Source organism: Clostridium saudiense (genome assembly GCF_000577815.1).
GTDB lineage: Bacteria > Bacillota > Clostridia > Clostridiales > Clostridiaceae > Clostridium > Clostridium saudiense.
Map to the genome: position 1 here is coordinate 1 of NZ_CBYM010000006.1, position 57,671 is coordinate 57,671.

Genomic DNA, 57,671 nt, shown 5'->3' on the forward strand with positions numbered 1-57,671 from the left:
GCCTTTGCCTGTCCACTTTCTGTCATATATTATTTTCCCGTTATCTAAAACTTCTTGCTTAATGCTTACTAAACCTAATTCAGAATATTTAGAATATAAAAGCCATGTTTTATTTTGTTTGTACTGTATCTTCTTTTCTGACAATAAATTGTTAAGCTTTGTAGCACTACTTAACCCTAATTCCTTAGCAATTTCTGATGTTGTGTACAACTTATTTTGATGTACTAGCTTGTCCCTTTGCTTCTCTGCTTCTAACCTTGCAGCTCTTTCCTCTTTCAATTTTGTTGCAGCTGCTATAAGTAAATCTGGATTATCTAACAATTCATCTGTTGCATACATTCCGTATTTTCTCATGCTTGGTAATACTTCTGTCGCTAACCACATTTGAAACTTTTTAGCAACATCATTATTTGCTTTCATTCCAAGTAGATAAAATAAGCTTTCTGGAATGTAATCATCTTTCCCCACAAGTGGAGAATTTCCAAACTCACTGATAAATCCATTAACCCTCTCCCATTTAGGATATTTTTTATTATTTTTAATTTGATACCAACCAAAGCCTATAGCTGTATCTTCTGCATTTAAAGAAATACTTCTATCTTCATTTTTAATTGCTCTTACTTCAAGTTCTAATTCTTCATTAATGAATAATTGAACTCCTTCTTTTCTTTGATATTTTACATCTTCCATCTTTTTATCCTCCATTATCTTTATATTCAACGGTATTTTTCGCCATTATGTTATTTTTAAAAGGCTTATCGCCTTATCTAGTCTTTATATTTACTTTTTCTACATCATTTTTCGCACATTCGACCTTTTAAAAAGGCTTTTCAGCCTTGCTTGTCTTATGTTTAAAATTCACTTTGTTAAAATACTATTCATCGCAGCACTTATTACACTTTCTTTAATTTCATCTAAAAGTACTATGCAATAATTCGGTGTTGCTTCTGGATTAGCTTCCAATATTTTTTCTACTATCTCCTTCTTCAATTGCTTTCTTTCCTCTAAATTCATACTTTCCTCCTACTTTTATAAAATCTTCTTCTGTCCAACCCCTTATCTTAAAAATCTCTGTTGCCCACATTTCACCAAAAGTAATTTCTAAAGCGTTAACTAAACCTTGATAATATCTTTGTGAAATTTCATTTATCTTTTCTGGATCTTCAACTGGATTTAAACAAACAGCCTTAAACTTACTTCCTGGCATTGTAAATATTTCTGTTCCTATCCCCATATTTTACCTCTTTAAAATTTTATTAAGATATAATATTCAAATTTATAATTTTGGTTAAACTAAATTTGTATATATTTTTATTCCTATTTGGGAACTTTACTTTTAAAAAAAATATCCTCTATACTCTCACCAAGTAATTGTGATATTTTATACGCTTCTTCTAATTGTATTGGACTTACACCTAACTCTTTCTTTCTGTATGTAGATATAGGCATTCCAATCCATGAAGCAAATTCCTTTTGGGTTAAATCGTGTTCTACTCTTAACCCTCTTAACCTTCTTAAGTTAATCATTACTCCCCTCCTTAATCCCGATTGGGAATTGGTATATTTATACTATAATCTCATTTTGGGAACATGTCAACACTTTTTTGTTAAAAAAATACTAAAATTGGGTACTTTTATTCCCAATATGGTTATTGAGCCTTATAATTTTAATTAAGGAGGTGTTCAAATGGCAACTTTTGCAGAAAGATTAAAAGAATTAAGAAAAGAAAAACAACTTACCGTTGAGCAACTTGCTAATAATATTGGTAGTGCCAAATCTACAATTTCAAGATATGAAAATGGAAGAGAACCCAAAGGCGATATCATAAGGTTGCTAACAGACTACTTTGATGTTTCTATAGACTACCTAATGGGTGTGAGTGATATAAGAACACCTATTGTAAAAAATGATAACAAAGAACATAAACTATCACCAGAAGTAGAAACAATAGCAGCTCACTTAGAATCTAAAGATAAAGAAATTACACCAAAGAAAATGAAACTGCTTAAAAGTTATATAGATACTTTATTTGATGATTTTGATGATGAATAGATAAAATTTAAATAAATCTAAAATACTTTAGATAAAATAATTAATTAAAGGGATGGGATAAAATGTTTGGAACTAAGAAAAAAAAAGTTAGTGAAAAGGAACTAAGAGCTATTGCTTGGGAAGAGTTTAAAAAAGAAATGTTACCAAAGATATTAGAAGAAGCAAAAACACCTGGTACATATCCAACAAAAATAAACGTTGCTCGTACTGGTGAAGGTCATTTTGTACAAGTTGGTAAAACCACTGCTGAAGCAACACAATTTATAAACAGTATAGTATGTCATAGATGTCAAGTAATGAATATTTCAACTAAAGCTGATAAAAGTTTATTAGATCAATACATAGTTACTTATTGGTATATAGATGGCGAAGCTAAAATATATAATGAAATCTATAATAGAGTTAAATCTGAAAATTCTTAAATATACGTTCTATATAGATACTTTATTTAATGATTTTGATGATGAATAGATAAAATATCAAACAATCTAAAATACTTTAGATAAAATATAAATTAAGGCTTTAAAGCTATTTATTTTTAACTTTAACACAAAAGTAATTTTTATATTAAATACTAAATAGTACATTTAATCTTATTTGATTACACAATTATACGCTACTAAATAAATATCTTATTTAAAATATTTATTTATTTTAACGGAGGCAGAAAATGATTAAAAATATATCGGATTTCAATAAATTTGATAATGTTATAATAACTAATGATAATATTGAAAAAATAAGAAAAAAGTTAGATATAAAAGAATATATCCCATTTACAGGGATATTCAATGAATGTGTTTTTGTATTTAAAGAAGGTTATAGTAATCACTATATATACTATAGTCAAGTAAGCAAAAAAATATCCCATCTTGAAAGCTATAGTTATGAAAAAGGAAAGTTAATATTCGAATGTTCTTTTGATTTAGACTTTAATATAAATGGTTCTTTTTTATCAGATAGAATAGTTAATATAAAAAAAGGATTAAGATTTATAAAAATATCTAAAGACCAATTACAGTCTTATATAAATTATATATCATGCAGATATGCTGGTGTTATTGGGTATTTTTACTTGATTGAAAAAAATAGAAAAAACATATCATTAGATACTACTATTATCCCTATACAAAATAATAATCATAATATCCAAGAACAAAGTGAACAAAAAATACAATATTACAAAAATGTTATAAAATTTGAAGATATTGATATAACAATAAAAACTGCTAATCCTACTTTATTAGATATATTTAAAAAGAAATATAATAAGCATACAGAATCTTGGGGAGTAAGAGGACACTATAGGACACTAAAAAGTGGAAAAAAAGTATTTGTCAAAGCATATACAAAAGGAAATAAGATTAATTATAAATCTAAAGACTATAAATTATCTTAGAGTAAATAATGCTTTTTATAAAAATGCTATGAATGTTTCTATAGATAGTAAAGTGCTTCTTCCTATTGCTTTGTATTTTGAATAGAATTTCGTATATTATTTATTCTAGATTGAGAGTTAGATACTTTTTCTTCTAGCTCTCTTTGAAATTTAATACTTTTTTCAGTATATTTACTATTTTCAGTGTTATATATATTATTTTCTATTTTAGTTAATTGTTTATCCATAATGTTGTAAATTCTTTTTATAAATGACATAAAATCACTTCCTTAAACTGTAATTAACTATATATTACTATAATAATCATAAAAAGTGAATGTTATACTACTAAATTTAAAAAGTTAGGCCTTCAGCCTTTTATTTTTTAGCCACTAAGCGAACATATATTCAAGCAAGAAAGGGAAAATATAATGGAATATGAAAAACTTATGATTAAATATGATAAACACGTAAAAGTTAAAGAAAAGCCTCTAAAGTATGGATTTAAAGGTTTATATAAAAATAAAAAAATAATAATAGATTCTAATATAGAAACAAATAAGGAAAAGACTTGTATACTTGCTGAAGAGCTTGGACATCATTTTACTAGTTATGGAGATATAATTGACCAAAGCGATATAAGAAACGTTAAACAAGAGCTTAGAGCACGTGCCTGGGCATATGAAAGACTTGTTGGAATAGTTGATTTAATTAATGCTCATAAAGCTGGTGTTAGGGGCAGATATGAACTTGCAGAATTTTTAGAAATTCCAGAATGGTTTTTACTAGAAGCTATCGAATATTATAAGAGTAAGTATGGTACATGCTATAAAATTGATAACTATTTAATATACTTCTCTCCTAATTTTGGAATAATGGAATTTTTTTAGTCAATAATATACAGCGAGGTGATATAAATGAATGTTGCTATCTATGCAAGAAAATCAAAAGCCACTAAAAAAGGTGAATCTATTTCTAATCAAATAGAACTTTGTAAAAAATATTTTCTGAATACAACAAATGAAGATGTTAATTTTCTTATCTATGAAGATGAAGGCTGGTCTGGTGGAAATATTAATAGGCCCCAGTTCACTAAAATGATGAATGATGCGAAATTAAAAAGATTCTCTGCTCTTATATGCTATAGATTAGATAGAATTGCTCGTAATGTAGCTGACTTTTCTTCTACTTATAAAATATTAGAAGAAAGTAATATAGCTTTTATAAGTATAACAGAGCAGTTTGACACCAGCACTATAATGGGTAGAGCTATGATTAATATTAGTGCTACATTTGCACAAATTGAAAGGGAGACTATAGCTGAACGTATAAAGGATAATATGCTTGAGCTATCTCGTACTGGTAGATGGTTAGGTGGTACTCCTCCTCTGGGTTTTAAATCAGTTCAAATAACAGAAAATAATAAGAGAATGTATAAATTAGAAGTTGTTGAGGAAGAAATTGAAATAGTAAGGCTCATATATAAGCTATATCCCGAATATAAGAGCACTGTTCCCATAGCAAGGTATTTAGTCTCTAATTATATAAAAGGAAAAAATGGGGGCGATTTTAGCAGAAATACAGTACTGCAAATATTAAAGAATCCTGTTTACTGTTGTTCTGATGAAAATGCAATAAAATATTTCGAATCTAAAGGTTCAACTCTTAATTGTAGTGAAAATAATAAATATGGTCTAATGGTCTATAATAAAAGAAAAGGTGGAAAGAAGGAAAATCCTATTGAAGAATGGATTATTGCTACCGGTAAACATCCTGGTATTATTCCTGGAGCTGAATGGGTAGAGTGTCAAAATATTTTATCAGAAATTTCAAGTAAAACATCCCCAAGAAAAGCTACTGGCAATAAATTTTTATTAAGTGGAATGTTAAAATGTTCAAGATGTGGTTCTAGTATGTGCTCTTGGAGTAGAACATCTAAAGGTATCTATTATAGAAGTTATAGGTGTGAATTAAAAAATAGATCTTCTAATAGATGTGACTCAAAAATGGTCAATGCTGATGAGCTTGAACAATTTGTCATAGATTTATGTAAAAATATTAATATTGAAGATATTATTAATATTAAAAGAACAAAAAATAATAATGCTTCATTAAAAAGAGAACTAACATCATTAAATAAAAATCTTAATGAAAATGATAAATTGCTTCAAGGCCTTATTAAAAAATTAGCATTAATAGATGATATTGATGTTCTGTCCATGATCCAAACAGAAATAAAAAAAATAAAAACTGAAAATGATAATATTAATAAAAGAATAAATGAAATTAATATTTCTATGTTTGATGTTGAAGATGAAGAAAATAAAAAACAACTACTTTTAGAAAGTCATAAACTTTTTATAAATACAATTGATTTAATTGAAGATGTTGAAGCTAAAAGAAATTTAATAATGAACTTTATTGAGTATTTTACCTATGACAGCGAAACAAATGAAGTTGGATATAAACTAAGGTTGTAGGTAGCTCTACAGCCTTTCATTTATTATGGACATATGTTGTTATTTAGATTGTGTTGTATCGGCACCTTGTCCTGTAGATAAATCAATATTAAGTCCTTCTTCTTCAAAAAAGCCTTCATTTATTGCAACATACATTGGAGCATAAAATACAGATCTTACAACTTCATTTAATCTAACAGTTTGTAAATTTGCTTCATCAGTACTTGTAGTTCCCTTTGATGTACTATCTTTTTTAGCTTCTGATTTACCGCAGCCTATAAATATTGCACCTACTAGGGCAACCACACTTAATATAGCTGCAAAACGCTTAAAAGTTTTATTCATACATACTCCTTTTTAGATAAAATTGCTTATATTATTATGATTTATATTATGATACATGATTATTTTTTGTTAATTTTTGCAATCGTTTCATCCATTTATTTTTCATAAATTCATAGATTTCTTTATGATAAAACATCCTTCTTTCCATATAGACATAATATTATTTTGTATTATATTATAATAATAGGCTTTTAAAATTATCTACTTAAATTTATAAGGAGGTTTACTCATGAAATTTTTTAGAGAATCTATTTTGATTCTTTCAATTTATTTTGCAGGTGAAATTATTTCCAAACTATTAAATCTTCCTGTACCAGGAAATATTATTGGAATGATATTGTTATTTTTATTACTAAATTCTAAAATATTAAAAGTTGAAAAAATTGAAACACTTTCTAACTTCTTTTTAGATCATTTAGCCTTTTTCTTCATTCCTGCTTCTGTAGGGTTAATGACTTCATTTGGTGCTTTAAAGGGTAGTATATTAAAAATAGTTATATTATGTATATTAACTACAATAATCGTATTATCTGCTACAGCACTAACTGTAGAATTTATTTGCAAGAAAAAATCAAAATTAGAAAATAATAATGACAATGAGGATAAATTTAATAAAAAGGAGGCATAAATAAATGGATATATTTACAAATAACATGTTTTTTGGAATATTCATATCTCTTGTAGCATTTGAAATAGGTTTATTTATTTATAAAAAAACAAAATTCCCACTTTTTAATCCACTTTTAATTGCCACAATAATTGTAATAGGCTTTTTAAAAATATTTAATATAGATTTTGATACTTACAATCAAGGCGGTCAATTTATAAATATTTTTCTTGGCCCTGCAACAATAGTTCTAGCTGTTCCTTTATATAAAAATCTTAATTTACTCAAGAAGAATTTTCTTCCTATTATTTCTGGGATATTCGTAGGTACTCTAGTTAGTGTATTATCAGTTATTTCAATTTCATTTTTCTTAGGATTAGATAATACTCTAACAGTTTCATTATTATCTAAAAGTGTAACAACCCCAATAGGAATTGAAATTACAAATACACTTGGTGGTGTTACTTCAATTACTGTCTTAGCTATTATATTATCTGGAATAATAGGGGCAATTGTAGGACCTACAGTTTTTAAAATATTAAGAATTAATAGTCCAATTGCTAGAGGGATTTCACTAGGAACTGCTTCTCACGCTGTAGGAACTTCAAAAGCATTAGAAATTGGTGAACAAGAAGGGGCAATGAGTTCATTATCTATCGGTGTTGCTGGTATAATAACAGTATTTTTAGCTCCTTTATGTTATTCTTTGCTTTCAGTATTAATTAAATAAATTCACTAATAAAAATAAATTATTAAAAAAAGCTTTAGCAGCAAAATACTGCCAAAGCTTTTTTAATTTATAAATTCAAATTTCCAATTATAATATCCTGTCTTTTCATCTTTTTCATATCTTAAATATGCAGAAAATAAAGTACCTTTTTTACTCTTTAGATTTCTAAATCCAACTTTACCATTCTTAAGAAGTAATTGAACCATTTCCTTAGTTACCTTTTTACCTAGGGATTCAATAAATTTATCATTTTTCCAAATAGTATATTTGCAACCATTTTTCCAATTGACACATCCATATCCTTTTTCACCTTCTATAATCGAATTACCACAAACCGGACATTTACCAATTTCCTCTACCCCTTCTGGCTTTTCAACTTTAAACTTATGAAGCATAGAACTATCATTTTTAATCTTTTCTACCGAACTTCTTGTAAAGTCATAAATTAAATTTAAGAAATCCTCTTTTTTAAATTTCCCTTTTTCAATATCAGATAATGTTTTTTCAAGTCTTCCTGTATATTCTAAATCTAAAAGTTCTTTAGCTGGAAAAATTTCTACTATTGTTCTTCCAAGCTCAGTTGTAGTTAAACTCTTTCCTTTAGTTTTAATATATCCAATATCTTTTAGCTTTTTTATAGTTTCAGCTCTAGTGGCTGGAGTTCCTATACTAAAACCACTTAATATAGCTTTCATCATTTCTTCTGAATTGCTCTCATCATCTGAACTATCATCTTTATCATCCTTAAAAGACTTTCCACAAGTCTCCATAACTCTTAAAAGAGTTTTTTCTGTATGATACTTCGGTGGTTTCTTTGTCACTTTATTAACCTTACTATCTACTATATCTAAATTTTCACCCTTTTCAACTAAAGGTAGGATTGTATCTTTTGATTCTATTTTCTCAACTACTCTCCATCCTTTAACTATTTCTACTTTTCCCTTAGAAATAAACTCGCCTTTTAACTGTTCGTCGTTAACTTTTAATGTTATTTTCGTTTCCTCAAATTGGGCAACAGGCATAAATTGCATTATAAATCTATTTTTTATAGCATTATAAACATGTTGTTCATCTGTAGTTAATCCTTTTGGTATTACATATGTAGGAGTAATAGCACTATGGCTCTCAACCTTAGAATTATCAAAAACTCTTTTAGATTGAACGAATTTTATTTGATCTTCATAAGGTAAACCTTTTTTATGGGTTTCAAGCACTTTTTTTGCTTTATCAACTAAACTTTCTTCTAATACACTACTTGCAGTTCTAGGATATGTTATAAGTTTTTTTTCATATAACCCCTGTGCAACCTTTAATACCTTATCTGAAGTCCATCCTTTATATTTACTAGTTATATATCCTTGTAAATTAGAAAGATTAAAAAGACTTTGTGGATATTCCCTCTTCTTTTCAATTTCTTTGTCTACAACTACTGCTTGCTTTTCTTTTAATAATTTACTTAAATTGTCTAAATACTCTTTTTTCTCAAACTTTTCAGAAGCATTTTCATAATAAAGACTTTCAAACTCTATATTATCTTTTGATTTTAAATTAATTAATAACTTATAATATGAAGACTCCTTAAAATTTTCAATTTCTTTATCCCTATCATAAATTATCTTTAAAGTAGGCAATAAAACTCTACCTATGTTAATTGTCTTTTTTTCACTAGCACCATATCTTAATGTTGCAACAGATGTCAAATTAATACCTATTGTCCAATCTGCCAACTGTCTTCCTATTCCAGCATCTTGAAGTGGTTTCATTTCACTATTAGGCTTTAAATTTGCCATTCCCTTCTTTACTTCATCTTCTGTCCATTCATTAAGAAGAAGTCTATAAATAGGCTTTTTTATATCATAATGGATAAATAATTCATCTGAGATAACCTGACCTTCTCTATCAAAGTCTGTTGCAGAAATTACTCCATCAACATCATCTCTGTCAATTAATCCTTTAATAATATTTATTTGTTTTTCTGCACCTTTATCAACAACTTCTCTATTACTACTATCACATTTTATTTTATACTTAAAACCTTCAGGAATAAAAGGGAATTTATCCATTCTCCATCCCTTCATATTTTCATCATAATCCTTTGCATCATACAATTGAAGTAAATGACCAAAAGCCCAAGTAACTAAATAATCGTCGCCTTCATAAAACCCATCTCTTCTAGTTTTTATCTTATATGCATCCGCTATATTTTTAGCAACTGATGGTTTTTCTGCTATTATTACTTTCTTCAAAATACTCTTCTCCTTAAATCCGTATTTACATCATTACCAGATTTATATTTTATCCTATTTATTTTTATAATTCAAATTTTATTAATTACATTTCATTAAATATCCAAATATAAAGTGATAAATATGTTGCAAATACAACCCATAAAATATAAGGAATCATCAATGCTCCAGCTATTTTGTCATCCTTAAAAAATTTAACTGTAGTTATTACTATTAGTAAAAGCAAAATACATATTAATATAAATGAAATACCATATAATCTTAAATTAAAAAATATAATTGCCCATAGAAAACTTATTAAAAGTTGTACTAAATAATTAAAATATCCTCCATGATCATTTTTCCCTTGCTTGTTATTCATATATATTCTATAAGCAGCAATACCCATTAAAATATATAAAGCAATCCATACTATCCTAAAAACTAAATTAGGCGGTGTAAGAATACTTTTTTTTAATACATCATATATACTCATTGAATTTTTAGTAACAAAGCCTACTATCAAACTCCCAATAACAGGCATCATAATATTTTTTAATAAACCTATAAATTCAAACTTTCCATTAACGCAAAATATCTCTTTAAATATATTCTTTCTTCTATTAATCGACTTTTTAACTTTAGGTTTCTTCTTTTTTCTCACAAACATCACCCCTTTTATTTACTAATAAAATATATGTTACTTAACAGTAAATAATGTTTATGAGTAATATATTTTTAGTTTGTTACTTTTTCATTAACCTTTACAATTCTATTCGTCCAATTTAATATATCTAAAATAACTTCATCTTTATTACTTTCATTTAGCATTTCATGTCTACCATTCTTATATAATTTATATTTCAAGTCATGTATTCCTAATTCTTTATAGCATTCATATAATCTTTTTATACCTTTACCAAAATCTCCAACTGGATCTTTATCACCGGCAAAAATTAATACTGGTAAATCTTTAGGGATTAATTCTAAGTTTTCTTTTTTATTAATCTTCCATAATCCTCTTATTAAATCATAATAATATGATGTTGTACAAATAAATCCACAGTAATCGCTTTCTATATACTTGTCCACCTCCTCATCAACAGAGCATAGCCAATCATAATTTGTTCTATTAGGTTTGAAACTTCTATTGAAGTTTCCAAATGATAACTTGTCCATTATCTTACTTTTAGCTTTTCTTCCTCTTATCATCATTTCAACTTTTGAAATTAATATTCCTAATTTTGTTATGTATTCAGGTCTTCCATTTGTTCCCGATAATATTACTCCATCTAATTCTTTACCATATAACTCAATATATCTTTGACTTACAAAAGAACCCATGCTATGCCCAAATAATATTAAAGGTAAACCTTCATTTTCTTTCTTTATTATATCTGTAAGTTCTTTAACATTTTCAACAAGCATATCAAAACCTTCATTATCAGCTATGTAACCTCTTTCTTCATCTTCCTTAGAAGTTTCTCCATGCCCTCTATGATCATGTGCATATACTATGAAGCCATGTTCTGTAAGTTTATTTGCAAAATAATCATATCTACAAGCATACTCAGTCATTCCATGTGAAATCTGTATTATTCCCTTTGCTTCACCTTTAACTTCCCATTTATAACATTTAATTTCTTTACCTTCTTTATCGACAAACGAAAACTTCTTCAAAACTATCATCTCCTATTTAGTTTTTTAATATATTATCTTCTCATGCAAATTGACTGTCAATATTGTATAGGGAAATGTTAAATAATTATTCATATTTATATAATTTATTCTATTTTTTTTTAATTTAATTTAAATATCCTGTTAAGATGCATTTGTTAAAATCTAAGTTTATGATATACTATTTTAGTATTGATATAATCTTTAAAAGAATATTATAATTTAACTTATAATCGGAATTCTAAATCTTAATTAACAACCTAAATATATTATTTAAGCAACGAACTATATTTTCTTGTTAGTTTTATTAACCCTAATTGCAAATTTTGCAATTATTAAATCAATAGGTTTGGAAATATCCTGTAATATTATTATTAAATGATTATAGTTCAATATTATTGTTAATAATGTAAATAAACTATTGTAGGTGGTGAAGAAAATTAATATTAAGTCAATTCTCAGTATATTAGCAACAAAATTCACATTATTTCTTACTAAAACCATTTTAAAAGGTGGTACTACTTTTCCTGGTAGAGTTGCATTAAAATTAGATAATAACATTTTAGCAACTGTATCTAAGGGATATAAAGTAGTATTAGTTACAGGAACTAATGGTAAAACTACTACTACAAGCATGATTTATAACATCATTAAAGAAAAAGGTTACCCAGTAATAACTAATAACACAGGGGCTAATCTTTTCCCAGGTATAGTTACTACTTTCGTTGAAAACTATAAATTCTTCAATAAAGATGAAAATAAATATGCAATTATAGAGGTAGATGAAGCTAATTTAAAATTTATAACAAAGTATATTAATCCTGAAATAATTACTGTAACAAATTTATTTAGGGATCAACTTGATAGATATGGAGAAGTTTATACAACATTAACTAAAATTTTAGAGGGTATAACTCTTGTACCTGAAAGTAAGCTAGTTTTAAATGGTGATGAATCATTACTTGGAAAGCTTGATGTGAAGAATCCATTAGTATTTTATGGATTTAAAACACCAATAAACGAAAATAAAACTATTGATGTTAATGCAGATTCAAAGTTCTGTAAGTTCTGCAAAACTCCTTATAGTTATAACTTTGTTACATATAATCATTTAGGAGATTATTACTGTACAGGCTGTGGTTATACTCATCCTGCTATTAAGTATGGTGTAGACGAAATTGTAGAATTAACAGCAGAAAGCTCTACTGTTAAATTTGGAAACACTGAAATCTTCTTAGGTCAATCTGGTGTATATAACATCTATAATGCTCTTTGTGCTTATTCAATAGCAAAAGAACTTAATATTGATGATGCTTGTATAAAAAAATCTTTAGAAAATCAAAGTTCTAGTTTTGGAAGACAAGAAATAATAAATATAGATGACAAAGAAGCAAAAATTATTTTAGTTAAAAATCCAGCTGGATATAATCAAGCTTTAGACACCCTTTGCTTAAATAAAGATTCCTTCTCTTGTGCATTTTTATTAAATGATAATTATGCTGATGGTAGAGATGTTTCTTGGATTTGGGATGTTAATTTTGAAATTTTAAATAATACACCTTTAGATGAAGTTTATGTATCAGGTCTTAGAACTTTTGATATGGCAGTAAGGCTAAAAACTGCTGGTATTTCTCCATCTAAGTTTGTTATTGAAGAAGAATATGAAAAATTAACTGAACAAATCAAAAATGGTAAAAACAAAAAAATATATATCCTTGCAACTTATACAGCAATGATAAATTACAGAAAGTATTTACATTCTAAGGGTTATATAAAAAAACTTTGGTAGTGTTTAGGAGGCTATTATGGAATTAAATATTTGTCACCTTTATCCTGATTTATTAAACGTATATGGTGATGTTGGAAATATATTAATTTTAAAACACAGAGCTGAAAATCGTGGAATTAAAGTTAATATACTTAACATTTCAATCAATGATGAATTTAATGCAGATGATTACGATATAGTATTTTTTGGCGGTGGCCAAGATTTTGAACAATCGATAGTATCTTCTGACTTGATGAATAATAAAAAAGAAGAGTTATCAAGATACATTAATAATGGTAAAGTTCTAATAGCTATCTGTGGTGGATATCAATTATTAGGTAAATACTATACTGCTCCTAATGGTGAAAGAATTGAAGGCTTAGGCATATTAGATATTTATACTGAAGCTGGAGATACTAGATTTATTGGAGATACTGTTATTTACAATGAAGATTTCAATGAAACTTATGTTGGATTTGAAAATCACTCTGGTAGAACTTATGTTAATGGATTAAAGCCACTTGGAAAATGTGTTCATGGTTATGGTAATAATGGATCTGATGGCTATGAAGGCTGTATATATAAGAATACTTATTGTACATACTTCCATGGATCATTACTTGCAAAAAATCCTGAACTAGCAGATAGATTTATTAAAACAGCTTTAGAAATGAAGTACTCAGAAGTTGCTTTAGAAAGACTAGACGATTCTTTAGAAATAAAAGCTAAAGAAGTAATGATTAACAGGTTAAACAATAAACAAAAATAATAATATTTACTTATAAGAAGGACGGGGAGATTATATGTCAAAGAAATTTTTTAGAGCTTTTGTTCTAACACTATGCTTATCATTAGTAGTACCTTTCTTTAATACTATTAATGTATTTGCTGCAACTGAGCCTCAAATAATGGGGCAATCTGCTATTACTATGGATTTAGATACAGGCGAAATTATTTATTCAAAAAATGCTGATGAACAACGTTCACCTGCAAGTACAACTAAATTATTAACTTCTCTACTATTTGCTGAAAACAAAAATAAGGATGATTTAATTCCTTACACTGAAAATTCAGTTTCACTAAGAGAAACAACATTAAATAATTTTATTGGTAATACTGCACAACCTGGTGATACACTAACTGCTAATGAAGTAATGGATGCTGTTATGGTTTATTCAGCAAATGATGCTGCTGTTATGATGGCTGAATCTGTTTCTGGTTCTGTAGAAAAATTTACAGAATTAATGAACCAAAGAGCTAAAGAACTTGGCGCGGTAAACACTAACTTTGTTAATCCTAACGGTTTAGAAATTGATGCTAACAATCATAATGTTACTACAGCTTACGATTTAGCTTTAATTGCTAAAGCTGCTTATGAAAATGATTGGGTAAGAGAATCTATGGGAATAGATAAAACGTCTGTTATTTTAGATGGTAAGACAATTTATATCGAAACTAGAGATAAATTACTTGGCGTTGATGGTAATATTGGTGGTAAAACTGGTAATGAAACTAAAGCTGGTCATTGCTTTGTAGGATACTATAACAGAAACGGAAGAAATTTAATTACTGTAGTTTTAGGTTCTCTATATGGAGCAGATGGAATGAATGTATTTAATGACACTCAATCAATTGCTGATTATAGCTATGATGCACAAAAAACTACTTATAAATCTGCTGGAGACGAAATATCTACTGTTGAATTAAACTATAAACTATTTAGATTCTTTGGTCCAACAAAAACTATTACAGCTCCTGTTGTTTTAGATCAAGATATTGAATATTATCAAAATAGCTTTAATGATACTCATTCTAATTTAGAAGTACCAAGTAATGAACTAAATGCTTGGAAGGTTGCTTCTAATAACAATGTTGATTTAGTTTATACTAGTGGTGATTATACTCAAACTGTTAAGGGATCTATCACTTTAAGTACTGGTCAAATATTAAAAGCTAATATAGGAATTTACGCTCTTTCTTTATTAATAATAATTTTAATAATTGTATTATTATTTGTAACAATAAAATTAATGATGAACTCTAAGAGACGTAGAAGAAATAGAAGAGGAAGATATTCTAGATACTAAAATAGTGACAAAAAACAAATAAAAAAGAAACTCCTTCTGGAGTTTCTTTTTTATTTAGAAATTCAGCCTATGCTAAATTTATTCCTCAACTTGAAACTTGTCACTTAAAACTTATAAGCCACTACCCTTATAGAATTTTATCTTTGTTACTATCTAAATACTGCAGTTACCCATTCATTCGTTTGATGTTTGCTTATAAGTTTAAAGCCATAGCTTTCAACATTATTCTTAACTTCATCAAAGCTCCATTCTACAAGTCCAGAAACTAATAAATTTCCACCTTCTTTTAAATGAGACTTTATATATTCCATAAACATCTTAGTTTCTTCTCCACCAATATTTATGAATATCCAATCAAAACTTTCCTTAACTAATTCAGTATCATCTAATATATTTCCTACTACAGCTTCTATATTAGTTAAATTATTCAATGAAGCATTTAACATTACCTCATCTTCAACATCTCTTATATCAACTGCTACAATACTTTTTGCTCCTGCAATAGATGCAGCAATCGAAAGTATACCTGATCCTGTTCCAATATCTAAAACAGTTTTATCTTTTAAATCTAACTCATTTAAAATTAGCTTTAATATATCTTGAGTCGTTTCGTGAAGCCCTGTTCCAAAAGCCCCCTGAGATATAAAGTTAATTTTTGTTTTTCCCTCAAACTCCTCTTCTGGTCCAGCTATAACATATTTATCATCTAAATGAATAGCAGGAAAATCAAATGTAGTATAATCATTATTGTTTTCCTCAACATCTATATAATCCATTTTTAAAATCTCTTTTAACTTTTCTTTAAACTCTTCTAGACCTTCTTGTTCTTCATAGGCAACCTTTAATATTATTTCTTCATCATCTCTTTCTATATATCCATATCCGTAATCGTCAGTAGTAATCTCTAATGGATTTTCATAGAAAACATTATAAATGTCATTTATAGCTAATTCTTCTATAGTTGAATCTAATTTTTCATATGGAAGTCTATATGATATTATAAACATTTTTCATCCTCATTTCTTTATTTAACTTTATTTTTTAATTTCTTTGTATTTTTTGTTGTAATAAAATTCTTTTTACCTTTATTTTTATTATTCTTATTGTTTTTTACAGATTTTTCCTCAGAATTCTTTTTTAATATAGAGCTTTGCTTTACTTCTTTTACTTTAGTATCATCTAATTTTGCTTTGACTTCTTTTTTATGTATTGGCTTTTTTGCTACTGAATATCCAAACTTACCTAAGGCTTCTGTATCCATTTTGAAGTATTCTCCATGATAATATGTAATTAAATCAGCTTCTTCAAGATGAATTTTCCCCTTTTCATCCATTAAATCTTTATCTACATATGAGCCTACTACCTCTGCAATAAATAAATCATGTGTACCAAGAGGAATTATACTTTTAACTTTACATTCAATCGATATAGGACATTCATTTATATATGGAACATCTACATTTGTCCCCTCTACCATTGTAAAATTCATTTCTTTTATTTTATCAAACTTACGTCCCGGTCTAACTCCACAGTAGTCAACAGCTCTTGTCATATCACTACTTGGAAGGTTAACTGTGAATTCCATTGTTTCTTTTATATATTCATAAGATAGTCTTTCTGGTCTCACAGATATTGATAACATTTGAGGCTTAGTACATACTGTTCCACTCCATACATAAATACAGTAATTTTTTAATATAGCATTAGCTTTAGCAACTATAAAATTATATCAAATAAATAATGTATGTAGAAGTATTTTTATTAATTTACTATCTTGTATTTTTCTTTTTTACCTTTATTATTAATTTACCATTTTTTATTTTTATCTTCACTCTACTTCCCCCTTACTTCATTCAGTTTTCCCTAATTAATCATATTAGTCTTAATAATTAGTTATTATTAACTCCCTGTATTTACCTCTTCCTTCTGCAGCTCTCGAAACCGAATAATTAACTTCAACTTCTTTTATATTGAATTCTTCGTACCATTCTCTTACTTTTTCATGGTCATTAATAGTTAACAAAAATTTACCTTTTAAAATTTTAAGCTTGTCCCTTAAAATGATATGTTCTTTTTCTCCAAACTTATTATCATATCCTGCAGTTTCAAAATACGGAGGATCACAAAAGAAAAAGCTATATCTCTATCATATTTATCAATAATTTTTTCAAAACTTAAATTCTCTACATATGTGTTGCTTAGTCTTTCTCTTATGTCACTTAACATATTCTTATAAAATACTTTTTGACTTGGTTTAGTTGTAGTTCCATATCCATATGTCTTCCCCTTACCAACAAAACTTTGAGTTATTAAATATAAGAACCTAATAGCTCTATGTATTTCAGTTAAATAATTTATATTATAGTTTTTATACTCTTCAAAAATATCTCTTCTAGAAAACTCATACCCTAATAATCTTTCAATCTCTGGAGAATGATATTTTATCATTTTAAATAGATTTATTAATTCTTTATCTATATCATTTATAACTTCTATCGTACTTGGTTCTTTTCCAAAATAAACCCATACCGCTCCAAAAACAGTTCTATATAACATGTATGCCCTGGAATCAAATCTATAATATCTTTTCTTAGTTTATATTTTTCTCCAACCCTACAAATAGGTTATTTTTATAAAATATAACATTATTCTCATAATTTGTACTATTTATTCCAAGTATTTGTTCTTATCGCAAACATACGTTCTTGTTTTTTTGTACAAAATAGAACTAGATATATTATTTCTATATATCTAGTTACCTGTAATTTTATTCTGTATTTTTTTTGAATTGCGCACTAAAAAACACCACATATTAACTTTTTAATAATACGTTATTCTCATTTAATTATAATATACTTTTTAGTTACTAATATAGTATTTTATTATATAAAAAGCATTATCCTTGTGAAAGCTGTTGCTTAACTGTAGCAATTTCAGTATCTGTTGCTTTTTGTGCAGGTATGTAATATCCCTTTTCCTTAGCAATTTTGAAAAGAGCATATTGACGAATCTCATCTTGATCTCTCATAAGTTGTATTGTAGAACGTAGTTCTTCATTTTCACACTGAGAAATTATACTGCCATATCCTGATAAACTTGCATTTAATCCTGCTAAATAATCACTTATCATTTCCTTTTCTTGCATAATATTTTCCTCCTACTCTAAAAAGAACATTAGCTTTTCTTTGTTAGCCTTTGCATCTTGTGCATCCTTTGCCAACATGTTTTTTAATGTTGTATCTGTACATTGTTTAGAATAAAAATCTAGTTTTTTCTCAATAGTACAATGAGCACCAATTAAATGACGCAAATTTTGTAATTCTAGTTGATTTAAATTTGCCATTACTATTCCTCCAGTATTATAAATTCATTAATTAATATTTTCTAATATTAACTTATTTATTCACTATAAATTATTAAATATAATACCTTTAAAATTTAGTTTATACTAAGTTAATATACTTTCTACACTAAATACTATCTTCTAGGGTTTTCAAATGAAGGTGGTGTTGGATTTGGAGCTTCATGTGAAGGTCCTGGTGTTGATAAGTCAAAGTATAACTTTGAATCTTCTGTAACTCCAAAGTCTTTATTTGAACCACTCTTTTGCACCTTATTTAAAGCCTCCCTAAATAATGCATTATGAGCTTCTTCTCTATTAAGTAAAAAATCTATTGTTGCTCTTACTTCCTTATCTTCTATTTGCCTATAAAGATATTCATATACAACCTTCGCTCTTTGTTCAGATGCTATATTTGATAATAAATCTGCAACTAAATCACCAGTAACAGTAACATAATCAGCAGTCCAAGGTGCACCTGATGAGTTAATAAGTACTGGTGATAATCCACATTGTACATGAGTTTGAATTTCTCCATTACAAACTTCATTATTATTAACATCATGTCCATTTAATAGATTAATAGTTTGTGAAACCATCTCCATATGACTTAACTCTTCTGCTCCAATATCTAAAAATAAATCCTTAATTTCGGGGTCTTTTATTCTAAAACTTTGAGAAATATATTGCATTGCTGCTTTAAGTTCACCATTTCCACCACCTAATTGTTCTTGCATTAATACTGCATATTGTGGGTTAGGTCTTTCAACCTTTACTTCATGTAATAGTTGTTTTTTGTGTTCAAACATTTTATCTTACCTCCAAACAATATATTTTTATCAAATTTATTATTTGAATTTTTAATAATTAATATTCAATACATATTATTAAACTTTAGAATATAAATAAACTCTATCCTTATATTAATAAAATAATAAAAAACACCTTCTATTTATCATATTTTTACTTAATAAATAGAAGGTATATAATACTTAATATTACTATTTTTATTGTTAATTATCTAATTGAATAACTATCATAGTAGACTTTATTCGGATGAGGAGTTACTAAACACTCTTCATGATAAATTTTACCTGGAACGGTACTAAAATTATCTTGCACATCCATTAATGCTTCTCCAAACCTTTGAAAGTGAACAATTTCTCTTTGCCTTAAAAATCGTAAAATCTCTTTTATTTCTTCATCATCAGTAAGATTAATCAACCATTCATAAGTTGCTCTTGCTTTTTGTTCAGCAGCCATATCTTCATGAATATCAGCAACCACATCACCTTTTGCTTGAATGTAAGTTGCAGTCCATGGATTACCTTGTGCATCACTGTAATATAAAGCTCTACCGTGATCTGTATAATGTCCGCCCAAATCAGCTGCAACTAATTCTTCTTTTGTAGCATTAGACATTAATTGATATATCATAGTAGCAATCATCTCAACATGAGCCATCTCTTCTGTAGCAATATCTGTTAATAATGCTTTTGATTTTCCTGTTGGCATTGTATAACGTTGATTTTGATATCTAAGTGCTGCACTTAATTCACCATCTGGTCCCCCATATTGAGACATTAAAAACTTTGCCATTTTTAAGTCTTTAGATTTTAAATTTATTGGATATTCTAGTGTTTTAACATAATACCACATTAAGTCATCCCTCCTTATTTATTGTCCCAAGGCCAAGGATTAGATGTCCACTTTTCAGGAGCTTCAATTGAAGCAGAGCCAAAGTTAGTCAATGGTTCATATGATTTTTCATATTTACAAACTAGAAAATCTAACTTTCTAGAAACTTCATTATAATCATCTGTAGCTTTTTGATTTGTTGGAAAGTTATCTAAATATAAATTAAGCTCTACTGCATAAAAAATATATTTCATAATTTTAAATAGCAATTCATTTTCATTCATTATATCACCTCTATAATAATTTATTTTTCATTTTCTACATAAGGTCTATAAAGATCTTTAAAAATTGTGCCTATCCTTAAAGCAGTATTAGGCTGAAATAAATTTTCATATCTTTGCAGTATTATATATGCCTTAGCATATTTAGTATTTCTTTTTAATTCCTCTTTAGTATTCAAACTTTCTCAATCCTCCCTTTAATATCTACTTAATTATATAATATGTAGAAATTAATAAATAAGTTACATAACAATGCTATTTTTGTACATATTTTGAATAATTCTAACTTTTCATATTTAAAAACAATTCTTTATGAATTATAAGTATATTTCTCAAAACTAAATAATACTAATCCTATTATGTAAATATTTGTATATATTGAATTTTAAGTAATATATCCAACTTTAATTTACTTTTATCCTAACAAATATTTTTGAAACGTAAGAAAATAAAAAAAGCAATCACTAAATGTAGACAGAGTGATTACCTTTTTCTATAGTATCTAGAGTTAATACTATATATATCTTGCAGTTTTATCTTTATATATGTTTATAATCTAAAATTACAAACTTATTTATTGATAATTATAATAATCTAAGTAAATTACTACTGTTAAGTTCTTGTTTATTTAATTTATACTCTTCGATTTCACTCATGAATGTATCAGAAAATAAACAAAATTTTTCATAATCTATTATTTTATATAGATTATTTAGCTTTGTAATTATAAGTTCTTCTTCATCGTCTTCTGTCGCTTTACTAATAAATAACTCGCCTCCTTCCTAAAAATAAATTTTAAAATCTGATGTGGGAATATTTTATCTCTAGATATGAACACGTGGTGTCCTAATGCCCCTTCTGAAAGTGTCAAAATACTCGGAGTATATCTAAGTATTTTCTCCTCTTCTTGTGCTTGTACGATATCCAATAATTCATCCTTTGGCATAGTTCCTTTCTCTGCTAATTTATGATGATATTCACATACAGTTATTAAGTTGCTATCCTCTAATCTTAGTTAATAATCTTCTTTAATAGGTACTATGTGATGAACTTCTAAGTCATTATAGTTATACTTCTTTATTGTGTTATATAACTTCCTTATACATATCTGAAATAGAAATTTACCTCTTGTCTTTTTCTTTGCCATGCTTTTGTCCATCTAAACTTATCTGCTTCACTTGTTTTGTACTTATATCTTTTTTATGTCTTCTTCCACAATACTTATAACTCTTTAATATCATATATTTTATCACTTCTCCTACTAAATTTTCTTAAGGGTTTATTTCTTAATACTTACTTTTTTATGTAAAACAAAAAGAACCCTATTATTAGAGTTCTTTTTATCAAATTATTTAACTATTTTTCATTGATAGTATTTATTGATTCATTATAAGAACATGTTAACTGTTTAATAGGTGTATCATATGGATTAATCCATCCCTTATTTAAACTTAATTCAGTAAGCGCAGTATGTCCTTCAACCATTTGTGTTAAAGATGCTGAATATATAGCTCTTAATTCTGGTGTACTACTTGTTAACGCAGAATTAAGATACATATCTGCAGCTTCTTTTGCAGATGAAAGCATACTTAAAGCTATTTTTTTATCATCTATATCTGTATTACTCTTTATTAAATTTCCTATCATATTTCTCATAATATCTATCCTTCCTTAACAACTGGTACTTTATTTTCAACTATAAATTGTTGGATTCCTTTAATTCTTCCTTCAGTTGCTAATATACTTGCTTCTGACTGTCTTTTTAAATCTTCATCTGATATTAAAGAACTTATTACTCTTTGCATAACTAATCCATCAGATTCCATTTTCAAAATTGCTGCTAAAGATAGATTTTCTACTTCTGAAAGTGCTCTCATTTATAATCACCACCTATAATATATTTTCACTTTATATTATTGATTTAATATAAAAAATACCCGCGTTAAATTTTACCTAATTTATATACTTTTAATCACTTTTTCATTTAAATATAACAAAAAGCACCTAACTTTTTCTTGTTAAGTGCTTTTTATAAAAGGATATTGAGAATTTATGAGAGGTTATATGACCAATAACATATAACTTGATACAATAACATTATATAATTTAAATAACCCTATTAAACTCCCATCTTTTCCCTTTATTTACCCCACATCTTCTAATTTTATGCTATCAACACCAAATAATAATATACTTAAATCCCTAATGGCTGAATTTATACATCTGCTTGGTGTATTTTTTTGCTGCAATTTAATTCTTCTTGTATCTATTCATAAGATACCTTATTTATATAATATAATTCTAAAGCTTTGTACTGCTCGTGGCACCATTCTTTAAGCTTCTTGTGCTTAATATATAAGCTTTATCTTGATCATCATATTCCCGTAAATCATCTACATCATTTACACTATATATAGCTCTATCTGCATGAAATTTTAAACGATAATAAAATAGAGAACGCTAAACTTGACAAATAGGGTGATAGTATTGCTCCTTTTGGTTATGATATAGTTAAAGTTATTGAAAATAGGAAAACTATTTCTTATTAAAAAAAAAATAATGATATTCCTTTAGTAAAAGAAATTTTTAATACCTATATGATTTATAAAAGTCTCCATCAAATACAAAAATATTTGCTAAATAAACATAATATTAAATGGTCATTATCTACAGTTAAATATATATTTGGCAATCCTATATACTGTAGAAGCGATGAGAATGTAATTAATTATTTAAATTCAAAAAATATCCCTGTATATGGTGAGCCTAATGGCTGCGGCTTCATTACTTATAATTCACGTCCATAAAAAAAGGAAAGCGAGAGTGGAATTCTTCTGATACATTCATGGCTGTTAGTAAGCATTTTGCTCCAATAACTTCTGACTTATGGTTAAAGACTCAACTTATTCAGTTGCAAACAACACGATAACCTATACCTAAATCTTCAAAAGTAAGTTATTTTAAATGAATATTAAGATGTGCTTTATGTGGAAGTCCTGTAACTATAAATTATAATAATACAAATAAATATGGTACAAGAAATTACTATTATATTTGTACTGGAAAGATAAAATATGGAGTTTCATATTGTAATAATAGCAATAAGAACAATCATGTGCTTTATAAAATATTATTAAATCATCTTATAAACTTTAAAATTCCAACTGTTGATAAAAAAATAATAGCGAAGCCTCTATAGAAAATTTAAAAGCTCAATTAAAAAGGAATGAAAAAAAGATAGAAAATGTTTTTGATAATCTAACGGAAGCTAACCATGATATAGCTATGGTTATTAATAAAAAGCTAAAATCATTATCTGAAGAAAAACAAGATATAAAGTCTAAAATAATCACCTTATCAAATTCTAATAAAGAATTTTCACAAAAAGATTACAATGATGCTATAGAGCTTCTTTTAGTTTCTGACCACGAAACCAAGAGACAAATTCTTTCAGATATTATAGAAAAAATTAAATGGAATGGGCATAATAATTATCTAAAAACTACTATTAAATAAATTAATTTTACCCAATAAAAAAGATATAGGATAAAGTAATAACTCTACTGATAACCCTATATCTTTAATTTTTAATTACTTTTTAACTCTTCTTTTTCTTTTTTTATTATCTGCCTTCTTACGTATCGAATACCCAAATGATCCAAGTGGCTTTGAATCAAGTCCAAAATATTCTCCATGTGAATATGCAATTAAATTAGCCCTTTCAAAATGTATTTTCCCTTTCTCATCTAATAAATTCTCATTAACCTTCACATTCATTACATCCAATAAAAACATATCATGAGTTCCTAGAGGAGTTATAGATTTTAATTTACACTCTAATGCAACTGGAGAAATTTCTAAAGATGGTGTATTTATAGCAACACCAGAATTTAGTTTTAATCCTAATTTAGATATCTTATCCTCTCTTTTACCACTTACAACCCCACAGTAATCAGTTATATTAACCATGTCTCTAGTTGTAAGATTAATCACACACTCTTCACTTTCTTTTATGTACTCATATGATAATCTTTCTGGTCTTATTCCTACAGCTATTACAGGCGGTTTGGTACAAACAGTACTTACCCATCCTATAGTGAATACATTAGTTTTACCCTCTTTATTAATGCTTGTTAATAATACTACAGGTGTAGGATTTAACATAACACTGCCTTTAAAATTAATTTTATTCATATACTACATCCTTTCCTAAAAATACTGTATTTATATACGGTGTGAAGTTCCTGTCCATGCTACAGTAAAAACATTTTCTTTACCCTCTTTATTTTTAGATGTTATTAAAACAACTGGTACTGGGTTTAAAATAACACTACCTTTAAACTCTACCTTTTCTTTCATATCATTTCACACCTTTTTTAAAAATTATCTAAACGATTATAACATAGTTTGGATAAATTGCGAAGAAATTTATATTTAGTTAAGAGTTAAGGAAGAAACCCCCAGTGGAATTTCTTAAATAATATATTTTAAAATTCAGCTTAACTGAATTTATTCCTTCACTATTAACTATTAACTCCTAACTATTAACTAAAAAAAAGAAGCCTTACGGCTTCCTTTTATTCATATAAAAATTTATATACGTTATATCTCGTACTTACTTTATCAACATATTTTTTAGTTTCCTTAAAAGGAATATATGTTAAATTTTCACCATCACTAGAGTATTCGGGATCATTAAGCCATTTAGTTACATTACCACTTCCACCGTTATATGCAGCTAATGCTAAGCTTAAATCATCAAATTCTGACAGAAGATTATTTAAATACCAACATCCAAACTCAATATTTATTTCTGGGTCAAATAACATTTTAGTTTCAAAATTCTCAACTTCAAGTTTATCTGCAATCCACTCTCCTGTAGAATCCATTATTTGCATTAATCCCTTTGCTCCTTTGCTAGATTCCGCATTTTCATTAAAGTTACTTTCAGTTTTAATTACAGCTAATACTAAATATGGATCTAATTCATATTTGGCACTATACTCATTTATTATGTTGCTGTATTTATAGGGATAAATATATTCTTTTATAATATACCTTCCTCCAGCTAAAAGTACAAAAAAAACAATTAACCAAATAATAATTTTTTTAAATTTCATTCCCTCTCCCTACTTTGAAATAGATTAAATAGACCTTAAAAATTCAATTAGCAAATCAACTTGCTCTTTCGTTTTTGCTAATGTATCATTATTTTCTATAACTATATTAGCAAAATCCTTTTTTATATCTAAAGGCATTTGAGAGTTAATTCTATTAATTGCATCTTCTCTCATCAATGAATCCCTTGATCTTACTCTTTGAATTTGTGTATTATTATCTACCCAAACTAAGATAACATAATCCATTTCTTTATGCAAATCATTCTCTATTAAAGTTGGTGCATCCAAGATTACAATACTTGTTTTTTTCTTTTCTAATTCTTCAAGTTTATCATTAATTTCATTCTTTATATATGGAAGGATTATTTCCTCATATTTCTTTCTTTGTTTTGGAAATCTAAAAATATGATTACCGAATTCTTTTCTACGAAATTCTCCTCTCCAATCAAAGAATCCTGCACCAAACTCAACTTTAACCTTTTCTAAAATCTCAGGGTATTTTACTAGTACTTCCTTAGCAATTATATCTGCATCAACTATTTCAAAACCTGCTTCCTTTAGCATGAATGAAACCGTACTTTTACCAGACCCTATTCCTCCAGTCAATCCTATCTTTATCATTTTTACCCCCTATTTTGCATCATACCATGTATTTCCTATATTTGTGTCTACCTCTAATGTTACTGACATCTTTAGTACATTTTCCATTTCTTCTTTTACTAATGCCTTAACAATTTCTAACTCATTTTCTTTGACATTTAAAATAAGTTCATCGTGTACTTGAAGAATCATTTGACTTTCTAAGTTTTCCTTTTTTATTCTATTATAAACTTTAACCATAGCAAGTTTAATAATATCTGCAGCACTTCCTTGAATTGGAGCATTCATCGCTAATCTTTCACCAAGAGCTTTTACTATTTTATTTGATGATTTTATTTCTGGAATAAATCTTCTCCTATTTAATACTGTTAAAACATAACCTTTTTCCTTAGCTTCTTCCTTAACACTTTCTAAATATCCTTTTATTTTTGGATACCTATCAAAGTAAATTTCCATATATTCAGCAGCTTCTTTTCTAGTTATTTTTAAATCTTGAGAAAGACTAAAATCACTTATTCCATAAACTATACCAAAATTAACAGCTTTAGCTCTACTTCTCATAAGAGGTGTAACCTCTTCTACTGGTACTTTAAATACCTCAGAGGCTGTTTTAGTATGAATATCACTATGATGATTGAATGCATCTATCATATTTTTATCATCTGACATATGAGCAAGAACTCTAAGTTCAATTTGAGAATAGTCACAAGATAATAACACATCAGTTGATTCTTGTGGTATAAATACTTTTCTTATTTCTCTTCCCATTTCATACTTAACAGGTATATTTTGAAGATTCGGCTCTGTACTTGATAATCTTCCTGTTGTTGTAACAGTTTGATTAAAGCTTGAATGAATAGCTCCATCTTCATCTATAACATTCTTTAGACCTTCAACATAAGTAGAATTTAGTTTAGTTATTTGTCTATAGTAAATAATCTTTTCTACCACCGGATGCTTATCCATTAATTTTTCTAATACTTCTGCATTAGTTGAATATCCAGTTTTAGTCTTTTTAATTACTGGTAAGTCTAATTTTTCAAAAAGAATCTTACCTAATTGCTTTGGTGAACTTATATTAAATTCTTCTTCACAAAGCTCATATATTTCTTTTTCCGTTCTAGATATTTCTTCTTTAAACTTAACTGCAAGTTCATCAAGCTTTTCTCTATTTACATTAAATCCTATAGCTTCCATGCTTGATAAAATTGATATTAAAGGATGTTCCACTTCATAATAAAGCTCATCCATTCCTTCTTTATCTATCCTGTCCTTTAAATATTCGTAAAGCTCTTTCATACTCGCCATAGCATTACAAATTAATTCATCGCCTTCACCTTTTACTTCCTTCATTAAATATTCATTTATTAATACTTCTAAAGGATAGTTTGATTTAGCTGAATCTATAAGATAAGCTGCAACTACTGTATCAAATATGAATTTCTTTACTTCAATATTGTGCTTTGTTAATATTGTAACTAAATTTTTACCATCTTGAATTACTTTTTCTATTTTTTCATCTTCCATAAAAGCTTTAAGTAGATTAATTGCTTCATTAGAATTTTCCATATTTATCAATTTAAAATCTATTAAACTAACTTTATCACCATAGTTTATATATAGTTTATCTAATTCTATTTTAGAATAAAGATTTGCATTACAAGTACTATAAGAAATAAAAGCTATTCCCTCTTTTACTGATAATACTTCTTTAAATCCTTCTATTGTAGTTACTTCATTTATTTCTATTTTGGCTACTTCTTCTTCACCTTCTAAATCATCACCTGGAAGCTTTGCTAATAAAGACTTCATTCCAAGCTTAAAGAATAATTTCTTAAGCTCTTCTTTATTGTAATTTTCTTGACTTTTAATATCTTCTAAATCAAATTCTATTGGAACTTCTGTCATAATAGTAGCTAGCTTTTTACTAAAAATCGCTTGCTCACTATAAGTTTCTAAATTTTCTTTAAGCTTTTTACCACTAATTTCATCTATGTGTGAAAGTACTCCTTCCATTGAACCATAAGTAGAAATAAGCTTAAATGCTGTCTTTTCTCCTACCCCTGGTACACCTGGAATATTATCTGACTTATCCCCCATAAGGCCTTTTACATCAATATATTGAGTTGGTGTAACCCCAAACTCCTCAATAAATGCCTCTTTATTATAAACAGCAGTCTCTGTTACTCCCTTTTTTGTAATAACAACTTTAATATTATCACTTGCAAGTTGAAGAGCATCTCTGTCTCCTGTAACTATAAATACTTCAATTCCATTCTTTTCTGCAAATTGAGCTAAAGTACCAATTATATCATCTGCTTCAAAACCATCTATCTCATATATATTAACTGCTAATAAATTAAGCACTTCTTTTACAAGAGGGAATTGTTCTCCTAATTCTGGAGGCATTTTTTTTCTACCAGCTTTATAATCTTCATATTCTTTATGTCTAAATGTTGGTGCCTTTCTATCAAAAGCCGCAACTATGTAATCAGGTTTAATTTCTTCCTTCATTTTAAATAACATATTTGTAAAGCCGTACACAGCATTTGTATGAATTCCTTCACTATTTGTTAATGGTGGTATTGCGTAAAATGCTCTATTTAATAAACTGTTTGAATCTAAAATCAGTAATCTTTCCATTCTTTCCTCCAGTATTTTACTTTTATATTTTTAACTATTATTTAGTAATTATAACATATTTGTATTAAAATATACTAAGTTCTAATTCTTCAGATAAATCTTTTAATATATGTATTCCACCAATACTGTTTCCTTTAGAATCTAATGCAGGTCCATATATACCTACTCCAAATCTTCTAGGAACTGTAGCTATTATTCCTCCACCAACTCCTGATTTTGCTGGAACACCAACATGAACTGCAAATTCTCCTGAAGCATCATACATTCCACAAGTAACCATAATAGTCTTCACTATTCTACATATCTCTCTTGAAATTAAAACTTCATCATTCCAAGGTGCAATACCATCATTTGCAATTACAGCTGAAAATCTTGCTAAATCCTTTGCAGTAGCTTCTATTGAACATTGCTTAAAATAAAGATCTAATATATCTTCAACATTTCCTTCTAAAATATTAGAGCTTTTCATAAAGTAAGCCAATGATCTATTTCTATCTCCAGTAGCTTTTTCACTTTCATAAATTTCATTGTTTATTGAGATATTGGGATTATTTGTAGCTCTTCTTAAGAAATTTAATATTCTTTGAATTTTATGTTCTTCATTTTCTCCAAATATAAGTGAAGTTGTTACTATTGCTCCTGCATTAATCATAGGATTATATGGTCTATCTTGATTTCTAATCTCAAGATTTACTATACTATTAAATCCCATTCCTGTTGGCTCAACGTTTACTTTTTTAAATACATTTTCTCTTCCATTATCATTAAGTGCAATGATTAAACTAACAACCTTTGAAATACTTTGTATTGTAAATTTAATATCACTTTCTCCAGCCCAATATTCCTCATTATTTTTTATATCATATACACATAGTCCTAAATGGTCGCTATTTGCTTTTAAAAGAGCTGGTATATATGATGCAAGTTTACCATCTTGTGTATATTTTTTATTTTTTTCTACTAAGTTAACTAATAAATTTTTCATTTGTTTTATCCTTTTCTTTAAATAAAAATTTTTTAATAATAAATTTAGCTGTTACTTAACATTTAAAATTATATATTAATAATTGTACAGCATAAACTTCGTTAAATACAAAATTGCCAATATAATTTTATTTTTGCAGTAATAATTATAGTAATATTATTAACTTCTTACAAGTTATTATATAATTAAATCTATAAAAATGAAGTAGCAGAGATTTACTCTGCTACTTCACTTACTACTATATTACTTTTTTTGTTATATAAATAACTCTTGATAATACTACAAATAATAAATAATAGTTTCTTTATTTTAATGTTAAAGATGCTTTTATATTATATTTAAAAACTTACCAAAAAAACAGTTTTATTACAAAACTACATACAGATATATATTTTCATATAATTTATAACATATATGCTTTTTTAAACATAAAATTCCTATACTTTCTGTTATAATGTTATAATATATTTATAAATTATAATTTCACATTTTAAGGAGAACTATATATGAATAATGATTTATTAAAAAAATATGCTTCCCTAGCTGTAAATACGGGAGTAAATATTCAAAAAGATAATATATTAGTTATTTCATCACCAATTGAAACCGCAGAATTTGCAAGACTAATTGCAGAAGAAGCATATAAAGCAGGTGCTAAAGATGTAATAGTACATTATGGTGATCAAAAACTAACTAAAATAAAACTAGAAAATAGCTCTTTAGAAACTATCGCTGATTACCCTGATTGGATGGCTGAAGGATATAATTATTATGCTAGACAAGGAGCTTGCTTTATTTCAATCGCTGCAAGTGATCCTGATGGATTAAAAGGTATTCCTGTTGAAAAAATAGGTACTTCTCAAAAAGCTAGAACTTCAGCACTAAAAGAATACTATGATAATTCAATGTCTAATAAATGTCGTTGGTGTGTACTTTCAGTTCCAACACTTTCATGGGCTAAAAAGGTATTCCCTAACGCAAGTGATGATGAAGCAATGAAATCTTTATGGGATGTTATATTTAAAACAGTAAGAGTTGATACCGAAAATCCGGTGAAGGCCTGGGAAAAACATAATGCTTACTTAGAAGAAAAAATTAAATTTATGAATGACAACAATTTTAAAAGCGTACATTTAAAATCTGCTAATGGAACTGATTTAAATATTGAACTTCCAGAAGGTCATATTTGGGCTGGAGGCTCCGAAGGAGATGTTAATGGAATAGCATTTAATGCAAATATGCCTACTGAAGAAGTATTTACTCTTCCAAAGAAAACAGGAGTTAATGGTGTGGTTTATTCCTCTAAACCTTTAAGCTATGGTGGAAATTTAATAGATAATTTCTCAATTACTTTTAAAGATGGTAAAGTTGTTGATTTTACTGCAGAAACTGGGTATGATGTATTAAAACAAATGCTTGATAGTGATGAAGGAGCTAAATACTTAGGCGAAGTTGCTTTTGTGCCTTATGATTCACCTATTTCTAATTCTAAGTTAATTTTCTTTAATACTTTGTTTGATGAAAATGCAGCTTGTCACTTAGCATTTGGAAGAGCTTATGAATCTTGTATAAAGGATGCAGATAAATATTCTGAAGAAGAACTTGAAAAAATAGGTGTTAATAATTCAGTTATTCATGTTGATTTTATGATTGGAACTAAAGATCTTGAAATAACTGGAGTTAATAAAAACGGTGAAACTATTCAAATTTTTACCAATGGTAACTGGGTTAATTAACTTTATTATTTCACATATAAAAAAGAGTGTTTATAAACACTCTTTTTTACATTATTCATTTATTATGTATATTATTAATCTTTAAAGTTTTTATTATTAAATTTTAGTAGTGACTATTGCCCTATTTTTTGAGCACTATCTGGTCTAGGTTGATCCTTACCTAATTTTCTTGATTCTTTAGAATAACCTACTTCGTTTGCTGTTTCTACTCTCATCTTTTGTAATTCAGCCTTTGTCTTTTGACCAGATTTTTTATTGTCTTTAGAATTTTTATTATTTTTATGAGACATTTATTTATTACCTCCTTTTCTTTCAAGCTTATTTTATGTTTCCTATAATAAATTATGCCTCATATATAACTCCAATATATGGTTTAGACTGTGGGACTAATAAAAATATTTATTGCACCACAGTCTATTTTTTTAATTTATAATCTACTTCTTATTTCCTTAATAAATTCATATGTGTTTACGGTTTTTACTTCTTTTAAATCTGTAAGCATAGCTAAATCCTTAGTCATTACTCCACCCTCTATTGTTTGTAATGAAGCCTTTTCTAGCTTGTCTGCAAAAGAAACAAGTTCTAAATTATTATCTAATTCTCCTCTTTTTCTTAAAGCTCCAGTCCAAGCAAAAATAGTAGCCATTGAATTAGTAGATGTTTCTTCACCCTTTAAGTGTTTATAATAATGTCTTTGAACTGTTCCATGAGCTGCTTCATATTCATAATATCCATCTGGAGATACTAAAACTGATGTCATCATTGCAAGTGATCCAAAAGCAGTTGCTACCATATCACTCATAACATCTCCATCATAATTTTTACATGCCCAAATAAATCCACCATTAGATTTAATAACTCTTGCAACAGCATCATCTATTAACGTATAAAAATACTCTATATTAGCTTCTTCAAACTTATTTTTATATTCAGCTTCAAAAATTTCATTAAATATATCCTTAAATGTATGATCATATTTTTTTGAAATAGTATCTTTTGATGCAAACCATAAATCTTGTTTAGTATCTAATGCAAAATTAAAACAACTTCTAGCGAAACTTTCAATAGATTTATTAGTATTATGCATTCCCATTATTACTCCTGGACCTTCAAAGTTATGAATAGTTTCTCTAACCTCTTTTCCGTCTTCACCAGTAAAAACAAGTTCTGCCTTTCCTTTTTCCTCTATTTTCATTTCAATATTTTTATAAATATCTCCATACGCATGTCTTGCTATTGTAATTGGTCTTTCCCAATTTTTTACGTGTGGTTTAATTGAGCTAACTGTAATTGGTGCTCTAAATACTGTTCCATCTAAAATAGCTCTAATTGTTCCATTAGGGCTTTTCCACATTTCTTTTAGATTGTACTCTTTGATTCTATCTGCATTTGGAGTTATCGTTGCACATTTAACTCCTACCCCATATTTTTTTATAGCTTCTGCAGCTTCTACTGTTACTTTATCATTAGTTTCATTTCTTTTTTCTATCCCCAAGTCATAATATTCAGTTTTTAAATCTATAAAAGGATTTAATAGTTCCTCCTTTATCATGCCCCAAATAACTCTTGTCATTTCGTCTCCATCCATTTCAACTAATGGAGTCGTCATTTTTATTTTTTTCATAGATATAGCCCCCTTATTTTTTGTATTTTTTTACATTAATAACAATATTATATCATACATTTTTACTTTTTCAACCTCATATGATGGATTATATATATAATCTTGCATTTTTTACAGGTTTTTTAAGTATTACATCAATTATAATAACATTTTTTGAATTATATATATTTATTCTTGCATTTAAATCATACAAAAAAGACTGCTCTTAATCGAGCAGTCTTTTGTTCTTATTTATCTACTTCCTTATAATCAACATCAATTATTTCACCATTGTCACTATCATCAATATTACTTTCTTCATAACTATTTTGATTATTATTGTAATAATTATATGATTCATTTTCTCTTTTTTTATTATTAAAAGCTTTTTTACATTTAAATACTATGTATCCTACTATTCCGATTACAATAATAAAAGGTAAAAGGAATATAAAAAACTTTATTATAGCAATAAAAACAACTATTCCTAATACTGTCCATAATATCGATTTAAAAGTATTCATTAAACTCAACCTCATTTACACAATAATCTTTAAATTTATGTACTCATTATACTATTAAATTTTAAACTTTGCAACATAAGTTATTAAATATTTTTTAAAGCGGTTATTAATACTTTATACATTTTATAAATAATTTATTAATTAATTGTTAAGAAAGGAAATTAGTTAAGCTAATTCTTTTTTATTAGTCTTTTTAGCTATAATAGGTAAAATAAATCCTAAACCAATTAGTACAAAAGGTGTTGCCACATTTAAAATCACTTGGAACCACCATTGTCCACTAAAAGTTTCTACTCCACTTGGGAACATACCCATAATACATGCAAATGCAGTAAATGCAAAGCACCATATTCCAATTGCCATTGCAAACTTATCATTTTTAACAAACTTATAATCAGACTTATATTTGTCAGCAGCTTTTTTAAGCCCAATAAATGCTAAGAATACCCAAAGATATCTCATAGGCATAACTACAGAGTTTAATTGTAATAACCAATCAAATAATGAATTCATATCTCCAATACCTAATGCTGGTACTATTATTAATATTCCAACTAAAATAGCTGTCATAATATAACCATTTATAGGTGCTCCATACTTATTAGTTTTTGTTAATGCCTTTGGAATAAATCTCTTATCGCCATCCGCTAATAAAACTTTAAGTGGAGCATCTATAGAAAATACTAGTGCTGAAATTTGCGCTAATAAATTAGATAATGCATAAATAACAATAAATAATTTTCCTACTCCATAGTATTCCCCTAACATTTGGAATGCATAATATTGGCCATTCATTTTTAAATCTGCTGGAATATTATTTGCATCAAACATCATAGACATTGCTATTGATCCTAGCAATGCAGAAACAGCAACCATTATAGCTAATGCTATCATTCCCTTTGGGAAGTCCTTACTTGGTTTTCTCATATTATTTACATATGGAGATATTTTTTCAGCTCCTCCAACCGCAAATACTAACATTGACAACGTAGTAAAATATGAGAAATTAAAATTAGGCATTAAATTTTTAAAACTAAAATCAACTGTAGCAGGTTGTATTCCTCTTATAGATGGTGCTGCAAGCATTAATGCAACATATAGCAATGACATAATAAATACTGATGTCCCTGCAATTGTTCCTATTAATTTTAAAGAAGTAATACCTCTTGATGCTATCCATAAAAATAATAAGAACACGGCTAAAGTTAATAACTGAGCTACCATAGGGCTCATATCTTTTATAAAGTTACCATCTTGCTTTACTGTCCATCCTAATGCTATTAAAGCAGCTTGTGGTTTTTGAGCTAAATATGGTATATGAACTACCCAATAAGTCCATCCTGCAAAGTAAGCTAGCGTTGTTCCAAAAGTTCCTCTTATCCATGAACTTACTCCACCTTTGCTTTCTTTAAAAACTGATCCTAATTCTCCAACCATTAGTGCATAAGGTACAAAATATAATGCTATTATTAATACCCATGATACGATAACAGTTAATCCTTGATTGGCAAAGTTATTTACAACATTACCAAACCCCCACACTGATACAAAAGCCATCATCGCTAAATTATACCAACGCAGATTTTTCTCTTGTTCACTCATTAAAATTCCTCCTTAGTATATGAATTACATTACTATAATACCCACTTTAAGGCTATTTGTCTATTCATTAACAAACATTATTTTTTATATAAATTCATTAATTCACTTAATAATTTTACAGTTTTTATTGGATACTTGCCAATGGAGGTTTCTCCTGCTAATAAAAAGCCAGTTGCTCCAATATTTATAAATGTATATATGCTTTCTAATTCATTAATAGTAGGCAACGTACCTTTTTTCATATTATCTAAAATATGTGTAGCTATTATTATTTCTTTACTTTTTTTATACTTTTTTAATTTCTTTAATAACTCAAATTCCTCTTCAACTGAAGTTACCATGCCACACTCTGGTATTAAGTCTCCCCTCGCTATAATTACACCATTACAACACTCCATTATCTCCTCATAATTTTCTAATCCAGTGCTTGTTTCAATTTTTGATAATATCTTTATTTCTTCTATATCTCCATTGTTATCTTCTATATATTTCTTTATATCATTTATCTCTTTTTTACTTTCTACAAATGATTGACATATTATTTTTATATTATTATTAATCGCCCATTTCAAGCTTTCCTTATCTTTTTTACTTAATTCACTATACTTATAGTTTATTCCTGGAACATTACAGCCCTTCCCTGCCCTTATCACGCCATCATCTTTTACTCTTACTTTTATGAATCCCTTATTTTTATCTATTACTTCAAAATTTATAGTTCCATCTTTCATTGAAATTTTATTAACTTCATTATCTTCTATGATTTCTGAATTAATATTTAAAGGAATAATCTTGATTTTATCTTTTCCTTCACTAAATAAGTTATAAGCATCATTTCCACAAAAATATACTATTTCATTAGTATATATTTTAAATGTCTCTTTTAATTTTTCATCAATTCTAATTTTTTTCCCTTGTAAATCTGCCATTATTTTTATATTTTCATCTATATTTCGTGCTATTGATAACATTTCTTGAAATTGCTTTTCATAGAAATGAGAAAAATTTAGTCTTAAAGTATCAGCTCCTGAATTTATCAACTCTCCAATAACCTTTTTATTAGATGTGCTTGGTCCTAATGTCGCAATTATTTTCATTAACTTTCCTACCTAATTTATTGCTTACAAATTATACTATTACCAAAATTTACACATTATTACTTTTTTCACATAATATTATTTAAAAGTTTATTTACATATTATTATGTTCTAAAAATATTATTTATAGAATAATTATTTATATAGTTATTTTTAGGAGGATAAAATGAAAAACATTAAATTATTAATTATATTATTACTTGTAACTCTTTTATCTGGCTGTGTTTTTAACGACCCTAAGTACATAAACTTTAAAAGTAAACCTAATCTTTATTACTATTCAAATGAAATATATAAAAAGATTAAAAATAATGAAAGTTATTCACTTAAAGTTTTTGATGTAAACTTTTATGAATATCATGATGTATCAGAGGAAGACTTAGATGTTTTACCTGCATTCTTAGAATCCTTAAATAATGATAACTATGTAAGTGAATTAGATTTGGATGACGCTAAGGTAAAATATAAATTAATAATTCAATTTGATGATAACAGTAATGATAAATATGTAATAAATGTATATGATAAAAATACTGTAACACTTTTCCCATGGGATGGTAATCTTCAAGAAGATATAATAACCATGGATAATGTTCCCGCTCGAGATAATATATACTCTTTTTGCGTATATATTATTAATAAAACAAATTCAAACAACTAAAAGTTCATAATAATTCTCATTAAATAAAGCTACCGAAAATAAATCTATTATGGAAATATTTTCGGTAGCAATTTCTTTTTAACTCTCTAAAAGTTCAAATATTCTTTTGTTTTTTAATGGATGTAATGCATATGGAGCAATTTCATTTAACGGAGTTAAAACAAAATCTCTTAAATGCATTAATGGATGAGGTATAATAACAAATTCGTCATTGCTTACAATATCATCAAATAATATAATATCTAAATCTATTACCCTTGGCCCCCATTTAATTTCTCTTACTCTACCAAGTTCACTTTCAATCCTTAAAAGCTCAGTCATAAGCTCCTTAGGCGTTAAATAAGTTTCTATCTTTAATGCTCCATTTAAAAATTCATCTTGATTTTCATTTCCCCAAGGCTCAGTTGTAATAAAAGATGAAACCTTTGATACTTTAACTCCATTAATCTCTTCAAGCTTTTTAACTGCATTATTTAAATTTTCTTCTTTATTTCCCATATTGCTTCCCATTGATATATAAGCAATATGTCTTTCTCTATTTATTTCAACTGCAGCATAATCTAAATGTCTTCCTATAGGTGCCCACGGCTTTTTTAACAGAACTTTAACTCCATTTACCATTGAATAATTATCTAATATAAAGTTAGCAACTTTATTTACTACACTTTCAATTAAGTCCAAACTTTCCTCTTGGAAAACTTGAATAACTTGATGACATAGCTCTCCATAATGAACTGATTTAGTTAAATCACATGTAGTTGCTGCATCTTTAATATCTAATGATAACTCTAAAGATAAAATGAACTTTTGTCCAAGTGTCTTTTCCTCTTGAAAAACTCCATGATTTGCAAAAATCTCTATATCCTTTAAATATATTTTATCCATATTAATACCTACTTTGCTTTTATTATTTTATCAGTCATAACTGCTACTCTCTTATTTTCCAACACATCATGAACTCTTATGAAATCCATTCCTTTCATTATTCCAATAACCGTAGTAGCTAGTGTACCTTCTACTCTTTCATTTACAGGTAAATTTAAAGTTAATCCTATCATTGACTTTCTTGATGTACCTAATAGAACTGGATATCCCAATTCTTTTACAATATCACAATTATTCATTACTATTAAATTTTCTTCATAAGTTTTAGCAAAGCCTATACCTGGATCCAATATTATATTTTCCTTTTTAACACCTGCATTTAATGCAATATCAATACTTTCTTGTAAGTCTTTCTTTACATCTTCCATTAAATTTTCATAAGGCTTATTTTCTCTATTGTGCATTAATATTATAGGAGTATCATACTTTGCTGCAATACTTGCAATATTTTTATCATATTTAGCTCCCCAAATATCATTAATTATATCTGCTCCAGCCTTAATTGCTGCTTCTGCTGTTTTACTTTTATATGTATCAATTGAAATAGTAATATCTAATTCCTTCTTTATAGCTTCAATTATAGGAACTACTCTTTTTATTTCTTCATCTTCTGAAACATATTCTGCACCCGGTCTTGTTGATTCTCCACCAACATCAATTATATCAGCACCGTCTTCCACCAATTTCTTTGCTTGTATTACTGCTGCTTCTATTTCATTAAACTTTCCACCATCTGAAAATGAATCAGGTGTTACATTTAATATTCCCATAATATATGTTCTATCACCTAATTTATATTCTTTATTTCCTATTCTCAAACACGTATCCTCCTCATTAATATGCTACTTTAAAGTTTTTCTTTTCTTTACTCCAGTAACACTCTTTCTCAGCTTTACAATTAAAACATTGTCTTGATAATTTATCTGCTCTATAAATTATTTCTTCTAGCTTATTATCGCTTTTGCTTCTATGATTTGCTATTCCATTAAGAATAATATTAACTTCTTCTTTATCAAATTTAGTTTCACTTAATATTTCTTTACTCATTTCAACACTTGCTAAATCATGATTTGTTCCATCTTCATATTGCTTTACTCTTCCTATATCATGCAATAATCCTATAGCATAAATAACTTCCTTAGAAATCTCTATATTTTCTTCTAACACCATAATATAAGCAATTCTAGCAACATCTATAAAGTGTTCTATAGTATGATTGCAAAATTCCCTATCTTTTTCATAAAGCTTTAATTTTTCTAAAGATTCTTTATACAGCTTATTATTAAGTATCTTATCTATATTCTCCATTACTATACCTTTCTACCAAGTCAATAATTACTAGTTAAAATTAACTAATCTCCTATTTAGCTATTAACTCTTAACTATTAACTACTAAAGACTATTTTATAAAATTCATAACTTCTCTTCTTAAATCTATATTTTCTCTAAATACACCTCTATATGTAGTAGTTACAGTCTTTGCTCCTGGCTTTTTAACACCTCTCATAGTCATACAAGTATGTTCTGCTTCAATTACAACCATAGCCCCTTCAGCATCTAAATATTCCATTATTGCATCTGCAATTTCAGTAGTAAGCTTTTCTTGTAACTGTGGTTTTTTTGCATAAACTTCAACTGTTCTTGCTAGCTTAGATAATCCTGCAACCTTTCCTTTTGGTATATATGCAATGTGAGCCTTACCGAAGAAAGGTACTAAATGATGTTCGCACATTGAAAAGAATGTTATATCTTTTTCTAATACTAAATCATTATTTTCTACACTAAATGTTTTAGATAATACATCCTTAGCATCTTTACCTATTCCATCAAATATCTCCATATACATACGAGCTATTCTATCAGGTGTTTCAATTAATCCTTCTCTATTAACATCTTCTCCAATTCCTTCTAAAATTAACTTTACACCTTCCATTATCATTTCTTTATTCATCTTTCTGCGCCTCCATTTATTGCTTTTTCATATTGCTCTTTAATTTCTTGTGTTATTTTACAATTAAAATTTCTATTTCCTATCTTTGCACATTTTATAACCCCAACTAATGAATTTGTAAAAAATAGTTCATCACTATTTAATAGCTCTTCCTTTGTTATATTTTTTTCAATAACTTCAAAGTTATCAATTATCCATTTTCTGATTATTCCCGGTAATAATCCATTTCTGATATCAGGAGTATATATTATTTTATCCTTAATCATAAAGATATTGCTTGTACAGCCTTCACATATATAACCTTTTTCATTTATAAAAATAGCTTCATTAAATCCATTTTTTTGACATACTTCATATTCTATAATATTTTCTAAATAATTTAAAGTTTTAAAATTAACTATCCTTGACGTAGAATTTCTTAAAACATTTGTAAAATAAGCTATAAATCCCTTTTCATAATGTTCTTTTTGATATTTTATTTCTCTCTCAGAAAATATCAAATTTTCTTCTGTAACTGTTATTTTTAGTGCTTTATTTTTTATATTTTTTCTTCTTATAAAGTCACTAACATAGTCAATTTCAACTTCTTCACCAATATTAAGTTCGTTAATTGAATTATTTAACCTCTTAATATGTTCTTCTAAAAAAATTGCCTCTTCTTTTACTAGTATTGTTTCAAAGACACCTTTGCCAAAGAATAATCCATTATCAATTCTTATACTTTCATTTCCATATGTTATCTTTCTCATATCAAACTACCTTTTATAACACTCTCATTAATGCTTTTGCTTTGTCTAAAGTTTCATTATACTCATCTTCTTCTATAGAGTCATAAGTAATTCCTCCACCAACACCAAAATAAGCTTTATTTTCTTTTTTTAATATTGATCTAATCACTATATTAAAATCACAATTGCCTCTAAAATCAAAATATCCTATAACACCTGTATAAATATTTCTCTTTAATCCCTCAAGCTCTTCTATTATTTCCATTGCTCTTATTTTAGGTGTACCTGTAATTGATCCCCCAGGAAAACACTCTTTAATACATTTTACTGCAGATACATTCTCCTTTAATTCTCCCTCAACTGTTGATACAAGGTGAAATACAGTTGCATATTCTTCAAGCTTAAAATTTTCTGTTACTTTAACACTATGCGGCTTACATACCTTACTAAAATCATTTCGTTCTAAATCTACAACCATAAGTAATTCAGCCTTATCTTTTTCACTATTTATCAGCTCTAATTTATTTCTTTCATCTTCTTCAAAAGAATTCCCTCTAGGTCTTGTCCCCTTTATAGGTCTTGTATGAGCCTTATTATCCTTTACTTGTATAAATCTCTCTGGGGATGAACTTATTATTTGAAAATCTTTAAAATTTAAAAATGCAGAAAATGGAGCTTTATTTATACTTCTAAGCTTTTTATAAATAGAAAAAGACTCTTCATCATTTTCACACCAAAATCTTTGAGTCATATTTGCTATATATACATCACCAGATTTTATATAATCTTTCAATGTTGAAATAGCGTTTTTATAATCTTCTTTTATAAAATTGGAGTAAAATTTATTCTCACTTTTCTCACTTACTATTTCCTCTTCTATTTTGTTACACTCATGTATTTTTCTTAAGATTTTATGTATTCTTTCATCGTTACCATCTATATCCGTTACATATTTTTTATTATTTTCTAAATCAAATATTATTAAATTCTTATAAAAAACAAATCTAATATCTGGAATAATAAAATCCTCTTCAGATGTATCTGGTAACTTTTCTAACATTCTTCCTGCATCATATGAAATATATCCAATTGCTCCAAATAAAAAAGGAATATCATTATCTATAGTGCATTTATATTTATCAACTAGGCTTTCTAAAACCTCAAATGGTTCGCCTTGAACTACTTTTCCATCAATATATGATTTTGAGTTTATAGCTTCAAAAATCATAAAATCATTTAATCCGATAAATGAATATTTTGATAATTTTTTATCTTCTTTTGAACTATCTAATAATATTGAATTTTTATCTTTTTTAAAAAAATTGTAAACTTCAAAAGCATTTAGTTCACTACTAAACTCCCTTATCCTTAACACATTTGTCCCCCTAACTGCATTCCATTATAGCACTATTTTTCTCTTTGTATTTTTTAGTTATATTTATAAAATTTTGCAGTATCTTATGTCCTTCTTCTGTCATCTCTGCTTCAGGATGAAATTGAACCCCATAAATATCATAATCCTTATGTTTTATTCCCATGATAACTTCATCTTCAGTTTCACTTGTAATTTCTAAACACTCTGGCAAATCTGCTTTATCAACTATTAATGAATGATATCTTGTAACTCTTAATGGATTTTTCACATTTATAAATAAATCATCTTCATTATGATTTATGTAAAACATTTTACCGTGAACAGGCTCTTTTCCCTTTTTAATATTAGCATTAAAATACTCTCCTATACATTGATGTCCTAAGCATATACCTAATATAGGTAACTTACCTTTAAAATTATCTATTATTTCTAAACTTAATCCAGCTTCCTTTGGCGATTTTGGACCAGGTGAAATTACTATCCCATCAATCTTCATATTTTTTATATCTTCAATTTCAATTTTATCATTTCTAAATACTTTTATTTCTTCACCTAATTCTTCAAAATATCTAACTAGGTTATATACAAATGAATCGTAATTATCTATCATTAATAACATACTTTTCTCCTACTATTTTTAATCTAATACTTATTATATATTTTTTTTCATAAATACATAAATTAATAATAGTTGATTTTTCTTAAAATTTAATTTACAACTAATCTATTTCTTAATTATTGCATTATTAATGAATAAATTATATCATAGCTTTATATACTACAAAACATTTACTTGAAAGGAGTCTTAATTTTATTATGATTAAATGCGATTTACATACACATTCTACTGCTTCTGATGGTAGATATTCACCTAGTGAGGTTGTTAAAAAGGCCTTTGAAAGAGGTGTTAAATATTTAGCATTAACAGATCACGATACAGTATCTGGAATTGAGGAAGCTAATGCTGAAGCAGAAAAATTAGATATTCATTTCATTCCTGGAGTAGAATTATCTACTACATCTAAAGGTGAAACAGTTCATATACTCGGATATTTCAAAGGTGATGATTATAAAAATCCAGACTTAAATCATTTCTTAGAAGACTTAAAAACTAAAAGAATTGAACGTGCACATGAAATTGTGAGAAGACTAAAAAAATTTAATGATATTGAAATAGATGTTAATGATGTTTTGAAAAATGGAAAAGATACTATTGCTAGACCACATATAGCTAAAGCAATCATGGATGCAGGATATAATTATACAAAAGAATATATTTTCGATAACTTTATAGGAGATCATTGTCCTGCTTACGTTCCAGCAAACAAATTAGATGCAGAAGAAGGTATTAAGTTATTAAGAAGCTATAATGCTATTGTAGTCTTAGCTCATCCAGTTTTATTAAAAAAGCTTAATGTTTTAGATGTTCTTCATTTAGACTTTGATGGTATTGAAGGTATCTACGGACTTAATACACCTGAAGATACTAAAAATTTCTTAAAGATAGTAGATCAAAAGAATATAATAACTTCATGTGGATCAGATTCTCATGGTTATGAAGGCGATGATAAAAAACATGGTATATTAGGTTCTATGTCTATTGAAGAAGAACGTTTAAAAAAATTCCTAGATAAACTTAATTGTAATTAATTTTTAATATTTACGTTTATCAATTGACAATGTCATATAACAAATAACATTTAATCTTAAACTTAAATGAGGTATGAAGAAGCTGTTTAAAACAAAACCTTCATACCTCATCAACATATATATTCTCTAATACTATTACTTTCAAATATTAATATAATAATTTTTATTATATCACTTCATTCCAAGTAGGAATTGAATCTAATGTAACTATCTTTGTAATTATATATATCCTACCTTATTTCATTTCAAATAAATTTAGGTGCCGATTATATCGACACCTTTTAATTATTCCTCTACTAAAAATGCTTTATATCCATTCTTAGTTTCAAAAATATCTACTTTACTAGAAACTTCCCATGGTGCATGCATATTTTGTAATGCTACACCACAATCTATTACTTCCATATTATATTGAGCTAAAATATAGGCAATTGTACCTCCGCCTCCTTGATCAACTTTACCAAGTTCAGCTGTTTGATAAGATACATTGTTTTTATCCATTATTTTTCTTAACCATGCAATAAATTCAGGATTTGCATCATTACAACCACTCTTACCTCTTGCACCAGTATATTTACTAAATACTAACCCCTTTGCAAAGTAAGCAGTATTCTTCTTTTCGCATGCTCCTGGATAATTTGGATCATATGCAGCTGTAACATCAGCTGATAACATCAATGAATTTTGAAGAGCTCTCTTAAGCTTTAATTCACTATATTCTCCCATTCTATCCATAACTTCTGCTACAGAATTTTCAAAGAATCTAGATTGCATTCCTGTTGCACCAATGCTTCCAACTTCTTCTTTATCTACTAATAAAATTACAGATGTTTTTTCTACAGAATCAACTTCTAGTAATGCCATTAAAGATGTATATGCACAAATTCTATCATCTTGCCCATATCCCATTACCATACTCTTGTCTAATCCTAAATCTCTAGCCTTTCCAGCAGGTACAACTTCAAATTCAGCAGAAATAAAATCTTCTTCTTCAAAGTCATATTTATCCTTTAAAAGAACTAAAATATTTTCCTTCACAGCATCTTTTTCTTTTCCTTCTAGTGGAATATTCCCAACTAAAACATTTAAATCTTCTCCAGCAATTACTTCATTTGCTTTCTTTTGTAATTGCTCTCCTGATAAGTGAACTAAAAGATCTGAAATTCCTAGTACTGGATCATTGTCATCTTCTCCAATAACTACATTTATTTTTGTTCCATCTTTTTTTACTACAACCCCATGTAATGCAAGTGGTAATGTAACCCATTGATATTTTTTAACTCCACCATAATAATGAGTATCCATTAATGCTAAATTTCCATCCTCATATAATGGGTTTTGTTTTAAATCTATTCTTGGTGAATCTACATGAGAACCTATTATTCTCATTCCATTTTCTATACTATCATTTCCAATTAAGTATAAAGCTAAAGTTTTATCCTTATTATTAGCATAAACTTTATCCCCTGCCTTTATCTCTTCATTGTTTTTGATTATATCAGCTAAATTTCTATATCCCTTTTCTTCTGCAAGCCTAATAGCTTCATGTATACATTCTCTTTCAGTCTTTCCCACTGATAAATAATTCTTGTACCCTTCACAGAAATCAAAAATTTTCTCTCTTTCTGCACCACTATATTTTAACCATGCATTATTTTTTATTTCATTACTCATATAACTAGCCCTCCTTATTCTTCCTCGTTAATTTCACACATTCTTTGCTCTATAATATCTACCGGAGTAACATCTGACATTAATGAATGCCTGTAATTACCTGCTGCTGCTTCTATAATAACAGCAATATTTCTTCCTGGCCTTACAGGTACTCTTAACCTTCTAACCTTTACTCCTAATATTTCTTGTGTTTCTTTATCGATTCCTAACCTATCATAATCACCATCATCTTTCCAATGCTCAAAATGCATTAAAAGATTTATATCCTTTGAAGGCAAAATAGAGCTTAATCCATATAATGAAGAAATATCAATTATACCTATTCCTCTTACCTCTAACATACCTATTGTTATTCTTGGTGATGTACCAATAAGGCTCCCATCTATTTCTTTTATATCAACAGCATCATCTGATACTAATCTATGTCCTCTCTTAATTAACTCAAGTGCAGTCTCGCTTTTGCCAATTCCACTTTCGCCAGTAATTAAAATACCTATACCATATACGTCAACCAACACACCATGCAATCTTGTTTCTGGTGCAAGCTTTCCTGCTAAATACATAGTTAGCTTACTTATAAACTTTGTCGTAACAACGTTTGTCCTTAAAAGCCATGTTTTGCTTTTTTTAGCTACCTTTAAGAATTCACTATGCGGTTCTAAGCCTCTAGTCATAATGACACATTTTGAATTGAAACTAAAATATTTATTAACCCTTTTTCTCATTAGTTCAATTCCCATATCATCTAAAAAGCTCCATTCAGCTTTACCAATAACCTGTATTCTTTCTGGTGCAAAGTAATTATAAAAACCAGCTAACTGTAAACCAGGTCTATTTATATCGTTAACAGGTATTTTTACATCCTTTTCGCCTTCAACTAAAACTTCTAAATCAAAATCTGATATTAATTTCTCTACAGTAACTGACAATATTAATCACCCTCTATTTTTTCTTATTCTTAAGTTCAACACCCTCTAATTGCGCTCTAAGATTTGCCTTATAACTATCTATATATCTTCTTCTTAGAATTTGTTGTTCTTCCTTTTCTAATTCTGTTAATCCTTCTTCCTTACTCTTCTTATATAATTCATTAATTCTAACTACTACATCATCCATTTTTGCTTTTGTATAATCCATTTTTTACTTCCTTTCTCCTTATAAACAATTTAAAATCTTACTAATACTTATTTTACATTTATTTCTTTTTAATATCAACTCAAAGATTTAATATTTAATTTTTAACTTTTTTTCGCCAAATTAATTACATATATCATTTATAATTACATATTTTAGTCTTTACAATTTTAAAATTAAGATACATACAAGTATATGTAATCACTTTTTGTATTTTTTTGTATATATTAAATAATTTACTTCCTTTGTTCATATGATATAATAATTCATATACTGTTAAAAAATTACAAAGGAGGTATTTTTATGAATAAAAAGCAACTAAAAAGGACAATTGTTATAGAAAAATTAACTTTAAACTTTCTTTTAAAATTTTTATCCCCAACAAATTCTCTTATTGTATACATATCTCAAATATTAGACAAGCACGTATGGAGATATCAACATCTCATATATAAAAATTATAAAAAGAAACATTCAAGAAAATATGCTATCAAAAAGTCAAAAGCTGCTTAGAATAAAAAAAACACCTCATATAAATGAGGTGTTTATTTTAAAACTATCTCCCAACATGCCGGTCGCTTAAATATTCACACCTGCAGCTCGCAGGTGGGTTCTGCTCAACTTGCTTCAGCCATCTTCTACTAAATCGGAAGCCCGACATCCACAAATGTGTTGCAAATCCCGTAAATATAATGTAGGTTGAACATCATAAGCTAAACGCACATCTCAGGATTTCATGATTTAATTATATCAAATTTTAATCAAAATGCAATGTAAATATTAACCTATTTTTTCTTTTATTTAGACAAATATTCTCTTACAACTTCTTCAATAGCAACATTACTTTCTTCTTCTGTAAATAATGCCATAAATTGAACATAATCACTTGTTTTCTCAGTCATTTGGAATGCCATCATTTCTCCTTCAAGATCAAGAGATTCGATTATTTCCTCAATTACTTCTAAAACTTCATCATTTGCAAAATCATAAAGATATGGGAAATAGTATTCACTATACCATTTAGCACTAAATTCCTCTTCTTTACTTTCTTCATTTGCATAAGCTTTTGCGGCATCTTGTAAATCTTTATCAAAATCAAAGTAGAAATTCACTAAAATATATTCTTCTGTATTTTTTAAAACTTCTACATCTGATAAATCATTTTCTTTTAAAATCTTAACAATTTCTAATTCTTGCACAGTTCTTTCTCCTCATACTATTAGTATAATAGTTTATTATATTCTTTTTTAACAGCTATGAACTCTTTATCATCTTCAACTAAATTCAATTCTTGCTTACCATCTACTTCGTCAATTCTAAATACGTAAATATCTTCACTATCTTTTTCTTCTACTGGTGCTAACAGTAAGTACTCCTGTTCACCTAAAAAAATTCTTGCAACTGCTTCAAATTCAACTTTATTTCCGTTTTCATCTAAAAAAGTCATGATTTTAACTTCTTCATTTTCGCTCTTTTTTATATTTTCACTCATTTTTATATTTTCACTCATTTATTGATTCTCCTTTATTTATACACTATTCTATTTTATAACTCTTTTAATATACTACATAAGATTATCACAGTAAAGCCTAGCATTACAACACTTGGATATATAAGAGCTAACCTTCCTTATAGTAGCATCTTTTCTTACATGTACACAAACTAATTTTCTACATTTACTACAATATATCTTATATTTATATTTTTTATTATTATTTTCTTCATTAAAATATTTAAAAGTAGTGTTATCTGAGATACCACTAGCTAAGCAACATTTCTTAAAAAATTTATTATGACCATTGCTTTTATTTGTGCTCAAATCGCAATAATAATGTAAATATTCATGAATTATTACTTCTCTAACCACTTCTTTTGAGTAACTACCATTTATTAATGTATAAGCAAAAACAAACTTAATTGGTATAATATTATTCCCATTACGTTTATAAAAAAATGCTCCCATTCTTTTTGTAGCTCTTTTTGATATTTCAATTTTTATATTACATGGATAATTCCATCTACTAGCTATTTCATCAATAACTAATTTTATATCATCTACTGTCCATATCTTGTGCATTTATTACTCCTAGACATAGCATACTATTTTTTAGTATACTTTTATTTTAGTAATGAATTTATAATTTTATTTGAATATAATATATATTTTTTTAATAAAAATAATTAGGTGATTTTTATGAGTAATACTATAAACAACATTTTTTCAAATTACAAGCCTTATATTAATGGTTGGGAAAACTTCAAACGTGCCTCAGTTACAATTCCAATTGTTAATTACAATGATGAACCCCACATTTTATTTGAAATTAGGGCTAAAACACTTCGAAGCCAACCAAGTGAAATTTGCTTTCCTGGGGGTAAAATAGAAAAAGATGAACATCCATTAGATACTGCAATAAGAGAAACATGCGAAGAAATTGGGCTTTGTGAAAATGATATAAATATTATATCTCCTTTAGATTTATTTATTTCTCCATTTGATATACTAATTCATCCTTATTTAATAACAATAAATAATTTAAACAATTTATCCATTAACTCTACTGAAGTTGAAAAGGTTTTTTTAGTTCCTTTACAATACTTATTAAATCATAAGCCTACTAAATATATTAATAAAGTTAATATAACACCTCATGATAATTTTCCTTATGATTTAATTCCAAGCAAGCAAGATTATAAATTTAAAACAGGTTCCTATGAAATTTTGTTTTATACTTATAATGAGTATGTTATTTGGGGACTTACTGCAAAAATTTTATTTAACTTTTTATCAATTTTAAAACAAAGTAACTATCAAGTATAACCTTGATAGTTACTTAAAATTTATATTTTATTTATTGTATATCAGTTGCTGCTTCAGTATTATCCTCTTGTACATTTAAATCATTATTATCATTTGCTTTACCTGCTTCTTCTAAAGAGGATTCACTATTATTATCTATATTACCTCTTAAAGATAAATTCTCGAAAGAATTAGTAATAATATACTGTCCATCACCAACTTGTATAAATTTAATAGCTACAGTGTCTCCAACTTGTGTTAAAGCAACTTCTCTTGATGTTTCAGTTGATACAGTAAAGAAATTATCTTGTCCTTTTAATTTAATATCATAAATACTTGTTCCTTCTTTAACTACTAAACCAATCCTTTCAACTTCACCTGATAAAGCTTCTTCACTATTACTTCCTTCTAAAGAAATATTTGTATTAGTTAACGCTTCTAAATATCTGTTTAGAGTTGATTGCAATGTATCTCCAACTGCCACTGTATTATAATTCTTTACATTTACCATAGCATATTGTTTAACAAGTCCATTTGAATCCTTTAAAGTCATGAAATAAGTTGGTTCAGATTGTATATTAATTAAATATGGGAACGTTGCTGTATAACCATATTGTTGTACTTTTCCTTCTGCCGACTTCATACTTGCACTTTCTGTGGCACCAGCAGTCTTATACATTGTAGTTTCACCAGTTCTAGTATTAGTTAACATAAATCCAACTAACCCCTCATCATTACCTACAGAAGTAATTCCTGTATAATAGTAACAAATATCATCGTTAAATATAATATTCATACCTGGAGTAGTTTTTAATTTATCTTTATCACTAAAGTTAAATATACCATGAACTAATTCTCCCCACTTATTTAAATAATTATTTATATAACTTGTAGGCTGTATTCTATCTACCCAGCTTGGTGTATTTTCAATATCATAAATATTAGTTTCACCTGTTTGAGCATCTATTATTTCTGTTCCTATAGCTTTTTGTTCTGTTAATCCTACTGCATTATCATATCTTGTTATTACCCAGTAAGGTCTTCCATCATCATCTAGTTCAAAAGTATAATCAGTATGACCTGCTGTCATATCTTTTAAATAAGCATGTCTATCTAAATCACTAAATAAATATGCTGATGGAATATATTTTAAATGTATTTCTTCCCCATTTAATTCAGTTACCAATTGTACATCATTTTGATTTGTAGCACTAACTTTTATATATCCTTTAGTTCCCTCATGATTAGTTAACCATTTGAAAAATGAAGAATGCTCTAATGGTCCAACATAATAAAGCTCACCATTCACACTTTGCAATGATAAATCCCCTATTGTAACTTGACTTCCTAAGCTAGGTATCTCCCCTAACTTTTTATCAGCAAGCTTATAAGCTAACTCCTTATCTATAATTGGTAATTGATTTAAATCCATATGCTCTATCTTGCTTGTAAACTCGATTTCTTCAACATCTCCAATTAAATTTCTATGAGCACTTGGCATTATAATTGGACTAAACCCTACCATTGCTACAACATATAGAATCCCTACTATAATACCGCTAGTTATGTATTTTTTATTTAATGTAATTACACCATATCCAATTGTACATAATACAAACGGTATTATTAAGACTGCACAACTTAATGAAAAATCAAAAATTAGTTTACTATTAAATAATAATAGTATTCCAATTACTATATAACTCCCTATTAGCCATTTTAGATATTGTTTTAAACTTCCTTGTACTTTCATTTTTATCCCTCCATATGAATATTATATTATCTTATTTAATCGAATGCAATACTTTTTAAAAAGTTTATTTCTATACTTTAAAAAGGTATTTATTAACCTTTGTATTCAGTTTAAATTTTTCATACCAGATTATATAATCTTTTCCTCTATAAAAAATTCATATATATATTATTGACTTAATAGAAATATAATTCGCTTATTTATATAGGTTTTATTATCTAGCCATTGAACTTTTCTTATCATTTCTTACACTGAATTTATATACTATGAATATACTATTATAAGAAATCACACTAGGGGGAGATAAAATGATTGAGAAACCGGTATATATAATAACCTTTGATTCCGCAAACTATAGCATGTATTTATATAAATTACTAAAAGAACAATCAATAAAAATTTATATGATTCAAACCCCTTGTTGCCTTTCAGCAGGCTGTGCACGTTCTATTGAAGTATCTGAAGATAAAATAGATAATGTTATAGAAATTATAAAAGATAAAAATGCACCTATTCGTGCAATTCATAAAAAATATGTCAATACAAAAACAAAACGATATGTTTATGAAAAAATTGACATTTAATTATCAATAATATAAATTAGGAGGATTTATGATATATTTAGATAATGCTGCAACAACCTTTCCAAAACCAGCAGAAGTATATAATTCTGTAGATGACTGCTTGCGAAATTATTGTGCTAACCCTGGCAGAGGATCTCATAATTTATCAATTCAATGCGAGGTCAAAATATTTGATTGTAGAGAAAGGCTTTCTAAGTTATTAAATATAGAAAATCCTCTAAACATAGTGTTTACCTCAAATACTACTGAGGCTTTAAATTTAGCTATTAAAGGTATATTAAAACCTGGAGATCATGCTATAACAACAATGATTGAGCATAATTCAGTATTACGTCCATTATATACATTAAGAAAAAATAATGTTGAAACAACAATAATTCCTGTTAATTCACTAGGATATTTAGATATAAACGATATAAAAAAATCTGTAAAAAAAAATACTAAAGCCATAATAATAAATCATGGTTCTAATGTTTTGGGTACAGTTCAAAATATTGAGGCCATTGGAAATTTAGCTAAATCATTAGGAATTTTCTTAATAGTCGATGCTGCTCAAACAATTGGTTATATCGATATAGATGTAAAGAAAATGAACATAGATTTATTAGCTTTTCCTGGTCATAAATCTTTATTTGGATTACAAGGAACAGGTGGTTTATACATTTCCGATAATATAGATATTCCTTCATTAAAGGAAGGTGGTACCGGAAGTAATTCTGACTCATTTATTCAACCTAACTTTTTGCCAGATAAGTTTGAAAGTGGTACTTTAAACACCCCTGGAATAATAGGATTAAATGAAGGTGTAAAATTTATTTTATCTAAAGGACTTAGTAATATTAGGCATCACGAAACTGAACTTATGGTGTATTTAACCAATGAATTACAAAGCTTATCCTTCGTAAAGCTCTATGGAGAAACAAACCCTTTACTAAAAACTCCAGTATTATCATTTAATATTGATAACCGCGATAGTTCTGAAGTTGGGCAATATTTAAACTCATTAAACATTTACGTACGCACTAGCTATCATTGTGCTCCTCTTATTCATAAAATAATTGGCACAGAAGGCATAGGCACTGTTAGGGTTAGTCCTGGATATTTTAATAATTTTAATGATATAGAAAGTTTTATAGTTGCAATTAGAAATTTATATAATAAGTAATAAATAATTATAATCTTATTCTATCTAGTAATACTATAGATAATTGAGAATGTAGATAATTTTGTGTAATATAACCTCTTATAAATCAAATATTACTGGAAATTTTGATTCCCAGTAATATTTTTTATTATCTCTAAATACTAATTTTATATTTTGGCATACTATAAAATAAAGGGAGATATATTCCCCCTTTATTTTTATATATTAAATTACTAACTACATAAATCCATTTCTAAGAATTCTATTTAATTCTCTTACTTTATTATTTAACACTTTTATTTCATTTACATATATAGCTTTTTCTTCTTTTGCATTTTCAATAATATCATTTAACTTGCTTAATTGGAGCTTTAATTCATCAATCTCATCCACATATTCTTTATTTTCTATCTTTATTTTATTAAGAAGCTTATTTAATCTACTAACTTCTTCACTGTTTTTTTCCTTTAATTGATCATTCATTTCATTTACTCTATTTATTTCTTCTTTATTTTCAGTTAATATATTATTAAGCTCTTCTATTTTATTATTGTAATCTTTAATATCATTTTCATATTTATTTATAGCTTTATTTAATTTTCCTATTTCTTCTAAATTGATATCTATAGTTTCTTTATCAATTTCCTTATTACTTTCTAACTCCTGTATTCTATTATTGTAATACTTTTGATCATTTTCATATTTACTTATAGATGCACTTAAAAACTTAATCTTTTCTAAATTTTCTTCTATTATCTTTTTATCAATTTCCTTATTATTTTCTAATGTTTGTATTATATTATTACAATATTCATTTTCATGCTTATACTTACTTATACTTTGTTTCAAGCTTTCTATTTCATTTACTTTACTTTCAATTTCTATATTAACCTCTTCTTTTTCTCTTTCTAGTTCTCTAATTTCATTTTCATATGTATATAACATGTCTTGTCTTTCAATCAATAATGATTCAAATTCACTTATTTTTATATTCTTCTCTTCTAATTGATCATTTAAATCATCTATATTATTTAATAGTTCTTCTCTATCATCATCAAATTGTGTAAATTTACTCATAAATTTATTAATAATTTCCTCATAACCTGTTATTTTGTCTATAAGCTTATCCACATATTCCTTATCTATTGTCTTTTCTTTCATTTCATTTTTCAACTCTTCTTCTGTCATTATTACATCACTTTCTATAGATTCACTTTCTACAGAATCACTCTGCTCTTGAGGTAATTCAATTACCTTTTCTACCTTAATTTTTTCTGCATTATTTTCAATTAAATCTATATCAGTATATAATTCACCTTCAATTGTTTTAATAATAATTATTGTATTCTTTAAAATTTTTCTATCTGTTTCAAAATAATATTTTTCTATACTATCTACATTCTGTAAATTTACTTCTAAACTTAATTTAGCCTCGCCCTTACTATTAACTTCTCTTATCTTAGCATTTTTTTCATCTATAGTTATTATATTAAGCCTATCATCACCAATTATAGATATGTCAGTATACTTTGCATTTTCTGTCATCTCATCTATAATTCTTTTTCTTATATCATTCTCCCCAACACCAAATACTAAGTTTATATTATTACTTTTTCTAAAAGTATAAGTATATGCTATATGTTTATTATTTTTTATAAAATTAATATCTTCTATTAATTTCGGATATGCATCTAATACTATAAAATCAGACCAATTATTCTTTTTTTCATCAAATAATCTATACCCAATATAATTAGGTGTTCCTAATTTTACATACGCTACCAATAACTTATTATCTTTAACATTTAAAATATATGGTATTTCTGGATTAACATCTAAAGTATCCATACTGATATCAGCTGATAGTAATAATTTATTATTTAGCCTTCTAAAACATAATACATTTACATTATTTACTTCTTTAATATAAAAAATATTTAACATATTATTTAAGGATGCTATTTGAATTGATTTATATTTTGATACTAACTTAGTTAATAAAATTGGACTTTGAAGCTCATCATCAATTAATTTGCATAAGATTAAATCTCCATTTAAATTAATATAAATGATTGCTATACTATTATCTAAATTTAAAATTACATTATTTAAAATTTTGCAGTCATTTATTAAAGATTTTTCATAAATTAATTGATGTTCTTTATATTGTGATATAAATATCTCTTTATCATTTCTATAAAAACAATTTATTTTATCTTCTTGTTCAATACAAAACCTTTCCAAATCATATACTTTCATTTTATTCCCCCACAATATTCCTATTATAAGCTATGCTTAATTAAAAATATTTGATACTTGTTATCTTTTATTTAACAATTCACCTATTAATCTATCTTTTTCATCAATTATTTTATTTAATTCATTAATTCTTCTTAAATATTCATTATATCTCTTATTATATTTTCTAGTTAGTTCACTAATTTTATTTATATACTTAATTTTATTTTCAATAGTATTTTCACCACTTATATTTATTAGGTTATTTTCACTTTGAATATTATTATTATTTTCACTATAAATATAATTTGTAATAATATTAGCATTAAAATAAGTATTGATTTTTTCTGCCTTATTATTTATTACCTTAATAATTGAAGCACTTATTGGTTTATTTTTATATAAATTAAAATTCCACTCTTTTAAGTTTTCTGATTTTGCTGTATTAATTCCTTTTTCATCTTTCCAAACAACATATACTTTATTCATAAATGTTGATATTATTGGATCCTTTATATTTTTAGGTAAATCTAAGCTTATTTCACCTTTTAATACTTCATCAACTTTATCTAAATTTATATTCCTAAATTTTAATTCTAAATTATTGCTTACTTTTTTACTATAGAACAATATTGGTTGTTGTTCATATGTTATTAATGAAATATTTTTAGCATTTGCCAAGTTAAAACTTGTCGTAATATTTTCATTTAATAAATCATAAATAACATATTCATGATTTGGATTTTCTTCACAAAGTAATATATATGCCATATCCTCATAGGAATAAACCATATATGGTTTGCTGCTGCCGCTAGAAGTTCCATCTGATATTATTCTTAAGTTATTTGATGCTGCTATTTTATTATTATAAATTAATGCCTTAGTTTTAGTTTTATTCCATCCTCTAAAAATTAGATTAATTTGCTCTTTATTTTTGATGTTCATTTCTAATAAATCAATACTATTACAATACTTACTTGTCTCCATAGAAAAATGTTTTTTTAACTTTATTTCTTCATTATATTTTAAACATATTTCTATTAGTGAAATTCTATATGTTTTATCATAAAATGCTATCCATATAGAGTTATTAAAATATTCTAAACAATAATCTTCTATCCCACTACTCAACTCTAGTACTTTATTTGATACTGAACAATATAAATTGTTTTGATCCATAAAAATTTTATAAATCTCTTCTTCATAATTAATGAATTTTACTTTTTTAATCATAATATCACCTTAAATTATTCTATAGTAAAAATATGTATTTATTTTTATGAATATGTATTAAATTTATTGATAATGAGAGTATAAAAGTATTTTTCACAATTTATTATCCCCCTCATATTATAGTATTAGATTAATCTTAATCTAGAATTTAAGGAGGATATATATATGTCACAAGACAATTTTAATGTTGTTCAATCTGATACACTCTATGATGAGTGTTTAATAGCTAAAAAAATATATGGAAGATGTAAACAACAAGACTGCTTAAAACCAATATGTGGTCCAATGATGCCACCTCCAATGCCATGCAGTATGGATTGCTCTGATTCATCAGATGATCCAGGACCAGTAATGCCGGATCCTTGTCAAATCATTCCTATACCTTCTAGTATGTTAAATGCAGAAAGTTTATCAAGTGCTAGCGGAAGTCCAATTATTGGTACAATTACTCAAGGAAATACTATTATTTTTGATAGTACAGTAAAAAGTCTTTCTTTAACTAATTTTGCAACTAGTATTGCTGCCAAAGTAAATCCTCAAGGTCAATTTAATATTCCTGGATTTTATGATGTTGTAGTAACTTATACTTTCACTTACTATTTACAATTATTAGATAGTTCTGGTAATGTTTTAGCAGTAACAGTAACTGGTGGACCTTCTGATCTACCTGATAATACTATTCCAGCTTATACAGTTTATACTAAGAAGATTTCATTAGAAGGTGGTTGTGTAGATGATAATACTACAGTTGTAACCTTCGATTCTATAACTGGTGAAGCTTCACAATCAAATACTAATAATTTACCTGAAGTTTATGTACAAGCAATTGCAAACTCATTAGCAAATACTATTTGTAAATATCCTGTTTCAACTACTCCTGGTACAGCACCTACTGTATACGGCCGTGCTGATATCATAATAGGTTTATTTACAATCATTGAATTATATAGGATTACAAATATGACTGTTGTCACAAGTGACATTGGTGAAATACCTCAATGTCAACCATCAATTGTTAATGATCCTTGTGCAACATTTAATCAACTTTCATTCCCATATGATGATTTTAATCCACCATATAGTAATTGCTAATTTTCTTAGCAAACTTAAGGTATCTATAAGGCAGGATAAAAAAAATCTCTACATGAAGGAATTAATTTCTTTCATGTAGAGATTTTTATTTTTGTTAACATTTACATACAATGTATACTATATACAAAAAGAACAATAAGATAATTACTTTTACCATATATCTTATCGTTCTTATTATTTAAATTAATTCATAAATATATTCTTTGATAACTCATCTTCCGCAATTATATACTCATTATGAAGAGCTCTAGTCAAAGCTACATATAATAAT

68 protein-coding genes, 1 other RNA gene and 2 pseudogenes (1 of these 71 running past the window's edge) are annotated in these 57,671 nt (G+C 27.0%); 21 read left to right on the plus strand and 50 right to left on the minus strand.

Annotated elements, in window-relative coordinates:
• The 4 genes from TY07_RS18540 to TY07_RS04495 form a co-directional block, all read right to left on the minus strand.
• Positions 1-690: phage antirepressor KilAC domain-containing protein (locus tag TY07_RS18540; protein ID WP_042395990.1), on the minus strand; the 690-nt coding region annotated here is incomplete at its 3' end.
• A 168-nt stretch (positions 691-858) separates the two neighbouring features.
• Positions 859-990, minus strand: coding sequence for a hypothetical protein (locus tag TY07_RS18710; protein WP_278244467.1), 132 nt, complete (start codon positions 988-990; stop codon positions 859-861).
• Positions 953-1,234 carry a beta/alpha barrel domain-containing protein gene (locus TY07_RS04490; RefSeq protein ID WP_042395994.1) on the minus strand — a complete coding sequence of 94 codons (282 nt, stop codon included), beginning with the start codon at positions 1,232-1,234 and terminating at the stop codon, positions 953-955. Before TY07_RS04490 ends, TY07_RS18710 begins: the two co-directional genes overlap by 38 nt.
• 83 nt (positions 1,235-1,317) lie before the next feature.
• Complete coding sequence (locus TY07_RS04495; protein WP_042395996.1) at positions 1,318-1,527, minus strand: helix-turn-helix transcriptional regulator; 210 nt, start codon at positions 1,525-1,527, stop codon at positions 1,318-1,320.
• Positions 1,528-1,687: 160 nt separating this feature from the next.
• Here TY07_RS04495 and TY07_RS04500 point away from each other — a divergent pair, with 160 nt between their 5' ends.
• The 3 genes from TY07_RS04500 to TY07_RS04510 all read left to right on the plus strand — a co-directional run bounded on the left by TY07_RS04500 (position 1,688) and on the right by TY07_RS04510 (position 3,452).
• Positions 1,688-2,053 carry a helix-turn-helix domain-containing protein gene (locus TY07_RS04500; protein WP_042395998.1) on the plus strand — a complete coding sequence of 122 codons (366 nt, stop codon included), beginning with the start codon at positions 1,688-1,690 and terminating at the stop codon, positions 2,051-2,053.
• Positions 2,054-2,115: 62 nt separating this feature from the next.
• Positions 2,116-2,475, plus strand: a complete 360-nt coding sequence (locus TY07_RS04505) for a hypothetical protein (protein ID WP_042396000.1) — start codon at positions 2,116-2,118, stop codon at positions 2,473-2,475.
• Positions 2,476-2,723: 248 nt separating this feature from the next.
• Positions 2,724-3,452: a hypothetical protein gene (locus TY07_RS04510; protein ID WP_042396002.1), complete on the plus strand. Its 729-nt coding sequence runs from the start codon at positions 2,724-2,726 to the stop codon at positions 3,450-3,452.
• A 62-nt stretch (positions 3,453-3,514) separates the two neighbouring features.
• Here the strand turns inward: TY07_RS04510 and TY07_RS04515 are convergent, their stop codons facing one another.
• The gene (locus tag TY07_RS04515) at positions 3,515-3,709 is read right to left on the minus strand and encodes a hypothetical protein (protein ID WP_042396004.1); all 195 of its coding nucleotides are present in this window, start codon (positions 3,707-3,709) and stop codon (positions 3,515-3,517) included.
• Positions 3,710-3,862: 153 nt separating this feature from the next.
• On the opposite strand from TY07_RS04515, the gene TY07_RS04520 reads away from it, so the two are divergent.
• Both TY07_RS04520 and TY07_RS04525 read left to right on the plus strand, forming a co-directional pair.
• Positions 3,863-4,321 carry an ImmA/IrrE family metallo-endopeptidase gene (locus TY07_RS04520; RefSeq protein WP_042396008.1) on the plus strand — a complete coding sequence of 153 codons (459 nt, stop codon included), beginning with the start codon at positions 3,863-3,865 and terminating at the stop codon, positions 4,319-4,321.
• A 27-nt stretch (positions 4,322-4,348) separates the two neighbouring features.
• Positions 4,349-5,911 carry a recombinase family protein gene (locus TY07_RS04525; RefSeq protein ID WP_042396011.1) on the plus strand — a complete coding sequence of 521 codons (1,563 nt, stop codon included), beginning with the start codon at positions 4,349-4,351 and terminating at the stop codon, positions 5,909-5,911.
• 39 nt (positions 5,912-5,950) lie between these two features.
• Here the strand turns inward: TY07_RS04525 and TY07_RS04530 are convergent, their stop codons facing one another.
• On the minus strand, positions 5,951-6,235 hold the full coding sequence (locus TY07_RS04530) for an ABC transporter substrate-binding protein (RefSeq protein ID WP_042396014.1): 285 nt from the start codon (positions 6,233-6,235) through the stop codon (positions 5,951-5,953).
• Positions 6,236-6,464: 229 nt separating this feature from the next.
• Here TY07_RS04530 and TY07_RS04535 point away from each other — a divergent pair, with 229 nt between their 5' ends.
• Positions 6,465-6,863: a CidA/LrgA family protein gene (locus TY07_RS04535; RefSeq protein ID WP_042396017.1), complete on the plus strand. Its 399-nt coding sequence runs from the start codon at positions 6,465-6,467 to the stop codon at positions 6,861-6,863.
• Positions 6,864-6,867: 4 nt separating this feature from the next.
• Complete coding sequence (locus TY07_RS04540; protein WP_042396020.1) at positions 6,868-7,572, plus strand: LrgB family protein; 705 nt, start codon at positions 6,868-6,870, stop codon at positions 7,570-7,572.
• Positions 7,573-7,634: 62 nt separating this feature from the next.
• On the opposite strand, the gene TY07_RS04545 is transcribed toward TY07_RS04540, so the two are convergent.
• From TY07_RS04545 to TY07_RS04555, 3 genes are all read right to left on the minus strand, one after another.
• Entirely contained in the window at positions 7,635-9,818 is a 2,184-nt protein-coding gene (locus tag TY07_RS04545) for a type IA DNA topoisomerase (protein ID WP_042396023.1), read from the minus strand.
• Between the two features lie 85 nt (positions 9,819-9,903).
• Positions 9,904-10,467 carry a TspO/MBR family protein gene (locus tag TY07_RS04550; protein ID WP_052330612.1) on the minus strand — a complete coding sequence of 188 codons (564 nt, stop codon included), beginning with the start codon at positions 10,465-10,467 and terminating at the stop codon, positions 9,904-9,906.
• 68 nt (positions 10,468-10,535) lie between these two features.
• Positions 10,536-11,486, minus strand: coding sequence for an alpha/beta hydrolase (locus tag TY07_RS04555; RefSeq protein ID WP_042396026.1), 951 nt, complete (start codon positions 11,484-11,486; stop codon positions 10,536-10,538).
• A 418-nt stretch (positions 11,487-11,904) separates the two neighbouring features.
• On the opposite strand from TY07_RS04555, the gene TY07_RS04560 reads away from it, so the two are divergent.
• Genes TY07_RS04560 through TY07_RS04570 form a run of 3 tightly spaced genes read left to right on the plus strand, consistent with a single transcriptional unit; the run spans position 11,905 to position 15,329 of the window.
• The gene (locus TY07_RS04560; protein WP_042396029.1) at positions 11,905-13,263 is read left to right on the plus strand and encodes a Mur ligase family protein; all 1,359 of its coding nucleotides are present in this window, start codon (positions 11,905-11,907) and stop codon (positions 13,261-13,263) included.
• Between the two features lie 16 nt (positions 13,264-13,279).
• The gene (locus TY07_RS04565; RefSeq protein ID WP_042396033.1) at positions 13,280-14,011 is read left to right on the plus strand and encodes a type 1 glutamine amidotransferase; all 732 of its coding nucleotides are present in this window, start codon (positions 13,280-13,282) and stop codon (positions 14,009-14,011) included.
• 34 nt (positions 14,012-14,045) lie between these two features.
• On the plus strand, positions 14,046-15,329 hold the full coding sequence (locus TY07_RS04570; RefSeq protein ID WP_042396036.1) for a D-alanyl-D-alanine carboxypeptidase family protein: 1,284 nt from the start codon (positions 14,046-14,048) through the stop codon (positions 15,327-15,329).
• A 149-nt stretch (positions 15,330-15,478) separates the two neighbouring features.
• Here the strand turns inward: TY07_RS04570 and TY07_RS04575 are convergent, their stop codons facing one another.
• The 12 genes and pseudogenes from TY07_RS04575 to TY07_RS04625 all read right to left on the minus strand — a co-directional run bounded on the left by TY07_RS04575 (position 15,479) and on the right by TY07_RS04625 (position 22,465).
• On the minus strand, positions 15,479-16,336 hold the full coding sequence (locus TY07_RS04575; RefSeq protein ID WP_042396038.1) for a 50S ribosomal protein L11 methyltransferase: 858 nt from the start codon (positions 16,334-16,336) through the stop codon (positions 15,479-15,481).
• Between the two features lie 17 nt (positions 16,337-16,353).
• On the minus strand, positions 16,354-16,971 hold the full coding sequence (locus TY07_RS04580) for a flavin reductase family protein (protein ID WP_078061292.1): 618 nt from the start codon (positions 16,969-16,971) through the stop codon (positions 16,354-16,356).
• A 240-nt stretch (positions 16,972-17,211) separates the two neighbouring features.
• A pseudogene (locus tag TY07_RS04585) lies at positions 17,212-17,950 on the minus strand (DNA adenine methylase).
• A 275-nt stretch (positions 17,951-18,225) separates the two neighbouring features.
• The gene (locus tag TY07_RS04590; protein ID WP_042396043.1) at positions 18,226-18,474 is read right to left on the minus strand and encodes a spore coat protein; all 249 of its coding nucleotides are present in this window, start codon (positions 18,472-18,474) and stop codon (positions 18,226-18,228) included.
• Positions 18,475-18,486: 12 nt separating this feature from the next.
• Positions 18,487-18,672 (minus strand): hypothetical protein, encoded by a 186-nt coding sequence (locus TY07_RS04595; protein ID WP_042396045.1) that lies wholly within the window; start codon positions 18,670-18,672, stop codon positions 18,487-18,489.
• 134 nt (positions 18,673-18,806) lie between these two features.
• Positions 18,807-19,478, minus strand: coding sequence for a manganese catalase family protein (locus tag TY07_RS04600; RefSeq protein ID WP_042396048.1), 672 nt, complete (start codon positions 19,476-19,478; stop codon positions 18,807-18,809).
• A 295-nt stretch (positions 19,479-19,773) separates the two neighbouring features.
• Positions 19,774-20,328 (minus strand): annotated as a pseudogene (locus TY07_RS04605) (manganese catalase family protein); the annotation flags it as partial.
• Between the two features lie 14 nt (positions 20,329-20,342).
• Positions 20,343-20,591, minus strand: coding sequence for a spore coat protein CotJB (locus TY07_RS04610; protein WP_042396051.1), 249 nt, complete (start codon positions 20,589-20,591; stop codon positions 20,343-20,345).
• A gap of 20 nt (positions 20,592-20,611) precedes the next feature.
• Complete coding sequence (locus tag TY07_RS17800) at positions 20,612-20,767, minus strand: spore coat associated protein CotJA (RefSeq protein ID WP_078061294.1); 156 nt, start codon at positions 20,765-20,767, stop codon at positions 20,612-20,614.
• A 545-nt stretch (positions 20,768-21,312) separates the two neighbouring features.
• Positions 21,313-21,534, minus strand: a complete 222-nt coding sequence (locus TY07_RS04615; protein WP_042396052.1) for a hypothetical protein — start codon at positions 21,532-21,534, stop codon at positions 21,313-21,315.
• A gap of 410 nt (positions 21,535-21,944) precedes the next feature.
• Positions 21,945-22,244, minus strand: a complete 300-nt coding sequence (locus TY07_RS04620; RefSeq protein WP_042396055.1) for a spore coat protein — start codon at positions 22,242-22,244, stop codon at positions 21,945-21,947.
• Positions 22,245-22,249: 5 nt separating this feature from the next.
• Positions 22,250-22,465, minus strand: a complete 216-nt coding sequence (locus tag TY07_RS04625) for a hypothetical protein (RefSeq protein ID WP_042396057.1) — start codon at positions 22,463-22,465, stop codon at positions 22,250-22,252.
• 687 nt (positions 22,466-23,152) lie between these two features.
• On the opposite strand from TY07_RS04625, the gene TY07_RS18865 reads away from it, so the two are divergent.
• The 3 genes from TY07_RS18865 (at position 23,153) to TY07_RS04630 (ending at position 24,104) form a co-directional block, all read left to right on the plus strand.
• The gene (locus TY07_RS18865) at positions 23,153-23,395 is read left to right on the plus strand and encodes a recombinase family protein (protein ID WP_423752210.1); all 243 of its coding nucleotides are present in this window, start codon (positions 23,153-23,155) and stop codon (positions 23,393-23,395) included.
• 161 nt (positions 23,396-23,556) lie between these two features.
• Positions 23,557-23,787, plus strand: a complete 231-nt coding sequence (locus TY07_RS18870) for a recombinase zinc ribbon domain-containing protein (RefSeq protein WP_078061295.1) — start codon at positions 23,557-23,559, stop codon at positions 23,785-23,787.
• Positions 23,788-23,873: 86 nt separating this feature from the next.
• The gene (locus tag TY07_RS04630; protein ID WP_042396058.1) at positions 23,874-24,104 is read left to right on the plus strand and encodes a hypothetical protein; all 231 of its coding nucleotides are present in this window, start codon (positions 23,874-23,876) and stop codon (positions 24,102-24,104) included.
• A 75-nt stretch (positions 24,105-24,179) separates the two neighbouring features.
• Here the strand turns inward: TY07_RS04630 and TY07_RS04635 are convergent, their stop codons facing one another.
• The 6 genes from TY07_RS04635 to glsA all read right to left on the minus strand — a co-directional run bounded on the left by TY07_RS04635 (position 24,180) and on the right by glsA (position 29,936).
• A complete protein-coding gene (locus tag TY07_RS04635; protein ID WP_042396061.1) occupies positions 24,180-24,782 on the minus strand; it encodes a flavin reductase family protein in 603 nt (200 codons plus the stop codon).
• A gap of 30 nt (positions 24,783-24,812) precedes the next feature.
• Entirely contained in the window at positions 24,813-24,947 is a 135-nt protein-coding gene (locus TY07_RS18005; RefSeq protein ID WP_396020994.1) for a hypothetical protein, read from the minus strand.
• A gap of 218 nt (positions 24,948-25,165) precedes the next feature.
• On the minus strand, positions 25,166-25,708 hold the full coding sequence (locus TY07_RS04640) for a lytic transglycosylase domain-containing protein (RefSeq protein WP_042396063.1): 543 nt from the start codon (positions 25,706-25,708) through the stop codon (positions 25,166-25,168).
• Between the two features lie 24 nt (positions 25,709-25,732).
• Positions 25,733-26,329, minus strand: a complete 597-nt coding sequence (gene coaE / locus TY07_RS04645) for a dephospho-CoA kinase (RefSeq protein WP_042396066.1) — start codon at positions 26,327-26,329, stop codon at positions 25,733-25,735.
• Between the two features lie 9 nt (positions 26,330-26,338).
• Positions 26,339-28,951: a DNA polymerase I gene (gene polA, locus TY07_RS04650; RefSeq protein WP_042396068.1), complete on the minus strand. Its 2,613-nt coding sequence runs from the start codon at positions 28,949-28,951 to the stop codon at positions 26,339-26,341.
• Between the two features lie 64 nt (positions 28,952-29,015).
• Positions 29,016-29,936, minus strand: a complete 921-nt coding sequence (gene glsA / locus TY07_RS04655) for a glutaminase A (protein WP_042396069.1) — start codon at positions 29,934-29,936, stop codon at positions 29,016-29,018.
• Between the two features lie 506 nt (positions 29,937-30,442).
• On the opposite strand from glsA, the gene TY07_RS04660 reads away from it, so the two are divergent.
• Positions 30,443-31,672, plus strand: a complete 1,230-nt coding sequence (locus TY07_RS04660) for an aminopeptidase (RefSeq protein WP_042396071.1) — start codon at positions 30,443-30,445, stop codon at positions 31,670-31,672.
• 113 nt (positions 31,673-31,785) lie between these two features.
• On the opposite strand, the gene TY07_RS17565 is transcribed toward TY07_RS04660, so the two are convergent.
• From TY07_RS17565 to TY07_RS04680, 5 genes are all read right to left on the minus strand, one after another.
• Positions 31,786-31,962, minus strand: coding sequence for a small, acid-soluble spore protein, alpha/beta type (locus TY07_RS17565; protein WP_070098824.1), 177 nt, complete (start codon positions 31,960-31,962; stop codon positions 31,786-31,788).
• 137 nt (positions 31,963-32,099) lie between these two features.
• A complete protein-coding gene (locus tag TY07_RS04665; RefSeq protein ID WP_042396073.1) occupies positions 32,100-33,296 on the minus strand; it encodes an NADP-dependent isocitrate dehydrogenase in 1,197 nt (398 codons plus the stop codon).
• A 227-nt stretch (positions 33,297-33,523) separates the two neighbouring features.
• On the minus strand, positions 33,524-33,799 hold the full coding sequence (locus TY07_RS04670) for a hypothetical protein (protein ID WP_042396075.1): 276 nt from the start codon (positions 33,797-33,799) through the stop codon (positions 33,524-33,526).
• Positions 33,800-33,964: 165 nt separating this feature from the next.
• A complete protein-coding gene (locus TY07_RS04675) occupies positions 33,965-35,401 on the minus strand; it encodes an amino acid permease (protein ID WP_042396078.1) in 1,437 nt (478 codons plus the stop codon).
• A gap of 77 nt (positions 35,402-35,478) precedes the next feature.
• Positions 35,479-36,498, minus strand: coding sequence for a pyruvate kinase (locus TY07_RS04680; protein ID WP_042396079.1), 1,020 nt, complete (start codon positions 36,496-36,498; stop codon positions 35,479-35,481).
• 166 nt (positions 36,499-36,664) lie between these two features.
• Here TY07_RS04680 and TY07_RS04685 point away from each other — a divergent pair, with 166 nt between their 5' ends.
• Positions 36,665-37,159, plus strand: coding sequence for a DUF4883 family protein (locus TY07_RS04685; RefSeq protein WP_042396082.1), 495 nt, complete (start codon positions 36,665-36,667; stop codon positions 37,157-37,159).
• Between the two features lie 78 nt (positions 37,160-37,237).
• Here the strand turns inward: TY07_RS04685 and folK are convergent, their stop codons facing one another.
• The 7 genes from folK to TY07_RS04720 all read right to left on the minus strand — a co-directional run bounded on the left by folK (position 37,238) and on the right by TY07_RS04720 (position 42,717).
• On the minus strand, positions 37,238-38,044 hold the full coding sequence (folK, locus tag TY07_RS04690) for a 2-amino-4-hydroxy-6-hydroxymethyldihydropteridine diphosphokinase (RefSeq protein WP_042396085.1): 807 nt from the start codon (positions 38,042-38,044) through the stop codon (positions 37,238-37,240).
• Between the two features lie 8 nt (positions 38,045-38,052).
• Positions 38,053-38,862: a dihydropteroate synthase gene (folP, locus tag TY07_RS04695; RefSeq protein WP_042396088.1), complete on the minus strand. Its 810-nt coding sequence runs from the start codon at positions 38,860-38,862 to the stop codon at positions 38,053-38,055.
• Between the two features lie 16 nt (positions 38,863-38,878).
• Positions 38,879-39,352 (minus strand): HD domain-containing protein, encoded by a 474-nt coding sequence (locus tag TY07_RS04700; protein ID WP_042396092.1) that lies wholly within the window; start codon positions 39,350-39,352, stop codon positions 38,879-38,881.
• 91 nt (positions 39,353-39,443) lie between these two features.
• Positions 39,444-39,995 carry a GTP cyclohydrolase I FolE gene (gene folE, locus TY07_RS04705; RefSeq protein WP_042396095.1) on the minus strand — a complete coding sequence of 184 codons (552 nt, stop codon included), beginning with the start codon at positions 39,993-39,995 and terminating at the stop codon, positions 39,444-39,446.
• The gene (locus TY07_RS04710) at positions 39,992-40,744 is read right to left on the minus strand and encodes an aminotransferase class IV (RefSeq protein ID WP_042396098.1); all 753 of its coding nucleotides are present in this window, start codon (positions 40,742-40,744) and stop codon (positions 39,992-39,994) included. Before TY07_RS04710 ends, folE begins: the two co-directional genes overlap by 4 nt.
• Positions 40,745-40,757: 13 nt before the next feature.
• Positions 40,758-42,098: an aminodeoxychorismate synthase component I gene (gene pabB, locus TY07_RS04715; protein WP_042396101.1), complete on the minus strand. Its 1,341-nt coding sequence runs from the start codon at positions 42,096-42,098 to the stop codon at positions 40,758-40,760.
• A gap of 10 nt (positions 42,099-42,108) precedes the next feature.
• The gene (locus tag TY07_RS04720; protein ID WP_042396105.1) at positions 42,109-42,717 is read right to left on the minus strand and encodes an anthranilate synthase component II; all 609 of its coding nucleotides are present in this window, start codon (positions 42,715-42,717) and stop codon (positions 42,109-42,111) included.
• Positions 42,718-42,914: 197 nt separating this feature from the next.
• Here TY07_RS04720 and TY07_RS04725 point away from each other — a divergent pair, with 197 nt between their 5' ends.
• A complete protein-coding gene (locus TY07_RS04725; RefSeq protein WP_042396108.1) occupies positions 42,915-43,748 on the plus strand; it encodes a PHP domain-containing protein in 834 nt (277 codons plus the stop codon).
• Between the two features lie 285 nt (positions 43,749-44,033).
• On the opposite strand, the gene TY07_RS04730 is transcribed toward TY07_RS04725, so the two are convergent.
• From TY07_RS04730 to TY07_RS04740, 3 genes are read right to left on the minus strand one after another with little or no spacing between them, the layout of a single operon-like run.
• Positions 44,034-45,422: an aminopeptidase gene (locus tag TY07_RS04730; protein WP_042396110.1), complete on the minus strand. Its 1,389-nt coding sequence runs from the start codon at positions 45,420-45,422 to the stop codon at positions 44,034-44,036.
• 14 nt (positions 45,423-45,436) lie between these two features.
• Positions 45,437-46,351, minus strand: coding sequence for an HPr(Ser) kinase/phosphatase (hprK, locus tag TY07_RS04735; RefSeq protein ID WP_042396113.1), 915 nt, complete (start codon positions 46,349-46,351; stop codon positions 45,437-45,439).
• Between the two features lie 13 nt (positions 46,352-46,364).
• On the minus strand, positions 46,365-46,559 hold the full coding sequence (locus TY07_RS04740; RefSeq protein ID WP_042396116.1) for a DUF896 domain-containing protein: 195 nt from the start codon (positions 46,557-46,559) through the stop codon (positions 46,365-46,367).
• Between the two features lie 300 nt (positions 46,560-46,859).
• Between TY07_RS04740 and TY07_RS04745 the strand changes: the two genes are divergently transcribed.
• Entirely contained in the window at positions 46,860-47,069 is a 210-nt protein-coding gene (locus TY07_RS04745) for a hypothetical protein (RefSeq protein ID WP_042396119.1), read from the plus strand.
• Positions 47,070-47,112: 43 nt separating this feature from the next.
• Here the strand turns inward: TY07_RS04745 and ssrS are convergent.
• The 4 genes from ssrS to TY07_RS04760 all read right to left on the minus strand — a co-directional run bounded on the left by ssrS (position 47,113) and on the right by TY07_RS04760 (position 48,633).
• A non-coding RNA gene (ssrS, locus tag TY07_RS17570) (6S RNA) lies at positions 47,113-47,292 on the minus strand.
• A gap of 61 nt (positions 47,293-47,353) precedes the next feature.
• Positions 47,354-47,755, minus strand: a complete 402-nt coding sequence (locus tag TY07_RS04750; protein WP_042396122.1) for a hypothetical protein — start codon at positions 47,753-47,755, stop codon at positions 47,354-47,356.
• Positions 47,756-47,775: 20 nt separating this feature from the next.
• Complete coding sequence (locus TY07_RS04755; protein ID WP_242833232.1) at positions 47,776-48,066, minus strand: DUF1292 domain-containing protein; 291 nt, start codon at positions 48,064-48,066, stop codon at positions 47,776-47,778.
• Positions 48,067-48,120: 54 nt separating this feature from the next.
• Positions 48,121-48,633 carry a SprT-like domain-containing protein gene (locus TY07_RS04760; protein WP_042396126.1) on the minus strand — a complete coding sequence of 171 codons (513 nt, stop codon included), beginning with the start codon at positions 48,631-48,633 and terminating at the stop codon, positions 48,121-48,123.
• A gap of 117 nt (positions 48,634-48,750) precedes the next feature.
• Between TY07_RS04760 and TY07_RS04765 the strand changes: the two genes are divergently transcribed.
• Complete coding sequence (locus TY07_RS04765; RefSeq protein WP_042396131.1) at positions 48,751-49,377, plus strand: NUDIX hydrolase; 627 nt, start codon at positions 48,751-48,753, stop codon at positions 49,375-49,377.
• A gap of 31 nt (positions 49,378-49,408) precedes the next feature.
• Here TY07_RS04765 and TY07_RS04770 read toward each other — a convergent pair whose 3' ends face one another.
• Positions 49,409-51,109 carry a YrzE family protein gene (locus TY07_RS04770; RefSeq protein ID WP_042396134.1) on the minus strand — a complete coding sequence of 567 codons (1,701 nt, stop codon included), beginning with the start codon at positions 51,107-51,109 and terminating at the stop codon, positions 49,409-49,411.
• Positions 51,110-51,417: 308 nt separating this feature from the next.
• Here TY07_RS04770 and TY07_RS04775 point away from each other — a divergent pair, with 308 nt between their 5' ends.
• Complete coding sequence (locus tag TY07_RS04775) at positions 51,418-51,693, plus strand: putative Se/S carrier protein (protein ID WP_042396137.1); 276 nt, start codon at positions 51,418-51,420, stop codon at positions 51,691-51,693.
• Between the two features lie 28 nt (positions 51,694-51,721).
• Complete coding sequence (locus TY07_RS04780) at positions 51,722-52,858, plus strand: aminotransferase class V-fold PLP-dependent enzyme (protein ID WP_042396139.1); 1,137 nt, start codon at positions 51,722-51,724, stop codon at positions 52,856-52,858.
• 216 nt (positions 52,859-53,074) lie between these two features.
• On the opposite strand, the gene TY07_RS04785 is transcribed toward TY07_RS04780, so the two are convergent.
• Both TY07_RS04785 and TY07_RS04790 read right to left on the minus strand, forming a co-directional pair.
• Complete coding sequence (locus tag TY07_RS04785; RefSeq protein WP_042396142.1) at positions 53,075-55,096, minus strand: coiled-coil domain-containing protein; 2,022 nt, start codon at positions 55,094-55,096, stop codon at positions 53,075-53,077.
• A 60-nt stretch (positions 55,097-55,156) separates the two neighbouring features.
• Positions 55,157-56,308, minus strand: a complete 1,152-nt coding sequence (locus TY07_RS04790) for a hypothetical protein (RefSeq protein ID WP_042396146.1) — start codon at positions 56,306-56,308, stop codon at positions 55,157-55,159.
• Positions 56,309-56,473: 165 nt separating this feature from the next.
• Here TY07_RS04790 and TY07_RS04795 point away from each other — a divergent pair, with 165 nt between their 5' ends.
• Positions 56,474-57,400 carry a hypothetical protein gene (locus tag TY07_RS04795; RefSeq protein ID WP_042396148.1) on the plus strand — a complete coding sequence of 309 codons (927 nt, stop codon included), beginning with the start codon at positions 56,474-56,476 and terminating at the stop codon, positions 57,398-57,400.
• A 183-nt stretch (positions 57,401-57,583) separates the two neighbouring features.
• Here the strand turns inward: TY07_RS04795 and helD are convergent, their stop codons facing one another.
• On the minus strand, positions 57,584-57,671 hold the end of the coding sequence (helD, locus tag TY07_RS04800; protein ID WP_042396150.1) for an RNA polymerase recycling motor HelD. Its footprint extends 2,198 nt past the window's final position; 88 of the gene's 2,286 nt are visible here — the last part of the coding sequence; its start codon lies off the right edge, out of view; the stop codon is at positions 57,584-57,586.

Excerpts from the sequence above, each read along its gene's own strand:
- TY07_RS04590 (WP_042396043.1), bottom strand. The coding sequence starts at position 18,474 with ATGCAAGAAAAGGAAATGATAAGTGATTATTTAGCAGGATTAAATGCA.
- TY07_RS04700 (WP_042396092.1), bottom strand. The coding sequence starts at position 39,352 with ATGGAGAATATAGATAAGATACTTAATAATAAGCTGTATAAAGAATCT.
- TY07_RS04745 (WP_042396119.1), top strand. The coding sequence starts at position 46,860 with ATGAATAAAAAGCAACTAAAAAGGACAATTGTTATAGAAAAATTAACT.
- folK (WP_042396085.1), bottom strand. The coding sequence starts at position 38,044 with ATGGATAAAATATATTTAAAGGATATAGAGATTTTTGCAAATCATGGA.
- glsA (WP_042396069.1), bottom strand. The coding sequence starts at position 29,936 with ATGAAAAATTTATTAGTTAACTTAGTAGAAAAAAATAAAAAATATACA.
- TY07_RS04765 (WP_042396131.1), top strand. The coding sequence starts at position 48,751 with ATGAGTAATACTATAAACAACATTTTTTCAAATTACAAGCCTTATATT.
- TY07_RS04495 (WP_042395996.1), bottom strand. The coding sequence starts at position 1,527 with ATGATTAACTTAAGAAGGTTAAGAGGGTTAAGAGTAGAACACGATTTA.
- TY07_RS04575 (WP_042396038.1), bottom strand. The coding sequence starts at position 16,336 with ATGTTTATAATATCATATAGACTTCCATATGAAAAATTAGATTCAACT.
- TY07_RS18005 (WP_396020994.1), bottom strand. The coding sequence starts at position 24,947 with ATGAAAGAAAAGGTAGAGTTTAAAGGTAGTGTTATTTTAAACCCAGTA.
- TY07_RS04540 (WP_042396020.1), top strand. The coding sequence starts at position 6,868 with ATGGATATATTTACAAATAACATGTTTTTTGGAATATTCATATCTCTT.
- TY07_RS04550 (WP_052330612.1), bottom strand. The coding sequence starts at position 10,467 with ATGTTTGTGAGAAAAAAGAAGAAACCTAAAGTTAAAAAGTCGATTAAT.
- TY07_RS04490 (WP_042395994.1), bottom strand. The coding sequence starts at position 1,234 with ATGGGGATAGGAACAGAAATATTTACAATGCCAGGAAGTAAGTTTAAG.
- coaE (WP_042396066.1), bottom strand. The coding sequence starts at position 26,329 with ATGATAAAGATAGGATTGACTGGAGGAATAGGGTCTGGTAAAAGTACG.
- TY07_RS04530 (WP_042396014.1), bottom strand. The coding sequence starts at position 6,235 with ATGAATAAAACTTTTAAGCGTTTTGCAGCTATATTAAGTGTGGTTGCC.
- TY07_RS04520 (WP_042396008.1), top strand. The coding sequence starts at position 3,863 with ATGGAATATGAAAAACTTATGATTAAATATGATAAACACGTAAAAGTT.
- TY07_RS04730 (WP_042396110.1), bottom strand. The coding sequence starts at position 45,422 with ATGAGTAATGAAATAAAAAATAATGCATGGTTAAAATATAGTGGTGCA.
- TY07_RS04670 (WP_042396075.1), bottom strand. The coding sequence starts at position 33,799 with ATGAATACTTTTAAATCGATATTATGGACAGTATTAGGAATAGTTGTT.
- TY07_RS04760 (WP_042396126.1), bottom strand. The coding sequence starts at position 48,633 with ATGCACAAGATATGGACAGTAGATGATATAAAATTAGTTATTGATGAA.
- TY07_RS04595 (WP_042396045.1), bottom strand. The coding sequence starts at position 18,672 with ATGGCAAATTTAAATCAACTAGAATTACAAAATTTGCGTCATTTAATT.
- TY07_RS04755 (WP_242833232.1), bottom strand. The coding sequence starts at position 48,066 with ATGAGTGAAAATATAAAAATGAGTGAAAATATAAAAAAGAGCGAAAAT.
- TY07_RS04710 (WP_042396098.1), bottom strand. The coding sequence starts at position 40,744 with ATGAGAAAGATAACATATGGAAATGAAAGTATAAGAATTGATAATGGA.
- TY07_RS04770 (WP_042396134.1), bottom strand. The coding sequence starts at position 51,109 with ATGAAAGTACAAGGAAGTTTAAAACAATATCTAAAATGGCTAATAGGG.
- TY07_RS04510 (WP_042396002.1), top strand. The coding sequence starts at position 2,724 with ATGATTAAAAATATATCGGATTTCAATAAATTTGATAATGTTATAATA.
- TY07_RS04610 (WP_042396051.1), bottom strand. The coding sequence starts at position 20,591 with ATGAATGAAAATGAATTGCTATTTAAAATTATGAAATATATTTTTTAT.
- TY07_RS04685 (WP_042396082.1), top strand. The coding sequence starts at position 36,665 with ATGAAAAACATTAAATTATTAATTATATTATTACTTGTAACTCTTTTA.
- TY07_RS04565 (WP_042396033.1), top strand. The coding sequence starts at position 13,280 with ATGGAATTAAATATTTGTCACCTTTATCCTGATTTATTAAACGTATAT.
- TY07_RS04740 (WP_042396116.1), bottom strand. The coding sequence starts at position 46,559 with ATGGATTATACAAAAGCAAAAATGGATGATGTAGTAGTTAGAATTAAT.
- TY07_RS04665 (WP_042396073.1), bottom strand. The coding sequence starts at position 33,296 with ATGAAAAAAATAAAAATGACGACTCCATTAGTTGAAATGGATGGAGAC.
- TY07_RS04660 (WP_042396071.1), top strand. The coding sequence starts at position 30,443 with ATGAATAATGATTTATTAAAAAAATATGCTTCCCTAGCTGTAAATACG.
- TY07_RS04780 (WP_042396139.1), top strand. The coding sequence starts at position 51,722 with ATGATATATTTAGATAATGCTGCAACAACCTTTCCAAAACCAGCAGAA.
- polA (WP_042396068.1), bottom strand. The coding sequence starts at position 28,951 with ATGGAAAGATTACTGATTTTAGATTCAAACAGTTTATTAAATAGAGCA.
- TY07_RS04505 (WP_042396000.1), top strand. The coding sequence starts at position 2,116 with ATGTTTGGAACTAAGAAAAAAAAAGTTAGTGAAAAGGAACTAAGAGCT.
- TY07_RS04535 (WP_042396017.1), top strand. The coding sequence starts at position 6,465 with ATGAAATTTTTTAGAGAATCTATTTTGATTCTTTCAATTTATTTTGCA.
- TY07_RS04775 (WP_042396137.1), top strand. The coding sequence starts at position 51,418 with ATGATTGAGAAACCGGTATATATAATAACCTTTGATTCCGCAAACTAT.
- TY07_RS04790 (WP_042396146.1), bottom strand. The coding sequence starts at position 56,308 with ATGATTAAAAAAGTAAAATTCATTAATTATGAAGAAGAGATTTATAAA.
- TY07_RS04570 (WP_042396036.1), top strand. The coding sequence starts at position 14,046 with ATGTCAAAGAAATTTTTTAGAGCTTTTGTTCTAACACTATGCTTATCA.
- TY07_RS04725 (WP_042396108.1), top strand. The coding sequence starts at position 42,915 with ATGATTAAATGCGATTTACATACACATTCTACTGCTTCTGATGGTAGA.
- TY07_RS04630 (WP_042396058.1), top strand. The coding sequence starts at position 23,874 with ATGGTTATTAATAAAAAGCTAAAATCATTATCTGAAGAAAAACAAGAT.
- TY07_RS04615 (WP_042396052.1), bottom strand. The coding sequence starts at position 21,534 with ATGCCAAAGGATGAATTATTGGATATCGTACAAGCACAAGAAGAGGAG.
- TY07_RS04675 (WP_042396078.1), bottom strand. The coding sequence starts at position 35,401 with ATGAGTGAACAAGAGAAAAATCTGCGTTGGTATAATTTAGCGATGATG.
- TY07_RS04635 (WP_042396061.1), bottom strand. The coding sequence starts at position 24,782 with ATGAATAAAATTAATTTTAAAGGCAGTGTTATGTTAAATCCTACACCT.
- TY07_RS04785 (WP_042396142.1), bottom strand. The coding sequence starts at position 55,096 with ATGAAAGTATATGATTTGGAAAGGTTTTGTATTGAACAAGAAGATAAA.
- TY07_RS04720 (WP_042396105.1), bottom strand. The coding sequence starts at position 42,717 with ATGTTATTAATGATAGATAATTACGATTCATTTGTATATAACCTAGTT.
- TY07_RS04680 (WP_042396079.1), bottom strand. The coding sequence starts at position 36,498 with ATGAAAATAATTGCGACATTAGGACCAAGCACATCTAATAAAAAGGTT.
- TY07_RS04600 (WP_042396048.1), bottom strand. The coding sequence starts at position 19,478 with ATGTTTGAACACAAAAAACAACTATTACATGAAGTAAAGGTTGAAAGA.
- TY07_RS04500 (WP_042395998.1), top strand. The coding sequence starts at position 1,688 with ATGGCAACTTTTGCAGAAAGATTAAAAGAATTAAGAAAAGAAAAACAA.
- TY07_RS04580 (WP_078061292.1), bottom strand. The coding sequence starts at position 16,971 with ATGTTATCAATATCTGTGAGACCAGAAAGACTATCTTATGAATATATA.
- TY07_RS04515 (WP_042396004.1), bottom strand. The coding sequence starts at position 3,709 with ATGTCATTTATAAAAAGAATTTACAACATTATGGATAAACAATTAACT.
- TY07_RS17565 (WP_070098824.1), bottom strand. The coding sequence starts at position 31,962 with ATGTCTCATAAAAATAATAAAAATTCTAAAGACAATAAAAAATCTGGT.
- TY07_RS04640 (WP_042396063.1), bottom strand. The coding sequence starts at position 25,708 with ATGAAATTTAAAAAAATTATTATTTGGTTAATTGTTTTTTTTGTACTT.
- TY07_RS04625 (WP_042396057.1), bottom strand. The coding sequence starts at position 22,465 with ATGAGAGCACTTTCAGAAGTAGAAAATCTATCTTTAGCAGCAATTTTG.
- TY07_RS04620 (WP_042396055.1), bottom strand. The coding sequence starts at position 22,244 with ATGAGAAATATGATAGGAAATTTAATAAAGAGTAATACAGATATAGAT.
- TY07_RS04555 (WP_042396026.1), bottom strand. The coding sequence starts at position 11,486 with ATGATAGTTTTGAAGAAGTTTTCGTTTGTCGATAAAGAAGGTAAAGAA.
- TY07_RS04795 (WP_042396148.1), top strand. The coding sequence starts at position 56,474 with ATGTCACAAGACAATTTTAATGTTGTTCAATCTGATACACTCTATGAT.
- folE (WP_042396095.1), bottom strand. The coding sequence starts at position 39,995 with ATGAATAAAGAAATGATAATGGAAGGTGTAAAGTTAATTTTAGAAGGA.
- TY07_RS04525 (WP_042396011.1), top strand. The coding sequence starts at position 4,349 with ATGAATGTTGCTATCTATGCAAGAAAATCAAAAGCCACTAAAAAAGGT.